At 40.0% G+C, this 57,671-nt stretch carries 52 protein-coding genes and 1 pseudogene (1 of these 53 running past the window's edge); 12 read left to right on the top strand and 41 right to left on the bottom strand.

What is annotated here, in order from left to right; genetic code table 11:
* The 13 genes from AC1TO9_RS19275 to AC1TO9_RS19215 all read right to left on the bottom strand — a co-directional run.
* Positions 1–1,127 carry the beginning of a hypothetical protein gene (locus AC1TO9_RS19275; RefSeq protein WP_482060207.1) on the bottom strand. Its footprint begins 1,423 nt before the window's first position, so 1,127 of the gene's 2,550 nt are visible here — the first part of the coding sequence; the start codon lies at positions 1,125–1,127; its stop codon lies beyond the left edge, outside the window.
* A 357-nt stretch (positions 1,128–1,484) separates the two neighbouring features.
* Positions 1,485–3,092, bottom strand: a complete 1,608-nt coding sequence (locus tag AC1TO9_RS19270; RefSeq protein ID WP_482060206.1) for a glycoside hydrolase family 3 protein — start codon at positions 3,090–3,092, stop codon at positions 1,485–1,487.
* A 42-nt stretch (positions 3,093–3,134) separates the two neighbouring features.
* The gene (locus tag AC1TO9_RS19265; protein ID WP_482060205.1) at positions 3,135–3,920 is read right to left on the bottom strand and encodes a response regulator transcription factor; all 786 of its coding nucleotides are present in this window, start codon (positions 3,918–3,920) and stop codon (positions 3,135–3,137) included.
* Complete coding sequence (locus AC1TO9_RS19260) at positions 3,920–5,743, bottom strand: cache domain-containing sensor histidine kinase (protein WP_482060204.1); 1,824 nt, start codon at positions 5,741–5,743, stop codon at positions 3,920–3,922. Before AC1TO9_RS19260 ends, AC1TO9_RS19265 begins: the two co-directional genes overlap by 1 nt.
* Before the next feature lie 56 nt (positions 5,744–5,799).
* Positions 5,800–7,140, bottom strand: a complete 1,341-nt coding sequence (locus AC1TO9_RS19255) for an extracellular solute-binding protein (RefSeq protein ID WP_482060258.1) — start codon at positions 7,138–7,140, stop codon at positions 5,800–5,802.
* 311 nt (positions 7,141–7,451) lie between these two features.
* Positions 7,452–8,690, bottom strand: a complete 1,239-nt coding sequence (locus AC1TO9_RS19250; protein WP_482060203.1) for an aKG-HExxH-type peptide beta-hydroxylase — start codon at positions 8,688–8,690, stop codon at positions 7,452–7,454.
* Positions 8,691–8,694: 4 nt separating this feature from the next.
* Positions 8,695–9,984, bottom strand: a complete 1,290-nt coding sequence (locus tag AC1TO9_RS19245; RefSeq protein ID WP_482056907.1) for an MFS transporter — start codon at positions 9,982–9,984, stop codon at positions 8,695–8,697.
* A gap of 23 nt (positions 9,985–10,007) precedes the next feature.
* A complete protein-coding gene (locus AC1TO9_RS19240; protein WP_482056908.1) occupies positions 10,008–10,544 on the bottom strand; it encodes a hypothetical protein in 537 nt (178 codons plus the stop codon).
* An 18-nt stretch (positions 10,545–10,562) separates the two neighbouring features.
* Positions 10,563–11,798, bottom strand: coding sequence for a M16 family metallopeptidase (locus AC1TO9_RS19235; RefSeq protein ID WP_482060202.1), 1,236 nt, complete (start codon positions 11,796–11,798; stop codon positions 10,563–10,565).
* A 108-nt stretch (positions 11,799–11,906) separates the two neighbouring features.
* On the bottom strand, positions 11,907–12,077 hold the full coding sequence (locus AC1TO9_RS19230; protein ID WP_482056910.1) for a hypothetical protein: 171 nt from the start codon (positions 12,075–12,077) through the stop codon (positions 11,907–11,909).
* Positions 12,078–12,249: 172 nt separating this feature from the next.
* Complete coding sequence (locus tag AC1TO9_RS19225) at positions 12,250–14,166, bottom strand: RiPP maturation radical SAM C-methyltransferase (RefSeq protein WP_482060201.1); 1,917 nt, start codon at positions 14,164–14,166, stop codon at positions 12,250–12,252.
* A gap of 250 nt (positions 14,167–14,416) precedes the next feature.
* Positions 14,417–16,252, bottom strand: a complete 1,836-nt coding sequence (locus AC1TO9_RS19220) for a UbiD family decarboxylase (RefSeq protein ID WP_482060200.1) — start codon at positions 16,250–16,252, stop codon at positions 14,417–14,419.
* 100 nt (positions 16,253–16,352) lie between these two features.
* Entirely contained in the window at positions 16,353–17,240 is an 888-nt protein-coding gene (locus tag AC1TO9_RS19215; RefSeq protein WP_482060199.1) for an AraC family transcriptional regulator, read from the bottom strand.
* Between the two features lie 181 nt (positions 17,241–17,421).
* Here AC1TO9_RS19215 and AC1TO9_RS19210 point away from each other — a divergent pair, with 181 nt between their 5' ends.
* Positions 17,422–19,026 carry a glycoside hydrolase family 43 protein gene (locus tag AC1TO9_RS19210; protein WP_482060198.1) on the top strand — a complete coding sequence of 535 codons (1,605 nt, stop codon included), beginning with the start codon at positions 17,422–17,424 and terminating at the stop codon, positions 19,024–19,026.
* Between the two features lie 61 nt (positions 19,027–19,087).
* On the opposite strand, the gene AC1TO9_RS19205 is transcribed toward AC1TO9_RS19210, so the two are convergent.
* Both AC1TO9_RS19205 and AC1TO9_RS19200 read right to left on the bottom strand, forming a co-directional pair.
* Entirely contained in the window at positions 19,088–19,597 is a 510-nt protein-coding gene (locus AC1TO9_RS19205; RefSeq protein WP_482056915.1) for a hypothetical protein, read from the bottom strand.
* Positions 19,598–19,649: 52 nt separating this feature from the next.
* Complete coding sequence (locus tag AC1TO9_RS19200) at positions 19,650–20,693, bottom strand: serine hydrolase domain-containing protein (protein WP_482060197.1); 1,044 nt, start codon at positions 20,691–20,693, stop codon at positions 19,650–19,652.
* A 147-nt stretch (positions 20,694–20,840) separates the two neighbouring features.
* Here AC1TO9_RS19200 and AC1TO9_RS19195 point away from each other — a divergent pair, with 147 nt between their 5' ends.
* On the top strand, positions 20,841–22,208 hold the full coding sequence (locus AC1TO9_RS19195) for an aldehyde dehydrogenase (protein WP_482060257.1): 1,368 nt from the start codon (positions 20,841–20,843) through the stop codon (positions 22,206–22,208).
* A 93-nt stretch (positions 22,209–22,301) separates the two neighbouring features.
* Here AC1TO9_RS19195 and AC1TO9_RS19190 read toward each other — a convergent pair whose 3' ends face one another.
* From AC1TO9_RS19190 to AC1TO9_RS19140, 11 genes are all read right to left on the bottom strand, one after another.
* A complete protein-coding gene (locus AC1TO9_RS19190) occupies positions 22,302–23,015 on the bottom strand; it encodes a class I SAM-dependent methyltransferase (RefSeq protein ID WP_482060196.1) in 714 nt (237 codons plus the stop codon).
* 99 nt (positions 23,016–23,114) lie between these two features.
* Complete coding sequence (locus tag AC1TO9_RS19185; RefSeq protein ID WP_482060195.1) at positions 23,115–26,285, bottom strand: glycoside hydrolase family 2 TIM barrel-domain containing protein; 3,171 nt, start codon at positions 26,283–26,285, stop codon at positions 23,115–23,117.
* 49 nt (positions 26,286–26,334) lie between these two features.
* A complete protein-coding gene (locus AC1TO9_RS19180; protein WP_482060194.1) occupies positions 26,335–27,471 on the bottom strand; it encodes an SGNH/GDSL hydrolase family protein in 1,137 nt (378 codons plus the stop codon).
* A 228-nt stretch (positions 27,472–27,699) separates the two neighbouring features.
* Positions 27,700–28,731 (bottom strand): peroxiredoxin family protein, encoded by a 1,032-nt coding sequence (locus AC1TO9_RS19175; protein WP_482060193.1) that lies wholly within the window; start codon positions 28,729–28,731, stop codon positions 27,700–27,702.
* A 50-nt stretch (positions 28,732–28,781) separates the two neighbouring features.
* Complete coding sequence (locus tag AC1TO9_RS19170; protein ID WP_482056921.1) at positions 28,782–29,108, bottom strand: AzlD domain-containing protein; 327 nt, start codon at positions 29,106–29,108, stop codon at positions 28,782–28,784.
* Entirely contained in the window at positions 29,081–29,821 is a 741-nt protein-coding gene (locus AC1TO9_RS19165; protein ID WP_482056922.1) for an AzlC family ABC transporter permease, read from the bottom strand. The genes AC1TO9_RS19170 and AC1TO9_RS19165 overlap by 28 nt, the downstream gene beginning before the upstream one ends.
* 96 nt (positions 29,822–29,917) lie before the next feature.
* Positions 29,918–30,826, bottom strand: coding sequence for an aldo/keto reductase (locus AC1TO9_RS19160; protein ID WP_482060192.1), 909 nt, complete (start codon positions 30,824–30,826; stop codon positions 29,918–29,920).
* A gap of 44 nt (positions 30,827–30,870) precedes the next feature.
* Entirely contained in the window at positions 30,871–32,115 is a 1,245-nt protein-coding gene (locus AC1TO9_RS19155; RefSeq protein WP_482056924.1) for a DUF445 domain-containing protein, read from the bottom strand.
* Between the two features lie 110 nt (positions 32,116–32,225).
* Positions 32,226–32,453 carry a small acid-soluble spore protein Tlp gene (gene tlp / locus AC1TO9_RS19150; RefSeq protein WP_482056925.1) on the bottom strand — a complete coding sequence of 76 codons (228 nt, stop codon included), beginning with the start codon at positions 32,451–32,453 and terminating at the stop codon, positions 32,226–32,228.
* Between the two features lie 93 nt (positions 32,454–32,546).
* Positions 32,547–32,891, bottom strand: coding sequence for a rhodanese-like domain-containing protein (locus AC1TO9_RS19145; protein WP_482056926.1), 345 nt, complete (start codon positions 32,889–32,891; stop codon positions 32,547–32,549).
* A 118-nt stretch (positions 32,892–33,009) separates the two neighbouring features.
* Positions 33,010–33,318 (bottom strand): hypothetical protein, encoded by a 309-nt coding sequence (locus AC1TO9_RS19140; RefSeq protein WP_482056927.1) that lies wholly within the window; start codon positions 33,316–33,318, stop codon positions 33,010–33,012.
* Positions 33,319–33,497: 179 nt separating this feature from the next.
* Between AC1TO9_RS19140 and AC1TO9_RS19135 the strand changes: the two genes are divergently transcribed.
* The 3 genes from AC1TO9_RS19135 to AC1TO9_RS19125 are packed head-to-tail and all read left to right on the top strand — an operon-like array spanning position 33,498 to position 36,807.
* On the top strand, positions 33,498–34,730 hold the full coding sequence (locus tag AC1TO9_RS19135) for an aminopeptidase (RefSeq protein WP_482060191.1): 1,233 nt from the start codon (positions 33,498–33,500) through the stop codon (positions 34,728–34,730).
* A gap of 30 nt (positions 34,731–34,760) precedes the next feature.
* Complete coding sequence (locus AC1TO9_RS19130; RefSeq protein WP_482060190.1) at positions 34,761–35,993, top strand: aminopeptidase; 1,233 nt, start codon at positions 34,761–34,763, stop codon at positions 35,991–35,993.
* Between the two features lie 49 nt (positions 35,994–36,042).
* Entirely contained in the window at positions 36,043–36,807 is a 765-nt protein-coding gene (locus AC1TO9_RS19125) for an SDR family NAD(P)-dependent oxidoreductase (protein WP_482060189.1), read from the top strand.
* Positions 36,808–36,869: 62 nt separating this feature from the next.
* On the opposite strand, the gene AC1TO9_RS19120 is transcribed toward AC1TO9_RS19125, so the two are convergent.
* Genes AC1TO9_RS19120 through AC1TO9_RS19110 form a run of 3 tightly spaced genes read right to left on the bottom strand, consistent with a single transcriptional unit; the run spans position 36,870 to position 39,423 of the window.
* On the bottom strand, positions 36,870–37,745 hold the full coding sequence (locus AC1TO9_RS19120; RefSeq protein ID WP_482060188.1) for a hypothetical protein: 876 nt from the start codon (positions 37,743–37,745) through the stop codon (positions 36,870–36,872).
* Between the two features lie 17 nt (positions 37,746–37,762).
* A complete protein-coding gene (locus tag AC1TO9_RS19115) occupies positions 37,763–38,458 on the bottom strand; it encodes an AlkZ-related protein (protein WP_482060187.1) in 696 nt (231 codons plus the stop codon).
* A 14-nt stretch (positions 38,459–38,472) separates the two neighbouring features.
* The gene (locus AC1TO9_RS19110) at positions 38,473–39,423 is read right to left on the bottom strand and encodes a helix-turn-helix transcriptional regulator (protein WP_482060186.1); all 951 of its coding nucleotides are present in this window, start codon (positions 39,421–39,423) and stop codon (positions 38,473–38,475) included.
* A 202-nt stretch (positions 39,424–39,625) separates the two neighbouring features.
* On the opposite strand from AC1TO9_RS19110, the gene AC1TO9_RS19105 reads away from it, so the two are divergent.
* A complete protein-coding gene (locus tag AC1TO9_RS19105) occupies positions 39,626–40,111 on the top strand; it encodes a double zinc ribbon domain-containing protein (protein WP_482060185.1) in 486 nt (161 codons plus the stop codon).
* A 78-nt stretch (positions 40,112–40,189) separates the two neighbouring features.
* On the opposite strand, the gene AC1TO9_RS19100 is transcribed toward AC1TO9_RS19105, so the two are convergent.
* Positions 40,190–41,194, bottom strand: coding sequence for an aldose epimerase family protein (locus AC1TO9_RS19100; RefSeq protein ID WP_482060184.1), 1,005 nt, complete (start codon positions 41,192–41,194; stop codon positions 40,190–40,192).
* 250 nt (positions 41,195–41,444) lie between these two features.
* On the opposite strand from AC1TO9_RS19100, the gene AC1TO9_RS19095 reads away from it, so the two are divergent.
* Both AC1TO9_RS19095 and AC1TO9_RS19090 read left to right on the top strand, forming a co-directional pair.
* Entirely contained in the window at positions 41,445–42,032 is a 588-nt protein-coding gene (locus AC1TO9_RS19095; RefSeq protein ID WP_482056936.1) for an RNA polymerase sigma factor, read from the top strand.
* On the top strand, positions 42,013–42,813 hold the full coding sequence (locus AC1TO9_RS19090; RefSeq protein WP_482060183.1) for a DUF4367 domain-containing protein: 801 nt from the start codon (positions 42,013–42,015) through the stop codon (positions 42,811–42,813). The genes AC1TO9_RS19095 and AC1TO9_RS19090 overlap by 20 nt, the downstream gene beginning before the upstream one ends.
* Before the next feature lie 144 nt (positions 42,814–42,957).
* On the opposite strand, the gene AC1TO9_RS19085 is transcribed toward AC1TO9_RS19090, so the two are convergent.
* The 5 genes from AC1TO9_RS19085 to AC1TO9_RS19065 form a co-directional block, all read right to left on the bottom strand.
* Positions 42,958–43,923 (bottom strand): protease complex subunit PrcB family protein, encoded by a 966-nt coding sequence (locus AC1TO9_RS19085; protein ID WP_482056938.1) that lies wholly within the window; start codon positions 43,921–43,923, stop codon positions 42,958–42,960.
* A gap of 107 nt (positions 43,924–44,030) precedes the next feature.
* The gene (locus tag AC1TO9_RS19080; protein ID WP_482056939.1) at positions 44,031–44,513 is read right to left on the bottom strand and encodes a hypothetical protein; all 483 of its coding nucleotides are present in this window, start codon (positions 44,511–44,513) and stop codon (positions 44,031–44,033) included.
* A 99-nt stretch (positions 44,514–44,612) separates the two neighbouring features.
* Positions 44,613–45,932 carry a hemolysin family protein gene (locus AC1TO9_RS19075; RefSeq protein WP_482060182.1) on the bottom strand — a complete coding sequence of 440 codons (1,320 nt, stop codon included), beginning with the start codon at positions 45,930–45,932 and terminating at the stop codon, positions 44,613–44,615.
* 312 nt (positions 45,933–46,244) lie between these two features.
* On the bottom strand, positions 46,245–46,727 hold the full coding sequence (gerQ, locus tag AC1TO9_RS19070; protein WP_482056957.1) for a spore coat protein GerQ: 483 nt from the start codon (positions 46,725–46,727) through the stop codon (positions 46,245–46,247).
* 39 nt (positions 46,728–46,766) lie between these two features.
* Positions 46,767–47,189, bottom strand: coding sequence for a cell wall hydrolase (locus AC1TO9_RS19065; protein ID WP_482056941.1), 423 nt, complete (start codon positions 47,187–47,189; stop codon positions 46,767–46,769).
* A 175-nt stretch (positions 47,190–47,364) separates the two neighbouring features.
* Between AC1TO9_RS19065 and AC1TO9_RS19060 the strand changes: the two genes are divergently transcribed.
* The 3 genes from AC1TO9_RS19060 to AC1TO9_RS19050 all read left to right on the top strand — a co-directional run bounded on the left by AC1TO9_RS19060 (position 47,365) and on the right by AC1TO9_RS19050 (position 50,656).
* Positions 47,365–48,315 (top strand): carbohydrate ABC transporter permease, encoded by a 951-nt coding sequence (locus AC1TO9_RS19060; RefSeq protein WP_482060181.1) that lies wholly within the window; start codon positions 47,365–47,367, stop codon positions 48,313–48,315.
* A 2-nt stretch (positions 48,316–48,317) separates the two neighbouring features.
* Positions 48,318–49,136: a carbohydrate ABC transporter permease gene (locus AC1TO9_RS19055; RefSeq protein WP_482056958.1), complete on the top strand. Its 819-nt coding sequence runs from the start codon at positions 48,318–48,320 to the stop codon at positions 49,134–49,136.
* A 119-nt stretch (positions 49,137–49,255) separates the two neighbouring features.
* Positions 49,256–50,656 (top strand): ABC transporter substrate-binding protein, encoded by a 1,401-nt coding sequence (locus tag AC1TO9_RS19050; protein WP_482056943.1) that lies wholly within the window; start codon positions 49,256–49,258, stop codon positions 50,654–50,656.
* Between the two features lie 124 nt (positions 50,657–50,780).
* Here the strand turns inward: AC1TO9_RS19050 and AC1TO9_RS19045 are convergent, their stop codons facing one another.
* The 6 genes and pseudogenes from AC1TO9_RS19045 to AC1TO9_RS19020 form a co-directional block, all read right to left on the bottom strand.
* The gene (locus AC1TO9_RS19045; protein ID WP_482056959.1) at positions 50,781–51,206 is read right to left on the bottom strand and encodes a DUF2500 domain-containing protein; all 426 of its coding nucleotides are present in this window, start codon (positions 51,204–51,206) and stop codon (positions 50,781–50,783) included.
* Between the two features lie 163 nt (positions 51,207–51,369).
* A complete protein-coding gene (locus AC1TO9_RS19040; protein WP_482056944.1) occupies positions 51,370–51,558 on the bottom strand; it encodes a hypothetical protein in 189 nt (62 codons plus the stop codon).
* 196 nt (positions 51,559–51,754) lie between these two features.
* Positions 51,755–53,038: a YCF48-related protein gene (locus AC1TO9_RS19035; protein WP_482060180.1), complete on the bottom strand. Its 1,284-nt coding sequence runs from the start codon at positions 53,036–53,038 to the stop codon at positions 51,755–51,757.
* 327 nt (positions 53,039–53,365) lie between these two features.
* Complete coding sequence (gene bcaP / locus AC1TO9_RS19030; protein ID WP_482056946.1) at positions 53,366–54,760, bottom strand: branched-chain amino acid transporter BcaP; 1,395 nt, start codon at positions 54,758–54,760, stop codon at positions 53,366–53,368.
* A 168-nt stretch (positions 54,761–54,928) separates the two neighbouring features.
* Positions 54,929–56,227 (bottom strand): hemolysin family protein, encoded by a 1,299-nt coding sequence (locus AC1TO9_RS19025; RefSeq protein WP_482056947.1) that lies wholly within the window; start codon positions 56,225–56,227, stop codon positions 54,929–54,931.
* A gap of 223 nt (positions 56,228–56,450) precedes the next feature.
* Positions 56,451–57,288, bottom strand: a pseudogene (locus AC1TO9_RS19020) (DUF3900 domain-containing protein).
* Between the two features lie 296 nt (positions 57,289–57,584).
* Here AC1TO9_RS19020 and AC1TO9_RS19015 point away from each other — a divergent pair.
* Positions 57,585–57,671: helix-turn-helix domain-containing protein (locus tag AC1TO9_RS19015; protein ID WP_482058001.1), on the top strand; the 87-nt coding region annotated here is incomplete at its 3' end.

Genomic DNA, 57,671 nt, shown 5'->3' with positions numbered 1-57,671 from the left:
TTGACTGGAAAGGCCTTTCCTTTTGGTGATTTGACAGCAAGATCATAAGATGGCATTTTCACTGCTTTGTTGCCTGTATTTCTTAAGTGCAGTTGGAAAGACCACATGCCCTTCTTATTTTCTTCATATACCGTCGCATTGTTCAATTGCGTTTCGATCATATTGTTGTTGATCATGATTTTTTTGACAACATCCTTCTCAACGATTAAATCAGGAGTCGTTGCCATTGGCAGGTTATAAGAGGACTTGGGAAGAGCAAGCTTCAATGTCTCATCCTTTTGAGCAAACTGTAGCTTCATATTATTCGTATTTAGATAGGCAGGGATCTCTGTTATATAGTAGACTACCTTTTTCTCTTGGGGTTGAATCTTGTAACTCGCTTGAGCGCTATCTAGTGCCATTTCAAACGAAGTCCCCCCTGCTGACACCAAATAGACCATATATCCTGGATCTTCCAGAATTTTATCGCCTTTATTGGTCAGACTAACGCCAACCTTAGCATATACTTTTCCGCTATATTCATAGATTTGTAACGACTCCGTATACGATGTAACAGGAAGATCATTCATTGTCGTATTCAGACTTTTACCGATAGCAACCGATGGCGAATAATTAGTCGGCAGTTTAAAGGTACCCACCTGTCTCAAGTAACCTTTGACTTTGGCGTCCCAGACATACATGGGAATTTTCAAGCCTTTGAGTGAATTCGTCTCACCAATATTGACATAGTACGTCACACGTAGATTTCCTTTGGAAACTACTTTCTTCTTAAGCACATCGCCGGTAATTGGATTGCCCGGAATAACGGAGCCAGTGGGTGTAATTACTCTTGAGAAATAATGGAGCAGATTCGCATTGCTATTACTTCCATTAGTATAGTTAAGCGTGTAGGTAAGAATGTTCCCCCCCGCTTGTGGCCAGATGTTTACATCCTCGAGTGTAGCTTGGAAATTAGAACCTAATTTAATCGAACCTAAATTGCTTATTGCACTAGCTGTCACAGCCGTAATCGCGGGACTTGGATAGCCGGGGACTACAGAAGCAGCAGATGCTGTGTATCCGGACAACTGTGAGATGACAAGAGAGCCTACTAGCACAGCGCTATATGTATTTCTGTATTTTTTCATTGATTTACCTCCAAAGTAATTTAAAATATAAGGAAGTATAAGTTTCACATAATACTCAATTCCTTATATTTCGGCAGAGACGGTTACCATCCTTCTTAAGGACGGCGTAGCCGTTTCAGCTTGCTAGACTAATTATAATTGGGTAAGGAAAGGAAATAGTGTCTAAGTTGTAACTATATATGTCAATTGCATGCTATCATTCAATGGTTCGAGGTCAATCGTGCAACTGGAAAAGTGTCTGCTCAGTTTTAAGGGATATGTACCATTATTAACGCAACTAAGCCAGAGGGTGGACAACTTTCTCAAAGTGTCCACCCTCTGGCTTGTATTTCATTACGCTTCCATATAAGTTCCCTACTATAAATGAAGGCTCTCGTTCAAACGAACTGGAAGAGTCCCCTCTGCCGTACTCTGTCCTACCAGAATACTAGCTAGGGCTTCCATAAAGTATGGTGTGTTCTCGTAGCAGCATAGATACGCTGGAATATTAGGGATGTCATTCAGATCATATGGATTGCGTGTAGATGCCACGATCAAGCGTTCATGCGATTGCTTCATCAATTGTTCTGCAATGAGACGCTGACCTTTTGGCAAGTCACTTCCAGATGTATACGTTACGATGACCACCTGATCGACAGATTCCGCTGCTTGAACGACTTGATTAATCTCTTCTTGTGATGGCTCCGCACTAATCCGGATTTCCTCTACGCGCTCTATGTGGTGCGAAAGCATCTGTCCTAACGTTGCAACATCTGTCCATGGTTCATCCACTTGCGTCTCTTGCCGTACCTCTGGCCAGATAACAAGAACGGCTTCATTCGTATTCAACGGAAGCTGACTATCGTCTTTAACAAGGGTAATACTCTTGCAAGCTACTTCTTTCAGTAAATCGTCAATTTCTGGACTTCTGGATTTGTCCCAGAACGCAGGGGGATCCACCTTAACTAAAGCTTCCAAGCGTTTCACTTTCAAGTTCAAAATACGCTCAACCGCACGATCAATAACACTTTCGGAAATTCTGCCAGTAAGCACTGCTGCTGTGACTGCCTGTATCGCACTAATCTGATCACTTAACGTATGGCTTACGAGCACACAATCTGCACCTGCTTCGATCGCTTGAATAGCACCTTCAGCAATTCCAAAAGATTTGGCAATAGCGTACATTTCTAGACAGTCTGTAACGATGATCCCCTCAAATCCTAATTCCTCACGTAGTAAGCCCTTCAGTACGGCACGAGACAATGTCGCTGGAATAGGCTCTGGTTCAATCGCTGGGAATATAACATGTGCAGTCATAATCATATCTACGCCTTCTTTAATAGCTCTTACGAACGGCTTCAGTTCAACGGCATCCAAGCGACTTCTATTATGAGCAACTTCAGCTAGCCCCAAATGTGAATCAACGCTTGTATCTCCATGTCCTGGGAAATGTTTAGCGGCTGCTGAAAGATTGTTATCTTGAAACGCTCTAATGACGGCCGCACCGTGCTCAGAGACAAGATCTGCATCCTCACCGAATGAACGAACGCCGATAACCGGATTACGTGCATTATTATTGACATCAAGACAAGGTGCAAAATTCACATTAAGACCTAAAGCGATCATTTCCTCAGCACTAATGGTAGATACTTTGTAACTGTATTCTGGATTATCTGTTGCTCCTAACGCCATATTTCCCGGTACACGGCTCATTTGTTTATGGTCAATACGTGTAACCATTCCGCCTTCCTGATCAATAGAAATCCATAGTGGCAAGTGTTGACTGTCCTTAGCGATCACTTGTAGCGAAGTCGATAGTTTAGCAACTTGCTCCAAGTCATCGATATTTCGACGGAAATAAATAACACCACCAATGTGATATTCCTCAATCAGCTGTTTAATATGGTCGTTTGGAACTAAATCATGAAATCCACAAATAAACATTTGACCGATTTTCTGCTTTAGAGTAAGATCTGACGCTTTCATTAGTAGTCACGCACCTTTGTTCATGATTTATGTGCAACTAAATTATCGAACAGGATTCTTCACTTGTTCACGAAATTCTGAAGGAGTCATGCCTGTAGAACGCTGGAATACTTTCGTGAAATACCGTCTTTCTTGATAACCGATACTGATACCTATGTGAGATATGCTCTTATCACCATGTGTTAGTAAATATTTCGCAGCTTCAATTCGCTGATTCGTTAAATACTCTACGAATGTAATGCCTAAGTGGTTTTTGAACAGTAGGCTAAAATAACTACAGCTGATTCCCAAATGTCCAGCAAGTTCATCAATACCTAAATCTTTATCTAGCCGACCCATAATGTAAGAAACGGCTTCTTCCATCAATTGATGCGGAGATTTCTTTGATTGCTCGGTTATGTCTTGCGTCTGCATCTGAGTGGCCACGAATTGGAGCGGGTCTAACTTCCGACTGCGGATCAGTTGCTTCCCAATAAGACGAAGTGTATTTTCCAATTCCTTGTAATGTATAGGTTTACAGATGTAATCACGTACTTTATATTTAATAGCTAGTCTTGCATATTCGAACTCCTGATATCCAGTAAGAAGCAGTACCTCTGCCGTACAGCCTCTTCTTCTCAACTCTGCAATAAAAGACAGACCATCCATAACAGGCATACGAATATCACTTAAGATGATATCAGGAATTTGCTGCTCATAGAGAGCTAATGCTTCTTGTCCGCTTCGGGCAAGGCCCATGACTTCCATACCTAACTCTTCCCAAGAAATGACCTTCTTCAAGTTATTCAGAATTGGAGCTTCATCATCCACTAGTAGTACTTTAAGCATCACAATCCCCCCCACTCATCATCTGGTATAATACATCGAATGATTGTACCCGTCGTGCTTGAAGAACAGATGAACACTCCATAGAAATCGCCATAGTGAATTCTAATCCGATCTGCAACACTTCTTACACCGAGTCCCCCACGTTCGTGATTAACCGAATTTCGAATACTTGCCACTTCATGATCGTCATTCTGATCAGATCGCATATAATCAAAGGCAAGAAGCTGTTCAAGTCCTATCCCAATCCCATTATCCTCAATTTGTACAATCATTTTCCCTTGTTCGCTCCAGCAGCTAATGCGAATGATACCTTTATAAGTTATGCCTTCAAAGCCATGCTGAATGCTATTTTCTACTAAAGGTTGAAGCGTTAACTTCAATATACTCTTTTTCAGAAGTTCATTAGGAACATCTATTTCATAATCAAAAATATCCTCGAAGCGGAATTTTTGAATTTCTAAATAGCTTCGCAAGTGATCAATTTCTTTCTCCAAAGGAATCACTTCTTTACTCTCAATACTAATTCTAAGTATGTTACCTAAGCGATAGACCATTTCACTGACTTTGGCTCCCTCATTCTGCATCGCTAGAATATTGATTGATTCAAGCGTATTAAATAAAAAATGAGGTTTTATTTGCGCTTGTAGAACACGTAGTTCTGCCTGGTTCTTCTGTTTCTGTTCCTTCTTAACCTGTGTAAACAGGAGATTGATTTTATCTACGAGGTCATTGAAACCTTTGGACAGCACATGTAGTTCATCCGTACCTTTATCCTCAACACGTACTTTGAAATCTCCAACCTCTACCTTACGCATAAACCGAACAATCATAGCAATAGAACCTGTTATACGATTCATAAACACGACATTAAACGTGAGTGCACCGAAAAGGCACAATAACGTGATCCCAATAAACCATTGGGCGAAAACCTTCGTTTCCTCGGACAGTGAATCCCAAGAGGTGACTGAAACGATACTCCAAGGATATTCCTTGAGGTGGTACATGGAAACGATACTATTGTGACTATTAAATGAAGCTTTAAAACTTTGATATCCTTCTTTAAATTGTACGGGATAGTCCATGAGCGACTGAACTTTTTGACCATCCAGCGACTGCATTGGGTCGAATAAAATGAGCCCGTCATCATTGACTAACATGAAATGCGTGGAAAGACTCGTTTGATCTAAGGACAGATTACGAAAGATCGATTCAATATCCCAACTCTTTATTTGTACAACAAGGATACCTATGTTCTTAAACGTACTTAATTCCTTGATAAGTCTAATTTGTGTAAATACAGGGTCAGGTCCGGTAATTTTCGGATACTCATGGGGTGCTATCCATTTCGGAACAGCATTTAGATCCATAACTTCCTGAAAGAGAGGTTGCTTCTTGAATTCATCAAATTTCATAGCATTGAAATCTTCTTTAGTAAAAATAGAAACCGTACTGTTATCCCCATGTAAGTTATAAAGGAAGGCATAGCTCATTGATGGATGGTTATACAGCAAATTCCGGAAGCTACGCTGACTTGCATTCAAATCTAATTGTTCGGTAGCGCTCAAATCTTGTTTGCTTGGATCCTTCTCAGTTAATGCCATATGAAAAACAGAAGTACCAATGCCGCTGTCAGTCACATTATCCATCTGTTTAAAGACGCTTGATATGCTGTAACTGACCGCTTTAAGTGAATATTCAGTCTGGCGACTATACTTCTCTTCTATTGAATTAGAAGTAACCATAAAGGTGACTACACCCAGGATACATAAAGGAACGATAATGAGTATCACAAATGCTAGTAATAGTTTGACACGTAAATTCATACGCTAACTCTTCCATTCTGTAGGAGGTTTATCCCTATACAAGAGATGTTAATTCATCATTCTTCAGATGCGTTAGCCTCATCTTGAACCTTTTGTAATTCCTCACCCATTTGCTCGGGAGTGATTTGTTGACCGATCAACTTCTGAATTTGGATATTGCTGATTTCAGCAGTGACATCGGCTTGTATTAGAGAATCGAATGCAGGGAATGAAGAAGCAGATGCATTCAGTACGTCTACAATTTGTATCATTAAATCATCCGTTATACTTGCAGAAAGAACATCCGCATCAATTTTCATAGCAGGTAGTACCCCATCTTCTACCAATCCTCGAAGTTGCATTTCTTCGTTAAATAAATGTTTGATAAAAGACTTTGCTGCTTCCATCTTACGAGGATCTTTCTCTGCATTTGATGAGAAGCCATAACCATTATTCACGTCACGCATGAGAGATGTCTGATCTCCAACCCCATGTTCAACTGGAGGAAGATTGAAGAAGCCCACTTTACCAATTAAGCCTTCACCAGACTCGCCAATTTTGAATACGGAGGATTTCCATGTACCGTCATACAATAGAATGGCCTCACCACTTGTGAATTGTGTAGTATAATCAGCGTATTCAAATCCAAGTTCACCTTTTTTGAAGTAGCCATTGTCTACCCATTCTTTATACTTAGCGAACCCTTGAACGACATCTGGATCGCTCCATTTCGCTTCACCTGTAGTGAATTTAGCAGTTACATCTGTACCTGCATAGCGGGACCACAGGTGATTGGCAAGCATTAGAGGAACCCATCCTCCTTTGGAAGCACCGGCCATTGGAACTTTTCCATCCGCTTTGATCGTTGCTAGTAATTGATCTAATTCAAGCATCGTCGTAGGGATTTTCAATTCTTTCTCCTTAAAGTAACCTTTGTTATAGAAGAATCCTTCGCCTGAACCACCGATTGGAAGTCCATAGACTTTACCCTCATATGTGAATGGTTCCAAGGAGCTAAATTTATCTTTAATTCCGAGTTCTTCGAGGAGCGGGGAAAGATCAAGCAATTTACCTTCTTTAGCATAAATGTTGGAATCAGGGCTACCAAACAGATCGAAGATATCCGGTGGATTACCTGCAGCCATTTCGCCCCGAAGTTTCTCTTTACGGTTCACGTCCGACTCTACTCCGTCAATTCTAAACTTAAGACCTGCGACATCGTCTTCAACCTTTGAAATAACATCCGTAAGAATTGTAAACCGTTTCTGCTTATCCGTACCTACTTGTGTATGACGAAGTGTCATTTCAAGAGGTTCAACTTGTGGAGTCTCTGTCTTACCGACTGTCGAGGGATTGTTAGCGCTTCCACAACCGGGTAAAGTTAACGTTATTGCACCACATAATGACATGAATAGCATTAAACTTCTTTTCGTCTTCAATGTTGTATCCCCCAAAATTCAATTCTTTATTACATCTCCTATTCTAGAATACTAAGTACTATCTGGTAAAGACGATATTCCGCTAATCTGGGAATACAATTATCTATTGATTTATGTGATCGTGTATCTAAAAAGGGTACGCCATAGCCATTTGCTAAGGAATACCCTCTTCGACTTGTCTGTATAGAATATCCATACAACACTCCTCTTTTTCTTCGATCCATAGACTCTTATTAACGGTGTGGTGTGATGCGGTAGAATGCACTTTGGAGATTTCACTATCGGAATGCCTATATGATGGCATCATGTGAAAGGAATAAAGATTTAGAAGACAAGTCCTCAAAAGCTTCAATCAATTCGGCAAAGAACGCTTCTCCAATGGGTGTCCATAGGGCATTCTTATTAAGAACGGCGATTGATTCACTGATCTTCATAAGTACTACATCCATCCGCTTCTGTAATTCGGGATGACTCTCAAAAGTTAGAACACGTTGATACCAAAGTGAAATTCGTACGAATACAAAAAGTCCGTGAACGATTCCTTTCATAGGACGAGAGTCCTCCCGCCATGGGGAATAGTATCGCTCATCCTCATCATTAGTAAATAAATCATCTAGTTCAAATAATTGATCAAGTCTAGCATGGCTAAACTCATGAATTAAATTTTCCGCAGTCCACATCAAGTCGTGGCGATGCGTTAGAAATATAGCGCCTTGAAAGCACGAATGAGTAAAAGCACCGATCTGATCTCCTATCAGCAGTGTAACCATTCGTATATGCCCAACAGACTCACGATACATCTGAGGCCAATATTCTTCAATTAGTTCCATAGCCTTAGAATAATACCAAATTTCACCGGGAGATAACGAAGTGAGTATGGGAAAAGCATCAATCTTTTTGCCATACCCCTCTAATAGTTGCGGGAAATCAGAGGTTACGAACTGTTGAACGAGAGGATCTTTAACTCCGAAAACAATACCATCTTTCGAGAGCACCTCGATTTCTTGGAGAAGTGAATGTTTTAACGGCTCATCCCCAAGCAACTGATCCATAAACAGCGTATAGTCTAAACCATCTGCTTGTATGTGAATACATTCTAATTCAGTTATGATGACTACTCCAATAGAAGCAAGAGCTTTCCCGAAATTCAGGAACACGGGATGTCCAGGGAAAATGAGACAACCATCCTCATCTAGTTTTACTTTCACGGGCGGAAGTTGCTGCTCACTTTTCCATAAGTGAATAAGCAGAAACCTCGGAACATCTTCCAATAGATCCAGAGCTTCAATCTGGGAAGGTGTCTTTTCATAAAACGACGGAAAAAGTCGTGTATTCATCCAATAAACTAGAATTGGATGGTTTATTTTTATCCAAATATCTTCAGTAAGGAAAGCTGTCCAGTCCATTGCCTCTGTGGCGATTTTCCTGCAAGCATTCAAATGCTGACGCAAAGCTTCATAATTTTTTTTGACCATAAATGCATTGACGAAATCATTCTTCATTCCTGATGGTTCTAAATATTTAAACATAGCATTACGCCTCCTCTTTGACTACTGTTTTGTCACTCAGGATAGGCATGGAGATCGGATCTTTCTCTTCATCACGTAGGGCTGAATTCATAACCATTAATAAGACTAAAACAATACCAAACAAACCCATAATTCCGAAAAAGTAACGCACAGGTATCCAAATAATAAACATACCCGTAAGCAACATCGCAACAGGTCTGGAAGCTTCAAGCAGTACCTTCATCATGCTGGATGCACGTCCAAGTACTTCCTGAGGTACTTTAAGCACAAATAATGTCTGCATTGTGACGTTCGCCATGGGACTACCTAGACCAGCAATAAAGACGCATATCATACTTACATATAATCCAGTGATCCATGTCAGTAGACCAAGCCCGCCAAGCATTAAACCAATTCCTATGGATAGCACGGTAATGCGAGACCAACGTTTGACCCAATTTGTAAGGAAGACCCCACCTATAATCCCTACAAAGAAAGAGATTTGCAACATAGCCAGATCTGATGCAGTGTCGACAATTAAAGGGAACAACAAAGCTGTTGGCGCGAGCATGAAATTAATAAGCACAATATATTTTATAAGACTTCGAAGAAGAGGATGCGATGTAATCGCGAGCAGCCCTTCCTTGAAGTCAGATTTTATACTTCCTATGCTCAGCTCGACTTTGCGAACCGTACTAAGAGATTCACTGCGAATAAAGAGAATAAGCACACAAGACAAGAAAAAGGTTGTTGCATTAAATATGAACGCATAGGATGTGCCATATACAAGTAACCAAGCTCCTAAAGCAGGTGCGCTTAAGCCGACTATCGTCTGAACGAGTTGAGCTAGGCTTTGTGCCTGAACCATATGGTCACTCGGCACAATCGTGCGAATAGAGACCGTTCTTGAAGGGCTGAAGAACGCGCTGAAAGATGACAATAAGATGGCTCCAATAATGAGCATATAAGGCAACAACAGATTATTCATCCAGAGCACAACGATGATAAGGACGATACTTCCTCTGGCAATATCACATGTCATCATGATTCGCTTTTTGCTGCTACGATCCACAATGATACCAGCAAACATTCCGATCGCAACCAACGGTATGATCTCGGCAGCAAGTAAAATAGACATGAGCAAACCACTGCCAGTTAGTAGTTTCATCAACCAAATAAGTGAGATTGCATATATGCCGTCTCCTAATGCGGAAACGATCTGCGAGGATAAGAGCAGTTGGTAATTCCGAATCTTTAGCAGGCTTCGATATGTTGGCTGCTCAGGCTGATCAGAGGCGGTATTTACTGAAGTCAAGTCGCATCATTTCCTTTCATTTGCTAAAATTCAGGTGTTGGTCCTTGAAAAATTGATACCGCCATAGTATACCATTTGCAGTCTGGATCATCTGATACCAAATTCTCATCATCAAATTCTATTTGTAGCTCACGTAATCTGTCCATATATTCCTTAACCCGTTCAACACGTACCTTCGCATGAACCATTCCAAGATGAAATCCTTCTTTTTCGTTTAGATTGATTAATATATTTCTCTTCATGACATCAAGGATATATAGCATCGTCGTTAATTTCTCTGAATCACTGTTCTCTCGACCGAGTAAAAGGTGAAACGTACTCGCTTTAGATGTATAACACTTCTCAATAATGGTACCATTCACTTTTTCGGAATGCATTGAAATATAGTCCTGTTTAAGCATCGTATCCAATATATAATTAATTTTGGCACGAGAGAATCCGAGACGCTCTGACAATTCACTTGCCGTTGCTGGCATTTCCATTAAGTTAAGAAAGACTTCGAGCCCCCGATCTTTCACAAGACGTTCGGTAAGCTCTGAACTATTCTGGGATGAGATCATAGGTATTAACTCCCTCCTTCAGAGTAACATTGCCAAATCTTCCGAACTGGCACCGATTGCTGATAAAGCCATTCTATCCTCAGAGAAAAGAACGTTAGCAAATTGCATGAGCTCCATTGCGGTCAAAGATTCTATCTCAAATTTCTCTAAATCAATAAAAAAGTCTTTATTTAGCAATGCGTAGCGACCAGTAATTTGCAGATGTCTTAAATCGTTACCTGGAATTTGCATGAGATTTGTAATTCTTGCCGCCTTCACACGCTGTAATTCCACATCACTGATAGGGACAGTCTTTAGTTCCTCTAATATGAATAGAACACACTTATATACTTCCGCAATATGGTCTTTGCGACAATTGACATTAATACTAAGATAACCACTTAACGCATAGCTCTGTGTATATGAATAAACCATGTAGCAGAGCTCTCTTTTCTCTCTTAATTCGACATGAAGACGTGATTTCAACCCAGTACCAAGGATTTGGGAAAGTAAGTTCATCGCCTGCCTCTCATTCGAATGAAATGAGGCACCAACGAATGATATATTTAAGTCTACGCGTTGGTTAGTACCCTGTATGCCCAAAATACTTGGTTCAATTTCAATCAGTACATCTTTCTGATGTCCATTGTATTTCCAATTTCTGAAATGCTCTCCAACAAGTTGAATTACCTTTTCTGGATTCACATTCCCCTGTATGACGAGCTGTGTGTTATTAGGTATATAGTATTTATTTATCCTTTCTTCTAACTGCTGATCGGTAAAGTTCACGATATTATCCCGTGTTCCGATGACGAACTGACCAAGGGAACGATTGCCCCATAATGCTTGCTCCACCAATTCTTCTTTGATACGACTTGAGGAGAAATAGGTATCTGCCTCCTGTAGAATAATGGCCCTTTCATGTTCAAGGCTTTGTTCACTTACGCTACTATTACCTACGATTTGACTAAGCGTCTCAATCATTAGCGGCATATGTTCTCTCTGAGCTGACAACGTACAACGTGTCATTTCCTTACCCGTAAAGGCTTCATAGTGTGCACCATGATCCATGAGATCTCCCAGAAGATCTCGAGTACGTGGATACATATTCGTATAATTGAAAGAGATATGCTCTATGAAATGAGATATACCGTTGACTTGTATCTCCTCGTCCTTAACACCATGATCAATGAATAGTCCGATATTAAGTGTCCTTGCATGAGGGATATTACGGATAGTGATCTGCAAACAGTTCTCGAAAACAGCTTTCGTCACAAGTTCTGAGAACATATGAATAATCTTACCCCCTTTCTTCGTTATAAAAAGGTTGAGCAACATAACGTAATAACACGTTATGTTGCTTCCTCTTTACCAGAAGTCGGATTAGAATGAAACAGATACACTAATCGTAATTCCTTGTTCGCCTACTTGGTTTTCTTCAGTAGAATTCATAAGTGCTTTTCCTAGTTCCGTTTGATCTATGGATACCTCACCATTCTGATTAACAACAAAAGCTGAAGGACTTAACTGCAATTGCTTTTTCTCGATAGCCATTACACACCGCTCCTTTTATTAAGATAATGGTACCTACAGAAATCAATACAATTGAGATATTCACGTATTAATCTTCGAATCAATCACCCCCCTTATATCAATTAATTCAATCAATATATGTAATAAAATTCGGCAGATTGAAGACTTTCCACGTTTACTTATTCTGCGAGTCTTATACAGACGTCAAATCCATTATGCGTTGAAGTCCTGTTTTCTTAGGAGTATAATGCCCCAGCGGTATAGCAAGATTCAAATACACATCCCCTTCTGTCAGCATCCATTTCCGACTAACAAAAGTATGAAGATATTGTTCTGTCTCACTTTCAGTTATGTCATATCCCTTTTCTTTTAATAGAATCGTCACATTGCGAGCAGATATCATATTCTCGCAAGCAAGATAAGTTTCTGTTTCCAAGGGAGATAACAATGAAGTGGCGCTTTCGGCAACAGTACGAGTGTCTACTAATATAAGTCTTCCATCGTTCAGCACCGAGAAAAACTCGCTATGAGTATGCTCAGACTGCCAACTATGAATAGCCTTCGTAATATTTCCAGTATAGGAACGTGGATCTTGACCACTTACGTAATCGAAATCGAAATGATACGCTATATCCATACGATCTTGTTCAGATAAAGAAGGATACACTAAATCATATGATTTAAGGGGCCTGATGTTATGAATGCCGTGCTTCTCTGCTGAGTTGAAATAAGGACTGAATCGGTCAAGACGAATTGGTGCCATACTTCCTGGTGGTAAAAGATGCATGAGACTAGGGATGATGTGTGCAACTTCATCGTACTCAAGTTCGTTCTCACCTGGAAATCCATAGAGAAAATTCCATACCGGTTTGACAGAGAATTCAGCACACCATTTCAATAAGCGGACATTCTGCAACATGCTGACTCCTTTTTTCATTAGCTTAAGAACAGAGGTGATTAAGCTTTCAATCCCAGGCTGCACATAATGAAACCCCGCATCTTTGAACAGCTTAACCTGCTCCTTAGTCAGATTTGCTTTAGTCTCATAGAACATATCTAGATCCAAATCAAGGTCTCGGATCACAGGAAGTAATGTTTTGAAATAATTCATATCAATAATATTGTCAACGGCTGTAACTTTATTCGTATAGGGTTGATAACGGTCTTGTAAATACAATATCTCTTCAAGAGCACGCTCGGCCGATTTACTTCGAAAGTTCATAGAAGATCCATTCAAACCACAAAACAGGCAATGTGACTTTTGTCCCCACCAACACCCGCGTGAAGATTCAAATAGAAAACGTTGTTTACGCTCGATTGTGCTCAAGCCATTCTCTTCGAATTGCTGGAAATAGTCATCATAATTAGGATAAGGAAGTGTATCAAGGTCATGAATTGGAGAGGAATGTGAAAGAGTTGCTGGAAGTTGTTGTCCATATTTCGGATGAAGGGTAATACCAGATACAGAACAAAGCTTTGGATCGCGAAATGTAATTAATTGTTCAATAAAGGTTGTGAATGAGTTGTCTCCTTCACCTGAACAGACTGCATCCACAAAATCATATGTACGAAGTGTTCCAAGTCCCATTTGACCTTCAACATTCGCCCCACCAAAGATAATCATTTTATTCGGGTACTTTGCTTTAAGACGTTTAGCTAAACTCAACGCAGGTGCATTTTGTTGGAATACGGAAGTGAATCCGATTACATCATACTTTTCCCAATCATACCGTGATAAAGTTTCATTGAGAAAACATTCTACCTTTTTACGAATTTCAAGCAATCGAGTAAAAGACTCATCTTTCGAGAACGTTCTTTTGCGTATACGAGGGAAGGATTGTGTGAGGTAATGGAAGTATTCTTCTTGATTGTTAATACCGAATAAAGATTCTGTGAATATCCAATCACCCGCTAACGAATTCGTTGGATAGGACAGGTTCTCTGAGAGGTGATCATATTGATCAATACCAATGATTGAAGCGAAATCGAGGTTTAGATGCAAGGTGTCGCATTCAATCTTACGAGTGTCAAATGCAGATTGTAGGAGACCAATTCCAATGGAAGGTCTATACGCTGATGCGAAGGGCATGTTAATGAGAACAATTCGCATTCGTTAATCACCTCTATTCAAAAAGCGAAAGTAAGAAGAATTTCGCCTTTTTAATTTGAATATAATGTAAACTGAATTCAATATATTGTCAATATAAAATTGTAAATTTAATGTTATATATTGATCAATATTATAAATACTGGTTTATTATACCTATTCATTCTATAGTTAAAAATTAAAGCAATGAATATAGAGCTACCCCATTATATGGAGTAACTCTTCAAAAAAACACCGCATAATGCATCTAAATTCAACCTAACTTTAATCCACCCAAACTTGCCCCTTTTGCAAATAAACGTTCGATATTCTTCTCTACAGTAGGATCAGGTATTAATGGCGGTGCTTGATGTGGCTTGACCCGTGCGTCAATGATCAGATTATCACAAGCCCAATGCTTGTTCTCATAATGCCCATTCACACCATAAATGTCATGTGAAGGATTGCTACGTGTAAATGTAGCCCATAGGAAATTCTTGATTGACGCACTTATGAATGAACTATCATCAGTCAGAATGATCATTGGACAAGATGGCATCGGCCCCTGTGCTTGAATAGCGTTAGATAAGTCCTGTAACTGTTGTTGTGCTTCAGCATAATCGATAAAAGCAGGACCCTGTATGGCAATAATACCTGGCATCACAAGTTGCGGATTTTCAAAGCTACGGATTCCTTTTAAATGATCAGGTACCTCTTTACACAAATCCCGCTTCTTATCTCCATAAGCTGCGAAGACTACTTTACTACCGCTATTTAAACCCGTTCCTGAATAATCAAGGGTATCAATTGTTGTGTTGGTATAAAAGTGAATATCTCGCTGCAAATCAATCCGTTCCAAGATATAGGTTAAAAAGTCCACTTCATGATGCGTATCTAATGGTCGATTCTCTTCAGCCGTTATGAATAAATACTTCGCCAAACTCAATTGACCAGTTCCTAGTATACGGTTAGCTATCGTGAGTAGTTCAGCTGGTTGTTTCACTTTCTGGTAAGGTGTGTATCGTTCACTCCCAATCGCAAAAAGTAACGGATGCACTCCCGCTGCATCTACCGCATGTACTTCTTTAACACCAGGAACTTCTTGTTTGATCGCATCCCCGGTTAACTCATGAATGAGTTCTCCAAATGCAGTATCCTCCTGTGGCGGACGACCGACTACGGTAAACGGCCATATTGCATTCGGCTTCGCATACACTTTATGTACTTTCATGACAGGGAATGGATGCGTCAGGCTATAGTAACCCAAATGATCACCAAAAGGTCCCTCCGGCTTCGTCTCCCCCGGATGAATTTCTCCAGTGATGACAAAATCAGCATCATTACTAATACAGAAACCATCGACATAGCTGTAGCGAAAATTACGTCCTGCGAGCAGGCCAGCTACCGTCATCTCACTCAACCCTTCAGGTAAAGGCATGATGGCTGACAATGTGTGTGCAGGTGGTCCACCCACGAAGCAACTCACTTTCAGAGGGATTCCTAGTTTGTTTGCTTTGTCTTGATGTATTCCAATTCCGCGGTGAATCTGATAATGCATGCCAACGTCTTTATTCAATTCATAGTCATTACCATTGAGTTGTACGCGGTACATACCCAGATTGGAATTCATAATGCCTGGTTTCTCCGGATCTTCCGTATACACTTGTGGTAATGTTATAAAAGCACCACCATCCATTGGCCAGTGTTGTATGAGGGGCAGATCAGAAATTTGAATTTCTTGTGCAGTAACAGGACTGCTCCCAGATTTCTTCAAAGGAAGAGCTTTTAATGCTGCGAATCCATTGCCAATATTTTTAAATGGATGTTTGAGAGCCTTCATTGGATCATCGCGCAGAGCCATGACGTTCTGTACGGAGGCCCATGTATCTCGGAACATGAATTTACTACGCTCTAATGTGCCAAATAAGTTGGATGCCGCCCGAAACTTCGAACCTTTTACATTTTCAAATAACAATGCAGGACCGCCAGCTTCATATACTTTCATATGAATAGCAGCCATTTCAAGATAGGGGTCAACTTCTTCTTTAATTCTAACTAGATGTCCATTCTTTTCTAAATCGATGATGCAATCTTCTAAATTACGGTACATGGTTGTCTATCTCCATTCGTTACTCTAATTATACTGCAACACTTATGAGCTTATTGTAGCATATAAGAAGTGTCTATTTCTGTTGTGAAATGCTGTTCAACTATTTGTAGAAACGGTCACGGAACTTGCCTGGTGATTCTCCTGTCCATCGTTTGAACTGTCTACTGAAATGAGCAATGTCACGATATCCCAACTTGATAGAGATTAATTCAATCGTAAGTTCTGGTTCCATCAGTAATAGTTTGGCTTTCTTCAACATTAACGTTGATAGATATTGACGTGGGGACATCCCGAAGACGTGATTAAACATTCGATTTACGGATGACATGCTGTAACCCAGCTCTTTGGCAATGGATGCAACGGATTCTGTGTCACTTCTCTCCCTGAACCCGTCAGCTGTCTCATTCACAGTACGCTCTAGTCTCGTAGCTATATTAGATGCTGCCTGGGACATGCGTGATCCGGATGTACTTTCGCTTCCTTGTTTGGATAAATGACCACTAATCGCCGCAAACAGCTCGAATAACATAGATAAAGCTTTCATTCTAGACTCCACACGTACGATGGCTTCCTCGATAGTTAATGTAATTAACTTATCAAGCGCAGGTCGGATTGCATGCGCTAGATCACTATCTGACGTATAAAAGCATTGGGTATTTTGACATAATAATTCACGGAATGCTCGCTCATCCACATCGAAGTGAAGACAGTAATAAGTCATCTTTTCGTCACCAACGACTCTACTCTCATGAATATCACCTGGGTTTAATAGTAATAGATCACCAGCCCTCTGCACATAAATCTCCCGATTAACGACCATCTCTTGTGTTCCAGATAATACGAGATTTACCTCAAACATTGGATGTGTGTGACTTGGATATGCCCAATCTTGTTCCACAGTCCGCCAATGTGCTGCAAATACTTTAAAGGTTGAATCCATATCTGGCAACATATATTCTGTGGCTTGTCGCTCATACACCGCTTCCATAATACCGCCTCTTTATCTTATATTTATATTTCACGACATTAACAATCAGGTGATTGATTTGGGTAAATTCATGCTTGTTATGGATATAGGATCATCTTAACAACATTGATATAATAACCTTATTATAACCCAAGACCGCTTATTATGGGAGGTTGCAAGGATGGGTAAAAGGAGAAGAATTATGACTATCATTCAAAATCCGATTTTAACGGGATTTAATGCCGATCCCAGCATTTGCCGTGTAGGAGAAGATTATTATATTGCGGTATCTACGTTCGAATGGTTCCCTGGAGTGGGTATCTACCATTCCAAAGACCTTAACAATTGGCGTTTAGTTTCAAGACCTTTAACTCGTTTGAGTCAATTAAATATGATGGGGAATCCGGATTCGGGTGGGATTTGGGCCCCTCAACTATCCTATAGTGATGGGCAATTCTGGCTTATCTATACCGATGTGAAAGTTGTCGAAGGTCAATGGAAGGATTGTCATAATTACTTGGCGAATTGCGATACCATTGATGGCGATTGGTCAGACCCAATCTATTTGAATAGCTCTGGATTCGATCCCTCCCTATTCCATGATGAAGACGGGAAGAAATACTTGGTCAACATGAATTGGGATCACCGTATTGGTCATCATAATTTCTATGGTATTGCTTTGCAAGAATACAGTGCCACTGAGCGTAAACTTGTAGGTAAAGCGGAAATTATTTTTAAAGGTACCGACATCATGCTGACCGAAGCACCTCATTTGTATAAAATAAATAATTATTATTATCTTCTGACCGCTGAGGGCGGTACAAAGTATGAGCATCAAGCGACGATAGCACGTTCGAAGGATTTAAAAGGTCCTTACGAACTCCATCCAGAGAATCCGTTAATCTCTTCTTTTGCGCATCCACGTATTGCTCTGCAAAAAGCAGGACATGCATCGATTGTTCAAACACACACCGACGAATGGTTCTTGGTACATTTGACAGGAAGACCATTGCCAAAAGAGAGTCAACCTCTTCTAGATCCTCGTGGTTTCTGTCCACTTGGGCGTGAGACAGCGATTCAAAGACTTGAATGGAACGATGGTTGGCCATATGTCGTAGGAGGTAACAAACCTTCTGATCAAATTGAAGGTCCGAAGATCGAAGAAGTGAAATGGGATAGAGATTTCCCGATACAAGATAATTTTGACGATGAAGTTCTAAATCTACACTTTCAAAATTTACGGATTCCATTAGGAGAGCATATCCTCTCTCTGAAAGATAACCCTGGGCATTTACGTCTATATGGAAAGGAATCTTTAACTTCCAAATTCACACAAGCTTTTGTGGCTAGACGTTGGCAGGACTTTACTTTCACAGCTGAGACAAAGGTTGCGTTCAACCCTACTACTTTTCAACAATCAGCAGGATTAGTGAATTACTATAATACTCGGAACTGGACATCTTGCCAGATTACTTGGAATGAAGACAAAGGAAGAATACTTGAATTGATGACATGCGATAACTTCTCCTTTGCTCAACCTCTCCAAGGCCAGGAAATTGTTATTCCTGATCATGTGGAGTACGTGTATCTACGTGTTAATGTGAGTATAAATATGTACCAATATCATTATTCCTTTGACGGAACGAACTGGACGGCCATCCCTGTTCAATTCGAATCGTATAAACTATCGGATGATTATATTGAAGGTGGAGGATTCTTTACGGGTGCTTTCGTAGGGATGCAGTGCCAGGATACTTCGGGGCAGAACCTTCATGCTGACTTTGATTACTTTACTTATAAAAACTAATACGGGTTTGAAAAGGCTACCGATGATCATCGGTAGCCTTTTTTCGTGAAATCTTCTTTAGTTACAAGTTATATTCAAAACAGTATATTTTATTATTTTCCAAATCGGCAATTCCAATGAATACATCATGATAACTAGGATCAAATACATCTCTACTCGTAATTAAAGCATTAGTACGATTGTTTTTCATAACATAATACCCATTGGTTGCTTCAAGAGGTAAAAGATCAGCTATTTCAGGATTTGTAATTCCCCTAATGTTTTTTAATAGAGGACCACTTACTTCTGTAGGTAAAGGTAGTTCAAACCAGTTCCTCAATGGTACTTGACTTAATAATCCCTTCATCTCTTCTTTAGAGTTAAGCTGGTAAATATATAGATGGTAACCATCACCTAGCGGCCCATAAGAGCTATCACTGAACAAGATACTTGTATCTTTAGGTAAATGAACTCCCAGCTTACTGTAGAACGCTTTTATTTCTTTGCTTTCTTTTAAAGGGGCCACATAAAAGAATACGGATAAAATGATCACGACAATTAATCCCCCAAAGGCAAACTTTTTACCTCCCATTATTCATATCCCCTAATCCAAGTTTCTTATTACTGCTGGCGATAAGCTATATTTATTTCGTCATCATTGCAAGTTTCATGGATAGTCTAATAGGAAGTGAAGCATTTCCCAGCTGGTTTAGATCTCCTACAAAAAACAAATCTTTGATGGGATAGTAAAAGGCAAACGAGCCTGTTGAACCAGAATGTCCCATTAACTCCCCTTTTCCCGTAAAAAGCGTGATAGCCCCATTTAGCGGAATTCTCATATACCCACTACCATAATAAATAGGTCCCATTGAAGCTTGAAGCTTATTACGTAAGGGCAGCTTATCGAAAATAGCTTTATTAAATAGCGTACCTCCAAAGAAAGCCTTCATAAATATCATCAATTCTCGAGCACTCGTGATACATCCGCCACTTGCACGGCTACTCATAATAAATTTAGGGCGATGGATTACTTTGTTTTTATAATAGATATTCGGCACAAAGTCATTTTCGCTTTCAGGGAGATATGTGCTTGTTAGTGCTAATGGTTCAAATATAAATTGCTTATATGCTTCTGCCAATGTTGCATTGGTTACCTTTTCAATGATTTCACCTAGCATGTCAAAGTTGATATCAGCGTAATAAGCTTTTTGCAAGGTACGAGGTGCAAAGTGTGGCTTTAACTTCTTTACTAATCCCACCATCTCGTCGAAGGAAGTGTGATAATCCTCATGGACGGCACGGTTCTTAGCACTATCATTTCCTTCTTCAAACACATCTGGCAATCCGCTTATTTGAAATAGCAAATCGGATATCGTCAAGTCAAAGGAATATTCCTTATTACGATAAATATGTAGGCCACTTAACACTGTGTTGTCAAAATACTTTGTGATCTTATCGTCAAGGGACAGCTTGCTCTGTTCATGTAAAGCGAGAATGCAGGCGGTGGTGAACAGCTTTGTAATGCTCGCCATAAGTACTGGGGAGTCTAATTCCTTACCCCCGTATCCCCTCCCGTATGAGAAATCGCCGCTCATGTTCTCCACAAATAAAACTCCGTCATGGATCTGATTCGAATTTGTCGCTTTATTGAAGATTTTTTCAAGCTTTTGTATTCTACGGATTTCCATAAGTTCTCCTTTCGCCTATAATGATACCAACACTACTTCATCTACTTTCTTTATTTTCACCTTACTACAAGTAAATATGGATGTATATCGTAAATATATAAATATAATATGGAGGCGTTTTAATTGGAGGTTCTAACAACTGACCGTATGGAGGATTATTTGCATGAGCATCATCAGTTTTTCCATAGTGGTCAGACCCGTGATATTCAATTCCGGCTACAACAATTAAGCAAACTGAAAGAAGCTATTAAAGTCTATGAAAAGCTGATCATCTCCGCGCTATATCAAGATTTGAGGAAAAGCGAGTTTGAAGCTTATGCAACGGAAATTGGCTTTGCCCTGAGCAGTATTGGTCACACGATGAAGCATTTGAAGAAATGGATGAAACCCAAGAAAGTAAAGACACCGCTACATCAGTTCCCGTCCAAGAGCTATATTATGAAAGAGCCCTATGGGACCGTCTTAATTGTTGGCCCGTTTAACTATCCTTTCCAACTCCTTATTGAACCGCTTATCGGCGCTATCGCTACTGGAAATTGTGTCGTATTGAAGCCTTCTGAGAATACCCCTACCGTCTCTGCTGTCATTAAAGAGATGATAGAAGATACATTTAATCAGGCCTATATTCGGGTAATTGAAGGTGATAAAGATACAACGTCCATCCTGATCCATACCTCTTTTGATTACATATTTTTCACAGGAAGCGTGGCTGTTGGCAAAATTGTCATGCAGGCTGCGGCTAACAATCTCATTCCCGTAACGTTAGAACTGGGTGGGAAAAGCCCGGTTATTGTGGATCAGACAGCAAATATTAAATTAGCGGCTAAGCGTATTATTTGGGGTAAGCTGATAAATACAGGTCAGACTTGTATTGCCCCTGATTATGTTCTCGTGCATGCAGACATCAAACAATCGTTGATAAGTGAAATGAAAACAGTTATTACGAGTTTCTATGGTAAGGATGCCAAATTAAGTAGCGATTATGGAAGAATCGTTAATGACCGTCAATTTGAGCGTTTGACTTCTATACTAGACAAGGATCATGCAAATATTGTGTTTGGAGGTAGCTCCGTTCAGGAAGATCTGTATATTGAGCCAACTCTTCTAGCTACGGAATCTTGGTCAGATGCCGCTATGCAAGATGAAATATTCGGTCCAATTCTACCGATCATGGAGTACCGCGAGTTAGATGATGCTATTAAGATGATAAATAGTCGTCCAAAACCGTTATCCTTATATTTATTTACGGAACAAGGTAATGTCGAACACCAGGTGTTGAGTCAAGTTTCCTTCGGAGGTGGATGTGTTAACGATACGATATCCCATGTTGCTAATACGAATCTTCCTTTTGGAGGTGTAGGGAATGCTGGGATCGGTGCTTATCATGGTAAATACAGCTTTGATACCTTCTCCCACACTAAAAGCATTCTGAAGAAAAGCACTGGGATGGATATTAAGATCGTCTTCCCTCCTTATGGAGATAAACTCAAATGGGTAAGAAAATTATTGAAGTAACCTTATCTTTGTAAAAAAACACGTCGACTGGCTAGATAACTAGATCTATTCAATCGGCGTGTTTAACATATGGTTATGATGAGCTAGCGACCGTTATACTTTCTGCACGGCAAAAGATATGCAATGACTTCGAAATTGTGTCGGTACATCATATTTGTGTTCGTCAATCGAATGCATGATCGTTGTATGCTCAAGTATGTTCCAGTCTGCGTACATTTCCTCAAGAAGTGCGGTAGCTCTCTTCGTTGATAGATTTAGTTCAATTAACGGTTCCCGCTTCCGACCTGATTCCGATTCCACCTCTGATACCTCCGTATTGATCGTGATACAGTGAATGCCACCCATCACAGTCCCTAACTTCATTCGTTCAAGTACCATAACCAATGCCTCTTCTGAACTGACATGCTCTAGGCAGCCACATGCCACAATATAATCATAAAAGTTACCTGCTATACTCGTATGCTCGACATCGCCCTCTTCGACTTCGATGATCTCAGCTACGCCGTATTTATCGGCATTCTCACGTAGCTTATCTACTGCTTCACCTAATAGATCAATACCAAGCACTCGGCTTGCCGTCTCCTTAAGACGTATAGCAAGCGGAATCGTATTACGGCCCGCACCACAGCCAAGATCCAGAACATTCACGTGATCCTTGTATTCTAGTAAACGATCTAGCAACACCATGACCATGGCATTGGGCTTGGACATCCACGTACCCGATTCGAATATTTCGTGATCACTGTAAAGCTCATTATGGTAGATAGCTTCCGCCTTACGGGCTTCTTCAAAATCCGCTTGATCCATTTCATCACCTCATTATGAAGTATTGGCAAATGTAAATATAAATATAAAGAAACCCGTCGCAAAAAAAGGACGGGAATCACTATACTCATTTCAGATCCTTCAGTCTATCGGTTTGATGGCAAACTGATAGCTATAGAACGCTGGGTATACTTTGTATTCTTCATGAATATTTTTCGTCCAACCCGTATCTCCACCGAGTCCTGAATGGACATGATCGATATTGACATAGACTTCATTCCGCAATGGTAGGTCATGAGTATATTTAGCATGGGTATAATCTTCAACATTATTGTGATGCACATCCATATGAAGCGGTCGTTTTGTTGTTACTTTCATTCCGAATCCATTGGGATCAGTTAATGAGAACCAACGAACATCTTCCTTTCCTCCACATTCTACAGGTAGAATATAAGGAACATGCTGTTCTTGTACGGTACTGGAATAAAGTCCTACAAGCGCAGACTTCTTACGGTCAGCATAGTTCTCATGCGGACCTCTCCCAAACCACTCGAATTGATTCAATGACCCTGGAAGTGAAAGTGAAACACCGATTCTTGGGAGAATGGGTAGCGCTTTGCTAGCCATAACCGTATTCTCTACATTCATTGATCCGTCTCCAGAAATCGTAAACCGAAGCATACTATCGAGCCACTGAGATGGCTCGGTACCCTGATACCGGATTTCAGTCTCAATGCAATACACTCCATCATCTTGAACAGCATAATGGGAGATACGAGTAACGGTTCGTTGCAGTCGATCTATACCTGCCTCTATCCATTCCGCGGCAATGGAGCTAGAACCTCCACAAGCTTCATCGATACCGGTAGGTGCCCTGAAATAATTCTCATTTAAGCCGGAGAGGATTAGATCACGTCCCTTCCAACGATAGGTTGAGAATTCTCCTTCCACAAGATCGAATCCAATATCCAATTGACTATTCCTCAAATGAAGAGTTGTAGTGTTTATTGAAGCGATAATAGGTTCCATCTCTGCTCTAGTATTAGTTTCTATCTGAGTAATGTCTCCACTGACAGGAAGTTCGAACTGAACAGCATAAATTTCATGGCCTATTGGTGACCAAGCTGTTGCATCCATCTGTCTGCAAGAAAGGTTCAAGAAGTATTCTGCGTTCCCTTTTCCAGTCGGAAGAGTAAAAGGAATCGTTAGATTCTCGGAACAACTTGCGAGCAGGTCGCCTACTAATATTTGTCCCTCCTCCATAAGAATACCATTCTCAGTAACACTCCAAGAGATTTCTATATGATCTAATGAAAGCACCAGATATTTATTGTTTATTCGAAGGATTCCATTGCGAAGATCCACAGATGTAATAGATATTGGTGCTTGGACGGTTTTGAGCTCAAGGGCAGCGGGTTTAGGCGTTAGATCGGGAAATACGATACCATTGAGGCACATGTCAGGTACAGGATCTACAACCTCTTCACCAAACGCTCCACCGTAAGCCCAATAGGAAGTTCCATCTTCCCGCTGTATTGTGATTGCTTTATCTGCCCAATCCCAAACGAAGCCACCTTGAAAACGGGGATACTTGTCTATATACTCCCAGAACTCATCCACATTACCGTTACTATTACTTTTAGCGTAAGCGTATTCGCACATGATCATTGGCCGCTTATCCACCGTATCTGACATGATCTCTTCTACCCATTCCATCGTCGGATACATGGGAACACGAATATCAGTTATAAGTGCATTCGGGTCTTGACCTTCATATTGAACCAATCGATAGGGATCGTAGTAGCGTATCCAACCCGCCATGGCAGCGAGATTCATCCCAGCGCCCGACTCATTACCAAGAGACCAGAACAGAATGCTAGGATGATTCTTATCTCGCATGACCATTCGAACGGCCCGATCTAAGTAAGCGGAAGCCCACTCAGGATCTTTGGATAGCTGGGCCTGAATGCCATGTGTTTCTAAGTTGGCCTCATCGACTAAGTACATGCCCAACTCGTCGCAAAGATCATACCAAATTGGATCATTCGGATAATGACTCGTACGGACAGCGTTGAAGTTCAACTTTTTCATAGCTATAATTTCTTCACGCATCCACTCATTCGTTATAGCTCTTCCTCTATCTGGATGATGCTCATGTCGATTGACACCTCTCACGACAAGACGTTTACCATTTAGAGTGATGACACCTTCCGGCGTTTTCTCGACTCTTCTGAAACCAACCTTGGAGCTCTCATGGTCAATTTCATTACCGTCTGGATCAATCAAAGTAAGTAAAAGTGTATATAAATTAGGAGTTTCAGCAGTCCATTGATTCGGTGCCGGCACCACCCCCATCAATAAGGCAGCTCCTTCTTCCTCAATAAATGGTTTACGTACATACATAGGTGATCCGGGGGAAACTTGAGCAATGATCTCGGGTATACAAAGCTTACCAGAAACATCTAGTAGTTTGGCACGGACCTTATAATCAGCAAAGCCTTCTCGCTTATTCGTGTGACAATAAATAATCAGCTCACCATCGCGATAATCGTCATCGAGTAAGGCCAGCACTTTGAAATCACGAATATGATGTCGTGGCTTACTATATAAGACTACCGTGCGCTGAATTCCGGATAGATGCCAGTAATCTTGATCTTCAAGATAGGAACCATCACTCCAGCGCATGACTTGAACTGCAAGCCGATTACTTCCATCTCGCAAATATGGAGTGATATTAAAGTCGGCTGGCAACTTGCTGTCTTGTGAATAACCTACCTTTTCCCCATTAATCCATAGATAGAAGGCTGATTCCACAGCTCCGAATTGGATAAAAATATCGCGTTCATCCCAGTCTTCAGAAACATTGAAATTAGTTATGTAGCAACCAGTCGGATTCTGTTTAGGTACAAAAGGTGGTTTAAGTGTATTGTACATCCCTCCAGGCCAAGGCTGATCAGGTTGTGAACTAGGTGTCTGAAGATGTGGTCCTGAAGGATCGGACATATTAAAAGGATACATAGAATTTGTATAAATAGGAGTTCCATAATTCTGAATTTCCCAATTTCCAGGAACTGTAATCATCGCCCAAGTAGTCGTATCGAATCCATCTTGATAGAAGTCCTCTGGCACTTCATTAGGATTACCAAATAAACGAAACGACCATTCACCATCTAATTGGCTAACATATTTCGATATTTCTCGATCACAAGTAGCAGCCATGTCTTCGTTTTCATATGAACCCAATGGTACGTGAATGGCTTCTCGGTTGATATGTAGAATATGTTGGTTCTCCCAATCGTTACGTAGTTTCATCTTTTTAACCCTCCGCAAAGTTAATTAATATCATTAAACATTAATCAAGTTAATACCATTTCAGAAAAGCTTCCGCTACTGCTTTACCTGCTACACCATTAGGATGAGGGTCATAGATAGAACTCATATATTCCGGATTCACTAAATGATCATTAGGTGTTTCTAGTGATAACACTTCAGCAATATCGAATACACGATCTACCCCTGCAGGAGAATTCACTCGAATCTGCTCATTCACTTCACGCCAAGCCATCTCTGCTGTGCCCGTGAAATTAAATGGAGGAACGGTACACAATATAATCTGAATCGAAGGGTTTCGTTCTTTAAGTTTAGAAATAATCGTTGTTAAATCAGCCATAAGTTGTATCGCACTCCGTTTACCTATATCAAGATCATTGACACCAAGTGCGATCACGACCTCATCTCCTTGTTGTGCCTTATTTAGCCAAGAACCATCATCTGCTGCATCATAGGCTCTCGCCCATCCAGAACCAATATTCCAAATGCCGATCGATGCGGGGAGCTCATCCGCGATACGTGCTACCCAATATTCATATTGATCTATTGCAGTACGGACACCTTGAGTAATAGAATCTCCGAAGAAAATAAGCTGCTTGTCCACGTCTTTCCTATATCCTATAAAGCTAGGCACAACTAATAGATTCTCTGATTGCTGAAAAGAAGCAGATGACTCTTGCTGAGCTAAATTTCCAGGAGCGTCATAAGCTGTAACTAGCATTTGTTCCGTGTTATACGGCACTGTTGTACCCGATGAATGAGTTGATATCGTCCATGTAAAGGACAGATAATGTCCTTCAGGAAGTTCAATCTGAACTTCATCACTCCAAAATTTTTCACCCGGCTGAACTATTCTGTTAGAACTCCCCTCAAAAGTTAGCTGTACTTGCGTCCCCTCAACTACATCACCATTCGGCTGATCTCCACCATCGCCCACAAAAGCCGCTTCTATTATCCACACACTACCTAAATCACTAGCAGAAGCAATTACACCATCATCCCAAGTTGAGTCAACAGCGTTGCTATGCCAAAATCTAAGCGTCTGTACTCCATTTTCTCTTAGTCTAATATAAGTACGGTAGGTATGAGTAAATGCTTCTTCGCGATTCATAATAAAGTTAGAAGCAGTAGATTGAACTGTCACAGATGCATATTGTTTCTGACTCATGTAATCCATCATTCACACTCCTTAATATTTTACTAGAGGAAGTTCAAAAATCCATCTTTTGATCACGAAGTATCTCATGAGGCGTATTCGACATCGAATATTGAATTCAGCCGGTCTTTCCGGTGCTCACGTAGGTACTGCCTACGCTCCGCTCCTCTCTCCCTTGCTTCATCCAATCTTCTTGGTGCTGAAAAGTCGACTTTTTGAACTCGCACTTATAGTTTAACTCTAGTTTATTTTGGATAATTCCTTTTCCATAATATCATCATTAATTGCACCTTGAAATATGGCCTGAATAATACCTTGTGAATCAATGATATAAGACGTTGGGTAAGCTACGATTTGATATGTATTTGCCACATCACCCTTTGTATCCAATACAACAGGAAAAGTCAGACCGAACTTCTCAACAAATTCAGCAACACCACCTTGACTTTTTTCTGTGTGTGTTAAATTCACAGACAGTACCACGACATCTTTCTCATGGTTATTAGAGATTCTCTCCATATGTGGCATTTCAACTCTGCATGGTGGGCACCACGTAGCCCAGAAGTTCAAGACTACCTTTTTGCCAAGGAAATCTGATAGTTTCACTGGCTGCTCATTCAAATTAAGTAATTCAAATTCAGGTGCTGTATTTCCTTTTTTTATGCCTATATTTTCTGCGGTTTGCTGCAGGTTATTGATATTGGTTTGATCTATATTGTTTTTCGCGTAATCATATATTCCCCAACCGACCAACATCAGTACGATTATGATTGCAATCCCATTTCTTCTCATCATGCCCGGCTTCTTATACCACATCACCAAACCGATATTCACACCAATAAATGATAGATGGAATAGCCAATTCTCGCGATCTACTATTAATATTAAAAGATGATTTATACTACTACCCACGATCCAACCTGCACCCAATACATCCAAATTCATCATGATGGAGGTACCGTCTTTTCGTGTACGAATCCATAAGTATAATAACGAAATGAATACAGCCAACCATAACCCTTTGTCCCCGCCATTGAAGTAAACCAAAGACATCGGATATTGAATGACTGAAACGGGATCAAAAATAATGATGCTACCTTTCCATATCACAAAACCAAGAATGAGTGCATTAGCAAATTTCTCACTCATATTCCGCTCAACTTCTGCCTTGCGCAAACGATATTTCAGCACTAGGTAACCTGTAAATGTAGACAATATGAATATGAGCATTTCAAAATTAAGCATCAATGGTCCTAACTGTATAACATTCACAATCCCCACTCCTTCCTGATCTACGCAAATCATACCACGTCAGATCATCGTTAGAACGCCCATCTAAGCAACATCATACATATCAGACCGACAAGAACGGTACCTAGTAAACTGCGGGTAAATATAGCGACTGCAAATGTAGGAATCGCCGTTAACCATTCAAGACGGGTATCATATAATGCGAATCTTCCTTCTGATATGAATAATTCTTGTGCAATTAATGCAGCCATGACTGCAATTGGAATATGTTGTAACCAACGGATGAGTCCATTAGGTATATTCATACGACTAAGTAGAGCAAGCGGGAGAACACGAGGAATGAATGTCACAAGTGCAGATCCCAATATGATTATGAGGATGTTCCATCGGATGTCCATCGTTCAAACACAACTCCTAATGTAGCACTTAGTACAGCAGCCACGATAATGCCCATACTTCCAGGTATGAGATAACTAGCCCCGATCACGATCAATACAGAACTTAATGCTACGATGATTTGAATGCCGAATTTCTTACTACTATTCATTTGTAATACGAGTAAACCAATAAACATCGCTGGCAAAGCAAAATCAAGACCCCATACCTCAGGATTAGGGATCCATTTGCCAAGTAATCCTCCAGCGACCGTTGCAAGTAACCAGTTCAAATAGGCAGTAATGTTAAGCCCTAGCATCCAACGATATCCTAATGGCTTACCCTTCGCGACCTGATTCATAGCGACACCAAAGGTCTCATCCGTTAATTGTGCCCCTATTAGCAGATTGTTCCTTAATGGTTGTCCTCTGAAATGTGGAGCAATAGCCGCACTAAGTAGTAGATGTCTAAGATTGATGAAAAATATAGTAAAGATAATAGCAGATATAGGTGAACTCGCCGCGATCATCCCAGCAGCGATGAATTGCCCTGATCCAGCATAGAGTAATGCACTCATTAACGCGATTTCAGTCAGGCTTAACCCCGATGTATTCCCTACAACACCAGCGGCAAATCCTATGCTTAAGTATCCAAGTAGTGTAGGAACACAATCTTTTACTCCTTGCCAGAAACGATCTTCCTGCTGCCCTACTCTAGGGTGAATTTCTAATTCCATTTACTCAACCTCTTTATTCTGCTGTATTCATAAAAAAAGGAAAAGGCCTGCCGAAAGGCAAGCCTTCAATTGCCATGTACAATTCATCTCTAATTATTACCGATGTTCTGTGTAAAGATTTGCTTTACTAAGCTCGCGAATGAAAGTTATTTCTTCTTCTGTTAATGGAGTTACATCACAAGCCCCAATATTATGACGTAGTTGCTCCAATGAACTCGCCCCGGGAATCGTAACCGCGACGGCTGGGTCAGACAACACATAGCGTAGCGCAATTTGCTCCATACTTCTATCTTCACGAACCAATGATTGAAGCTTTACACGCATCAGTCGTAGTTCGTCTGGGGTGTGATTGAGATATCCTTTATTCAGCTTCTCGTCCCCCCGTTCGGATAGAATCCCCTTGGCTATGGGTCCACGAACAATCATACTCATGTCATTCTCAACTAATAATGATAGTACCTCTTCTTCTGGTCGGCGATCTAGAACACTATATTGACTCATGACACTAACCATACTTGAATGTGACATGTATTCTCGAATAACATTGGGACGAATGGAGGATATGCCATAGGATCTTATGAGACCCTCCCGCTTCAGCAGTTCAAAAGCTTCGATGGTTTCCTCTATTGGGTCCTCTAAAGTACCCCCATGGAGCTGATAAAGATCAATATAATCACATTGAAGACGTCTAAGACTCTCTTTTACAGCCGCAATAATATATTCCTTCGAGGGATCCCATACCCAGCCGTCTTGACCAGGAACACGACGATTTCCGACCTTTGTTGCAATGATCACTTCATCACGACGCCCTTGAATGGCCTTGCCTACAATTTCTTCATTACGACCATTGTCATACAGATCTGACGTATCTAGGAAGTTAACCCCCATTTCTAATGCTTCATGAACTAATGGAATAGCTGAACTCTCATCTGTACCTAGGGACATACAACCTAACCCAATTTCACTTACCCATAAATCGGATGATCCCAGTTTTGATTGTCTCATTTAAATTCCTCCTCTTTTCATTAGATTAGAAAGTAACCATCCTCTTAAACAAAGATATGGAGTACTGCTAGGAAAATCCCAATAATAAATCCACATAAAGCACCATTTACCCGGATCCATTGTAAGTCATTGCCTACTTTGTCCTCTAACATGTGTACTAACGTCTCATTATCCATTTGATCCAGGTTATCTTTAACCAATAGACCTAGTCGATAGTAATTACGTTCCACAAACTCACCAATAAAAGATAAAATACCCTGCTCCCATTTCTGTACCAATTGTTCTTGCTTACTAAGCATGTCCCCGACCCAACGGAATAAGCTAATAATGATATGTCCACCATTGTTATATTCGCTATCTAATTTGAGAAGGAATTGCCCCCTAAGATCTTCTAATAGTTTTAGAATAATTGTATGCGTACTTGCATCGGATAGCTTCGTATTGACCCAAGATTGGATCTGAACTGTTATATCAGGATTCAATGCAGCCGTAGTAATCTGCATCCTAACTTCGCCCAGAATTCGATCTCTGTATGTGCTATCTGACTTGGATAATTCGTCTATCGAGGAATCTATTAAGTTCGTTAGAAGTGAGCCTAATTTCTCCTCACTCATAAACCCAAGAAATGCTTGAACCGCGAACCCCTTCATTCCACCCAGCTGTATCTCTTGCAACTTACTATGGACTAAATTTCCTAGTAACACTTCTGTTTCAGGTTTATTAGCCCACTTCTTGCCATAACCCAAAACGTAGTCTAGCATCCTCTCATCATAACGACTCTCCACAATGGAGATAGCCGCCTTAGCCACAATGGGTTCCAATTCTTTGTTGTTCACATAACCTGCCAGTGCACCTTGGACTAAGGAAGCTACATTCTCTAGAGGTAACGTCTCCACAGTTGATTTCATTGTATGGATGATCGTCTTTCTAGTCTCTCGCTTACGTATTAATTTAAACACACTAGAAGTAAGCATCTTAGATAGTTTCATCTGACTCAACTTACGTTTAATACTTTCCTTATTCAGTAGCTCAGTCTCCATGGCAGATATTAAAGAATTCACAAGTTTATCCCGATTGTTGAGAAGCAAAGATGTATGTGGAATTGGAATGCCCATAGGATGACGAAATAATGCCGTTACAGCAAACCAATCGGCGAATCCCCCAACGAGCCCAGCTTCAAACCCACCCTGTAACAGACGAACTGCTATATTTTGCGGTAAAAACAATGTAATTAAGAAGCCGATCCCCATCACGATCAAGGATGAGCTTGCTATGTATCTTGTTCTCATGAACATTCTCCTAATCATTCTTGATGTGTTACCTCAAATTCCATGATAAAAGATAAAAAGCAGGAAGTCCATGGACCCCCTGCATCGATTCAATCTATATGTCTTCACTTCTATTGATTGTCCGAATTTTGAGCCTCGTCTACCATCTCAGCTTTGAATCCTTCAACACTGTCTTTACGTCGTTCATTTTTTTCTTGTATTGCTCTTTTTTCAACACTTGATATTTCATCCCCAAATTCATTTAAATATTGTTCTGCTTCCTTGGAATTTGCAATCGCATTCTGAATACTCTCCCGAAGTCTACGAACATTATCAGTTCTGTCATCTGGCTTAGCCATCGATGAAACACCCCTTAGCATAGATTAAGTGCAATGATTGTTTCATTCACACAATCATAGCCTTTCCACATCTCAGGATGAATTATTCAACGTTCATGGGCAGACATCTACACAGACATAAATATGATGGAATCCTTTTTTCTTCAGAATACGAGCAGCCTTCTTACTTTTCCTATCTTTCTTTCCGACAATAATGATCGGATGTTCAGGCTCTAAGTCTTTACTAGCAACATAGGGTAGTCTACCCAGCGATATATTAACAGCACCTGGCAGATGACCCGCTTCGAAATCTAGTGCGTCTCTGATATCGAGTAACTTATAGCATGTGTTCTTAGGCGGTAAAGTACTACACGGAAGTTCCTGTAGTTCTTCTGAAGGCCACCATCTAGTAATGACAACTGCGATCACAATGAAAATTACAACGATGACCCACCACATCTCTTTATCTCCTATCGTGAACCATTTTTACGAGATATAACCTCACCTATAGGTATTATAAAAGATGGTAATTTAACTGTCAATCAAATTGTAACAGATGATCATTACATATGGATGGTTAATACTTGTCAATTTTCTGACGCTCTGGTTCATCTGAAACCTCTAATTCTTGAGAATCAATCGCTGCATCTAACAATTGATTGTACAAATCATCATCTTCCTCAAGAAGTTGATCTAGTCGCAATAAATCTTCTTCACTACCTGGTTCCTTGGCAAAGTTGAGGCTATAATCCCACTCTTTTCCTCTCTTGCTGAAGAAGGTAATTTCAAATACATCCTTTTTGCCTTCTATACTAAATACAGTGTGACCCACAAAATGTTGATCCTCGTTTCGTTTCATGTCTACATGTTCAATATGTACTATCATCTATAACGATCTCCTTTTATCTCAAATATCTTTATCGAGGAAGTTCAAAAGGTCATTTTTTGAGCTCTCAATTCATTAATAGTATACCATGTCTAGCTCAAATACATGTCTGTTTTCATTATTGATTCCAATTTAGTACAATATAGAATGTTAAGACTATTTGATATGGAGGGTTACATATGATGGATTTCCAACAACAATTAATGAAATACGCAGATTTGGCAGTACGCGTTGGAGTAAACATACAGCAAGGCCAGACACTAGTTGTGAATGCTCCTATTACTTCAGCAGAATTTGTTCGAATGATCGTGAAGAAAGCCTATGATGCCGGTGCCAAGCTAGTGAAAGTGAACTGGAGTGATGAAGTTGTTACTCGCTTACAGTATGAATTAGCTGCAGATGAGACCTTTAGCCAACCTCCTACATGGTATGCGGGTGAAATTATTGAACTTGTGGAGAATGGTGCTGCTGTACTGTCCGTTCTTGCAGAGAACCCTGATCTTCTAAAGGGAATATCACAAGACAGAATCGCAACTGCGCAAAAGACAAGGGGTCAAGCCTTAGCTAAATACCGTGAATACGTTCAATCGGACAAATTCAGCTGGTGTCTAGTCGCAGTACCTACAGATGAATGGGCAGCTAAAGTATTTCCTGACCTCGATCCGACTGAACAAGTTCATAAGCTCTGGGAAGCGATATTCCATACTGTACGTGTAGACCAAGAGAAACCTGTCGAGGCTTGGCAAAGCCATCTAGAGACTTTGGCATCCAAATCCACCATCCTTAATGCGAAAAAATACAAAAAACTTCACTACACGGCGCCAGGCACAGATCTTACGATTGAATTGCCACAGGGACATATTTGGGCTGCAGGTGATAGTACGAATGAGCAAGGTCATCGTTTCGTCGCTAATATGCCCACTGAAGAAGTATTTACGGCTCCGCTTAAAACGGGTGTAAACGGTACTGTGAGAAGCACCAAGCCGCTTAGTTACGGTGGCAATATTATTAATAACTTCTCAGTCACTTTTGAGAATGGACGTATCGTAAAAGTATCTGCTGAACAAGGTCAAGAAACACTGGAACGTCTCGTATCTATGGATGAAGGAGCTCACTACCTAGGAGAAGTCGCTCTCGTACCCCATCAGTCCCCTATCTCAGAATCGAACATTCTCTACTACAACACATTGTTTGATGAGAATGCCTCGAATCACCTGGCAATCGGAAGTGCTTATGCTTTCTGTCTTGAGGGTGGCAAGGATATGACTCAGGAGCAACTGTCCGAACGCGGTTTGAACACCAGCGTAACGCATGTAGACTTCATGATCGGATCTGCGCAGATGGATATCAACGGAATAACAGAAGACGGACGTGAAGAACCAGTATTCCGTAATGGCAACTGGGCAATTTAAAATAATCAATATCATTGGAGGAATAACATCATGTTAAGTTTTGAACAGAAGTTAGACAATTATGCTACATTAGCTGTGAATATTGGCGTCAATATCCAATCGGGACAGACCCTCGTCATCAACGCCATGATTGAATCAGCTGAACTTGTAAGACTGATTACACGTAAAGCCTATGAAGCGGGTGCGAAACTCGTTAAGGTGAATTATACCGATGAGGCCGTATCTCGGATGCGTTATGAATTGGCTTCGGATGAATCTTTTCTTGAACCTCCAACATGGTTCGCAGGTGAGATGGTGGAACTCGCTGAGAATGGCGCGGCATTCCTAACGGTAATCTCTTCAAGTCCTGATCTGCTAAAAGGAATTGACCCTGAGCGTATTGGTAATCATCAACGCACGTATGGTCAAGCGATGTATAAGTATCGCCAATATCAACAGGCCGACAAAATGAGTTGGAATGGTCTAGCGGCTCCCTCACCTGCGTGGGCAGCCAAAGTATTCCCGGATGTAGCACCTAAAGATCAAGTGAATACGCTGTGGGACGCAATTTTTGCAGCTGTTCGTGCCGATCAACCAGATCCTATTCAAGCATGGCATGAACATATCGATAAGCTTCAAGCCAAATCGAATGAACTCAATAGCAAAAAGTATCATAGTCTTCATTTTGTTGCTCCAGGTACAGATCTAACGATTGAATTACCTGAAGGTCATATTTGGGCACAGGCAGGTAGTCTGAACGAACAAGGAATCTCATTCGTAGCTAACATTCCTACGGAAGAGGTATTCACGGCTCCACTCAAGACCGGTGTAAATGGTAAAGTTAGCAGTACAAAACCACTCAGCTATGGAGGGAATATTATTGATCGCTTCTCCATCACATTTGAGAATGGACGGATTATCGATTTCAGTGCTGAAGAAGGATACGATACACTAGAACGCTTAATCAATATGGATGAAGGTTCACATTATTTAGGTGAGGTAGCTTTGGTGCCCTTCCACTCGCCTATTTCACAAAGTAATATTTTATATTACACCACCTTGTTTGATGAGAATGCATCTTGTCATCTAGCCATCGGTAGCTCATATGCATTCAACCTTGAAGGCGGAAAGACGATGGCTTCTGAAGAACTTGCTGCTAAAGGTATGAATCAAAGTATTACTCACGTTGATTTCATGATGGGTTCTGCGCAAATGAACATTTATGGCTTAACTCATGATGGGAAGAAAGAACAGATCTTCGCTGATGGGAACTGGGCGTTTTAATACAGATTTATGAAATATAGATCGTCTCTTTGAGAGGAGATAACTAGCGATGTTACAAGTAGATCTGACTGGGAAAACAGCTCTGATTACAGGTGCTACAGGACAGCTTGGAAGAGTTATGGCACGTACGCTAGCGAAATGTGGAGCGGATCTCATTATCCATTACCATGGGAATGAGGTCAAAGCGAACGAATTGAAGCAAGAAATAGAGTCCATGGGCAGACGTTCTATGATTGTCCGTGCAGATGTTACACAATTTGATGATATTATCAAGATGAAGAATAGTATAGCTGAGCATTTGGGTCATGTAGATATCATCGTTGCCAATGCAGTTGTACAGTACGAATGGAAATCGGTCCTCGAACAGCCTCTTGAAGATTACGCGAGTCAATACGATACTTGTGTGATGCAAAGTGTGTATTTAGCCAAAGCTTTCGTTCCTTCCATGATACAACAAAAGTCAGGAAGATTCATCGGTATCAATACAGAATGTTCTATGCAAAATACACCCGGGCAATCTGCCTATGTCGCTGGTAAACGAGGTATGGACGGCGTTTACCGTGTCCTCGCCAAAGAAATTGGGGAGCATCAGATTACCGTCAACCAAATTGCTCCTGGATGGACTATAAGTGAGAACGATAGAGACAATAACACCGAAATTAGTGAGCATTATAACAAATCCGTTCCGTTGAAGCGTCGGGGCACAGATCAGGAGATTGCCAATGTCGTAGCATTCGTAGCTTCTGATCTAGCAAGCTTTATAACAGGTGCATACATTCCCGTTAGCGGTGGAAATGTGATGCCTGCAATATAAAAGATAGGCTCTCCATCAACGATATCTGATCGTTGATGGAGAGCCTTTTAATTACTCGAACATTATTCTCGAAGCGTAAGTAAACGATCAACCGTAATTAATCCTCTCCACTCGGCTTCATTTCCAGGACTGAGGGCTGGCCATCGTATCGGCCAACCACCATCTGCTTGTTGTTCCAATGCCAAATAATCTAGATGCTGCAACAGTATCTCTTGCGATATCCATTTTCGGCAGTAACTACTTGATACAGGAGCATAATCTAATACTTTATGAACATATCCTTCTGCTTCGGGGTTCAATTCAATCGTTCCTTCTTGTTGTAGTTGTTGATCCAACCACTCGATCTTAGGTGTCGCTTGATCTCGATCAGGTGTATTCTCCAGAAAGGCAATACATTGGATCATATCATGATAGTCTTGGGTATCAACCTTCTCTAGCGAATTCCAGACAAATTGAAGTGACTGCTCGAACCACTCTTCATTATAAAAGGACGTTACAGCAGATTGTTTATAGAGTAATCCCAGAATCCTCCCAGTTGGATTCATTGAACCTACATGATCATGCTCAGTAGTCCACCATGGAGCATGTGGGTCTGCATTCAGACTACGAAACGCTCGCGGAAATCCACCAGTCACAGGAATCGTAATTTGCTTAAGATAGGATACGATCCCCTCAATCATGGCAGTATCAAAGACACCAATCTCATCCATAATCAGAAGCGCCATTTCCGTTGGAATAGGCTGACTACTTGAAGCGCGTATGTCAGGCTCCAATGCATTGCCGAATCCACCATCAGCATTTTGGTAAGTTCTCAAAGATTCTAGAACCGCTTCCGCAGATCCTTTAGCGAAGTGAAATTCATATCTTTTACGATCAAGCAATCTGGCGTTTGAATATATAAACGTTCTTGCATGCTCCCATTGTTCAGATCTCATCATACACCTCAACCTCTCTCTTATTCAGATATGTGAAATTGTTTACGAAGAAACTTTAGGGCTTCCGGGCTACATACGCTCTCTAACTTATTATTTAATTCAGTGGCCGCTTCTTTAGGACTTATTGTTAGCTCTGTAATACCAACCGATTTCATCCAATGATCCACCGTTTCATAGGACGTGCTGTTCCATCCATTCTTTTCACCTTGGTCATTCACCTTTTCTTTTACACCGGAGATCACAATATCTAAATTTCCCTGCAGTTCCATTAGAGCATGATCGAATGTCGATTTCATTTCTTTAGCCTTCATACCAGCCCGTCCTCGAAGTTCGCGTGTATCAATACCTTCATCATTCTCGATGCATTGGTATACATCTAATGCTGCTTTGGACAATAAACCATTCTTATAACGGGTATCAGGTTCGTCCAGATGCCTTTGAACTTTAAGTACAAGTGGAAACCAATCACATGATACTAGAACAGCTTTCCCTTTCATTATTTTCCCATAGGCAGCTGTACCATCGCCAGGAAAACGAGCTCTCCATAACCAAGGATCTAGTTCTGAACTTGTATGCCATTGATTCGGATCTGTCACACTTCCTAGTGAGGGATGATTCGGTATCATTGATGCCAGTGGCAATATACCAACACGCTTGATAAGCTGTGTGGCTTCTTCGTATGTATGGATCATTTCTTGATCAGGTTCTAACTTCATATTTAATCATCTCCTTATATTGTGGGCTCAGGGTCATACCGATCGTATACTTCTTTGGATTTCATACGAATTGCATGTCTAAGTGATGTAGGTTCAATCACTTCTGCATCCATTCCTATGGAGAAGAACAATTGAATAGCCCACGGCAATTCTGAAGCGGGACAATCAAATTCAGCCAACCATTCATCTTCACCAATAGATGTAATACATTCTCCGATATGCTCGTCCTGCTCAACCTTTAGCATTCCTTTGTAAGTAAGCTTTGCACGAATATGTATAGTCGGTGATTGCTTTTCTTGATTCGTTATGGATTGTAGGTAGTTATTAACTTCTGAATTCTCTGGTGGTTGTTCTTCCTTCACCTCTTCCATTCGATCTACTCTAAATAATCTTGTCTCTCCATGTGTAGGAGAAAAGGCCTCACAATACCAAAAACCATGTGCAGCAAATATCTTATAGGGTTGAAGGATGAGTCTACGATGATGATTCATGGACTTATACAGTATAGATATCCAATTGGACTCTGCTGTTAGATGAATTAGTGAAGCCAAATGTGGTGTTGAGTACTTTCTTGTAGGAACATTTATTTCTAGACTTTGTAATAGCGGTTGGATCTGCTCCATCATTCCATGTGGAAGGATATTCCTGATCTTATCTCTTACAGTCCACCGTTCACTGTTAAAAGGCGTGTCCGAATATTGTATTAGCCCTTGTAACGCAAATAAGACAGTCAGGGCCTCTTGCGAATTAAGCTGAAGCGGTGGAAGTTGGTAACCCTCCATCAGTCTATACCCACCCTGAGGACCACTAATAGCATACAAAGGAACTCCCATCTCAGACAACGATTGAATATCTCGTAGTATGGTCCGTCGGGACACCTCCATTTTATCCGCCAAAGATGAAGCCGTTTCGCCTTGTTGCTGCAATGCCATAATGATCGCCATTAATCGGTCCATTCTCTTCATTCTAACCAATCTCCTCAAGAAGGTATGTCATTATTATAACAAAGGATTGGTGACATCTTATATGTCACCAATTATCTATTCATACAACGGAAATCTAATGGAGTATCCAAGGTCATACAAGATAAACATAGACCATAGAATAAACCATGAACCATTTGTTGAGGGGATGCTATAGCCTTAGCCCCTTTAAAGGAGGAAAAAGATGTCCTACTTCTTCAATAAGATGAAACAAGGTGTCTCTGATGTCGGGAAAAAGGCTCAGAACACGGTTGAAGCGGCAACCTTGAAAATGCAAATATTATCAAAGGAAAAAGAAATAGATAAGAATTACACTACCATTGGACATATTATCCATCAATGTATCACCCGCAAAGAGAGTATGATTCCCACCGCTAAAATTCAGAAATATCAACAAATCATCGTGAAGCTTGAACACGAAATAGCCCATATGCAACGGAAGATGCAACAGAATCAGAATCAAAAAGAATGTGGGTGTGGAAAAATGTTACCTGCCGATGCAACCTATTGTCCTTTTTGCGGACAGCAGTTTCACACTGTGAAGGTGAAAACCGTTCCTTTGAATAAACATAAATCCTCTAATTCCATTCATTGTAATCAGTGTGGTGCTTCTGTTGCCTACTCAGATCGCTTCTGTAGGGGGTGCGGACATGATTTGACTATGGGATGAAACGGTAAGCTAAGATGTCATTCATATAAAGAAAACCAGTCTAACACTTATTATCGTGTTGAGACTGGTTGTTGTTTGTTATGCTTGAATGAAATATAGACGACTTGTCTCTTCCCAAATCTCGCCTGGTTCGAGACCGATGAGACCGATCTCTTCAGCATCTCTTCCTTCAATGTTAGGTGCATTCACAAGGCTCATCTGCGGTTCGGCACAGAAGTATTGCCCACACGCAACATTATTCCAAATCATCCAATGCTTATAGGATGTACCGACATCATAGATTAACTTATCTCCTGTTCTAGTATCTGTCAGCTCCATCATATTACGACCATTTTGGGGACTCGATGTATAGTGATTATCCATGCTTGCAAAATAAGGATTAACACCTTCGCTCTTCATTAATTGCTCATCTGCAGTTAGAGGCTGAATACGTCCTGTTGGCAACATACGTTCATCCAGCTCCTGACGTTCTCCAATGGTTACCTTCACAACATAATCAGAAGCCGAACTTTCAGGTATAAAAGGAGCATTTATCGCCGTATGGAAAGCGAGTAAATTCGGCATCCGTTCGCTACCTTCATTCTTCACTGTTACTTGTTGCTGAAGTCCTGCAGCACTGAGCGTATAACGAAGTGTAATCGTAAATTCGAAAGGGAAGTATTTCTTATATAGATGCCCTTCACTTACTTTTTGTGAAATGATAACCTTACTTTCATACGCATCTGATGAATAATGAACGACATCCCACGGGAGGGTATGCATATACCCATGCAGATGATTCCCTGTATCCGACTCGTTGACTGGAAGCTCATATACCTTTCCCTCCCACGGGAATTTACCATCTTCGAAACGATTCGGTGGGAATAATACAGGAATGCCATAAATACCAGGATTGGCCTTAAAATGCTCCATCTCATCTTCTTTGGGCTCACGTAGGAAACGGTAGCCCTTCTCAGTATCACGGAACAGAATCAAATTACCACCAATCTCTGGTAATATAGCTGCTTCAAAACGACCATGTGTTAACCATATCGCCTTTTCTCCTTGGAATTTGGTTTCAAATGCGGAATGTTGAGTAGTCATTATTTCCTCCTAAAAGTTATTGTAGCCTTACTTCCGAATATGCCTCATACTTATTCTCATCAGAAGGATAAGCTATATATGAATATTTAATAATATTGTATATTATATCATGTTCTAATACGTTATCCAAAAAGAAACTATGTAATTAAAATAGTAGGCAGATACAGTGTAAATAATGTAAAATATAAGGACTGAAAGAAAAAAGTACCGTATTATTCTGAGGCGGTTTGTTGTTAGGGAGGGATGAACGATGTCAAACCATTTAGATCTGTTAGTTTCAACAGATTTCAATCAATTAAATGAACTGCTTCAAGAGAAAGTATATTATGAATATTATGATTATGTATATGGATTGGTTTATTATATCGTTAAAGATCATTCTACTACTGAAGATATTATACAGGATGCATTTATTCAGGTGATTAAGAAGAAACCGATCTTTGAGAATGAAATAAAACTCAGAGCCTGGCTAAAAGTCGTTTCGCGGAACTCATCTATAAATTATTTAAGAAAAAATAAAAAACACCGTAACCAAGTAGATATTGATAGTGTTTATACATATATAGATGAAGGATTGCAGTCCCCAATCTCTATTGAACATCATGTGGAGAGTAAGATGATGGAGGAATTGATTCAATCTCTTGTGAATTCTTTGAAACCAGAGTATCGCGTACTTATCGAATACCGTTGGAAACAAGGTTTATCCTATAGAGAAATATCTGAACTACTCGATATTAGCGAAGAAGTCATTAAACAACGACTATTCCGGGCACGAGAAAGTGTTAGAAAAAAGATGCATAAAGAATGGGGTGTTATTGATGAACAACGGAAAATTTGATCAATGGTTTGATGATACCTTTGAAAAGACGGTCTCCTCTACCTCTATATCCTCCGATGATTCAAAGAAACAATCCTGGCAGAAGGTTCAAGCTGAGATCTATAGATTGAATAAACGAAAAACAAGAAAGCGTCATTTTCAGCTTGCTACTGTCGTTGCTGCATCCGTCACAGCAGGTGCTATTATATTTAGCCCGCCAGCTGTAACTCAAGCTATCTCACCTGTGTACCAGTCGATCAAAGATTTAGGTAACGGCGTTGTTAATATTTTCATTGGGACCTACAGTCAACCTGATCAGGAAGGTGCCTTAACATCCCCGCCTCCTGCTGAATATTATCCTGAAGATCCCGATAATCCAACAGCTGTTTTGGATCGCATATCTGAAGATAAATCGTACGTTTATACGCTAGAAGAGGCCCAGAGTGAGCTATCCTTTCCTTATCCTGACTTCCGAATTATTCCAGAACGATTTCAATTGGTAAGTTCCACATTGGCCGACTTAGCTCCTGGACAGAAGACGGATTCAATCACAATGACATATAAATCATCTAATGATGAAACCATGCGGATTATGTTACATTCCATCAGTGAAGGTCAGATGATTACTTCTACTGGCTCGGTAGATATCGAAGTTCTCACCCTAAATAATGATATTGAAGCCTTCTACACACCAGGTAGGTTTAATGATATTCAATTTATATATAATGGAATATCAATACGTGTCTACGGGAATTTAACGAAAGAAGAACTTATTGATATGACAGAGAGCCTGCCGGAGTAAAGGACCTTCTTAGCTGAATAAGATCTTTTGTTGAAAAGAGATTACAATAAAGGTAGCACCCGATTCAATATGGGTGCTACCTTTATTTCTGTTACAATCCATTCATATTAATCTGCTGAAACTCGCTGAATAGGAACAATTTTATTATCTTTTTCCATTGAATTCATAATTGGCAAGAGCCTGCCCCTTGCTAGTAATAAATTGTACGGCTGATACGGTTCGACCATGTGGTATTCTTACTGCGATAAATTGAGATGGATAGGTTATAACCGTCAGATATATCATATCTGGTACAGGTGCTAGTTCGTTGAACATGATGCTAAGTTGGTCGTTGTGCAAGGTAACTTGTAACGTGTTGATAGAATAACCGCTGCTACCTTTTTGCCCTGCAAACAATCCAATAATCAGCACATCATCCGTAGCCTTCCACTTCTTATCAATATCTATCTTTTGTTTTTTTGTGAAATCTACAAACTCTGTTGGTGTATATAGAGTGAAAGCACGAATTCTCTGAGCGTTCCTATCGGACAGTTCGGAACTTTTAATGATTTCAAACGGCAGTGTGATTACATCGGTTGTATTAGCAAGTGGTTTTATAGATTTCTTGAAGGAGTTCAAATCTGCTACTTCTACATAATTCCCTTTTATTTCAAATTCTTTCTCAGTTGTGGACCAAGTAAGGTTACTTTCTATATTGTTAGTCGTCCATGTTTCCTTTTTATCGATCATATTATTGGTTGTGGGGGATTGAATGAAGATGATGGATTGTTTTCCATTTAGATAAGTACCTTTAATGGTTTCATGATGAATCTCCACTTTTTGTAATACAAAACCTATAGGTAAGTCGTTCGGAACAAATACATCCATTTGTTTAGCCTTTTGAAGTTGTTCAAAATCGGAATATTCATCCCACTTGATCGGAAGTACGATATTTAACACCGTTTTGTTTGGAGTTATCGTTACAGCTGATTTATTCTCATTGAATTCAACGGAATAGGTTCCTTTTTTTGAGAGCTCATGGGGAACGCTTTGTGCTTCTGAATAAGAAATGATATTAAAGTAAAATAGGCTAGTGATGAGAAGAAGCATAATCGTCATACGCTTTTTCAATTCTATCCCCTCTTTCCGAATTAAATACCTTCATAAATAGTCAAAGGGTGATATCAGCTTCGCTGGTACCACCCTCTGTTGTTATACTCTTATGTTGTTGTATTCTTCTATTGTGTAATAAGTAGCGATGAGGTATAAACGACAAGTTGTTCTGTAATAGAACCCTTCTTAATCCAATGGTTACCCCGTCCACGATAATAATACCCCGCTGTTACGCTCCAATCAGACGCACCAACGTAATTGTCACTTGAAGTCGTTGATAGTGTTGTCGTTTGAACGGTTATCCAGTCAGTTCCTGTCCAACGCTGAATGGACACATCAGCTCCTAGAGAGTTCACTATTTCGTAAGCTATCGTTGTTGCTCTGAGTCTTGCCTTCAAGTTACCTATTGCTGATATGGTTAGTTCTCCATTATGCAGATAATTGAAACTCTGAGTTAAGGCTTGTGTTGTCACCTCCTGCGGTGGAGGTGTTGTAAGTGCACCTGGTACTTTAGATTCATCTGCACTCACCTCAATGGCAAACATCATACTTATTAATGCGACGAATAGTGTTAAGGTTAAGCATTTCCTAGATATTTTACTTATCATAACTACTCTTCCTCTCTGGATTATCCTGGGTTATAGTATAGACGTAGATAACCAGAGAAAGGTTACGGCATTTCAATTAACTTTTCTTCTGATGCTACATCAAGCTCCTTCGTACTCAGTTTGGAAATGTATCTTGTGCATTAGAATTCGCGAAATACGCTTGTTATCCGTTTCTTCTACTATATATATATGATCGTCAAATTCTACGGACTGCCCCTTCTGAGGTGGAATCGTCTCAAGCCGCGAATACAGCCAGCCCCCAATTGTATCATAATCAGCTGTATCCATATCCAACTCGAAGCGTTCATTCATCTCATCAATCAACATTAATCCATCAATAGAGAATTCATCATCATTTATTGTCTCAACTACGGATCGTTCTTCATCAAATTCATCCTGAATTTCGCCTACGATTTCTTCCATAATGTCTTCCATAGTTACAAGGCCCGAAGTACCACCATACTCATCAATTAATATAGCGATTTGAGACTTGCCACGTTGCATCAACTTCAGTAATGTACTGATATGGATGGACTCAGGAACCGTAATAATAGGACGAACAATCGTTGGATATTCAATATCATTAGCTCTAATTAAGTCCTTGATATGAATGAATCCAATAATATTATCTTTATCTCCTTCGCAAAAGGGATAGCGTGTTCTCATAGCATCATATGCAATTTCGAGGTTCTCTTCTCTTGGAACATGTTTGTAAAGGCAGATCATTTCCGTTCGAGGGATCATAATCTCGCGCGCGGTTGTCTCCGCAAATCCGAATATATTATCTACAAGTGCTAATTCTGTATTATTGATTAATCCACTTTTATTACTTTCTTGCATGAGAATACGTATTTCTTGCTCCGTATGAGCGGAACTTAGTTCGGAGTCAGGTGTAATGTGTAACATTCTCAATATTAGATTAGCTAATCCATTCAATACCCATATAAACGGAGACATCACCTTATAAAATAACGTCATCGGTGCCGCAGATAGTAATGTTACCGTATCGGCTTTTCGTAGGGCAAACGTCTTAGGTGTTATTTCGCCTATGACTGAGTGAAGAATCGTAATGATAATGAATGATATCGTTATTGAAATACCATACACAACAGGTTCACTGTATCCGAATATATCAAAAATAGGATGTAACCATCGTGCAATCGCTGGTGCACCAATCCATCCAAGACCTAATGATGATATTGTAATTCCTAGTTGACATGCTAATAAGTATGAATTTAAGTTGTTCGTAATATTTCTTGCTAAAATAGCACCTTTACGTCCATCTGCAACAAGTGTATCCATTCGACCACTTTTTGCTTTTACCATGGCATACTCTGCAGAGACGAAAAAACCATTCAACACGATTAATGCAAAAATAATAAATAAATTTAGTTCACTCGGTAATGGGTCCAATCTCATTCCTATTCGTCGTAATCCTTCACTGACGAATAGGTACACCTCCTTCGTTTTTTAAAAATGGGTTGACATTCAATAATCAGCTCTACTCTATCCAGTATCAATACCCCAAGTAACTCATCTCCATTCCATCCCTAATTTAAACCTTATACTTAATTATATAGTTATACAATACACAGTCAAACACTAAGGTATGACTGTATTTAACAGAAACAATGAGTTTTATTGAGAAAACAACGATTTAAACGTCTAAAAGGGGTGCCTTCGTCAATTCAGACGAAATGCACCCCTTTTATAGGATTTAGATCCAATTTATCATCTCGGTTGTACTGGATTTCCAATAACTCCCGGATATTGATAATTAATCGGCTCATCAAAGGTAATATAATCTAAGTAAATCGTTAACAATATGACTCTGCGTCCAGTAGTCTTTTCACTAATAATGATGTGATCACGACCTGCTGCCTCGACAACACCTTGAAATACTTTGGCATTCCATTCCTTGTTATTCTCATAAGTCATATAAAATGTTCCGACCTTACCAAGATTAAGACGTAATATATTCTCAACATAGGATTGTTCAAAAACAGGTGCATTAGTCTGTACAACGTTGCCTGTTGGTGTCATTGGATTGCCACTTGATACTTGAGGTGGTATCATCTGACCTCCACCTGATCCTTGTAGTGGTTTCATATATGAACCCCCTACTCCCATTCCTTGGCCCATAGGAGCATTATAGGGCCCCCGCTCATTTCCAAAATTATAAGATACCGGTTGAAAAGGTTGCATCATCATGATCAAAATTCCTCCTTATGTTTACAAACACTTTCTTATATTTTAATAAACTGTCGGACAATCTGCTGGAGAGGGAGTAAAGAAGCAATGTGCCTTAAATCTGCCTGTATTTTGCTGATCATACCAAGTAGCTGGACATTCTCCTTCCGGTCGGAAGAACCAAAGAGCATTACTAGCTGGCCATACACGTTCGCCATTAATGACCCTTTTGGCCAGACGAATATCTTTCTCACGGGCTCCTTGATAGAAATAACCTTTTTGCGTAGCTTCAAATCCACCTGGCCTTTGAAAAACCATGTCATTCAAGTTGCGAATAGCATTGAAATCCAGACAATCACCTAACACTCGATTCACCCCTACATTACCGACCATTAGCATGCCTTGTTCTCCATCCCCCTCGGCTTCAGCTCTCATTAATCGGGCTAACAGCTTGGTATGTTGTGTAGTTGTTTTAACAGCGGGCATCTTAACACCTCCTTGTTGTGTGAACTCTCTAACTTCACCTTATCTTATGTACATCAGCCCAGATGGTGACTGTTTTAAATCATTTCGTTAATTTACATTTGGTTAATATTCCCCGAATATCCAAGCCTTATGATCGGATGGTAGTTGAATAGCAGAGAGTGAGGTTTACACGGTTATGGAAAAAGAAATTAACTTACCCCAAGTCTTACCACGATCCTTTATACATTCCTTCTCTACACGTTCTTTACGAACAAATCGTTTGTTAGAACGCGTGTTGGCATTTACCTTTCTGGCCCCATCATTGTTGTTGTTTAGTATTTTTCTCTTCTATCCCCTCATTAAATCAGTTTATTTGAGCATGTATCTAACCGATCCGAGGGGGCGTGTAGCACAGTATGTAGGACTTCGTAATTTCACAGATTTATTGACTTCAGAACTATTCTACAAAAGCATTACCGTTACCTTAAGCTTCATTCTAATGACAATTCCCACAGGTATTGTCCTGGCACTATTTCTCGCCGCCTTAGTACAAAATAAATGGCGTGGCATGTTTCTATTTCGCTTTATCTTCTCCTTACCCATGGCGATCTCAGTAGGTACAGGCTCTATTATCTGGATGATTCTGTATCATCCTACTCTAGGAGTGTTGAACTATTCTCTCACTCTGCTGAATATCGCACCCGTTCATTGGCTCACCGACCCTAAATGGGCGCTAATATCTATTTCATTGATGACCGTATGGATGAACTTAGGTTTTCAATTCATTGTATTACTCAGTGGTATGCAAAGTGTCCCTGAAGATATTTACGATAGCGCTAAGATGGATGGAGCAGGATCATTCCGCACTTTCTTTAAACTTACATTGCCACTGATTACTCCTTCCTTATTCTTTGTAGGTGTTGTATCCATGATTGGTGCCTTTCAGTCATTTGGACAGATCAACATTCTGACCAAGGGTGGTCCAATGAACAGTACCAACGTCATGGTGTTCAATATATATCAAGATGCATTTGTGAATTATAGATTTGGAGTTGGCAGTGCGCAAGCCTTAATTCTATTTTGCATCATTCTTATACTTACATTGATCCAGTTCAAGTTCCTCGAGAAGAAGGTGCATTATCAATGATTATGAACAACATGAATCGAAGCTTTTTAATGGTCACATTATTAGTAGTTTCATGTCTGATCCTTTTCCCTCTACTCTACACCCTATCCTCATCATTTATGACAAATGCAGAATCAGCTGTATATCCCCCGCGATGGATACCTAGTCAACTCCGCTGGGATAACTATATAGAAGTCATCCAGACTATTCCGATCATGCGTTTTATCGGAAATAGCTTCATAGTATCTACTTTAATCATGCTTGGACAGATTATAACTGCAAGTACAGCTGCATATGCTTTCGCATTTCTTCGATTTCCGGGCAAAGTCTTTCTATTTGCCTTATTCCTTGCCACCATGATGATTCCTTGGGAAGTAACGATGATCCCTAACTATATGACGGTTAAGAATTGGGATTTACTTGATAGTTACACAGGCTTAATCTTACCTTTTCTTGCTTCGGCATTTGGGACATTCCTACTAAGACAGGCTTATCTTCAGTTACCTTACGAATTATTTGAAGCCGCGAGAATCGATGGATGTGGACATATCCGTATCTTCCTCTCCCTTGTTGTACCCTTATCTACACCCGCTATTGCGACACTAGGCGTCTACACATTCTTGAATCACTGGAACAACTATTTATGGCCACTTCTTATTACCAACAAGGAAGAAATGCGTACCGTGCAAATTGGGATCAGTATGCTGCAATTCGAGGAGATGACATCTTGGAATTTAGTCTTAGCAGGGGTAGTGCTTGTTCTGCTTCCTTCTCTCCTATTGCTTATTCTTGGCCTGAAGCCACTTGTAAGAGGTATAACGGCTGGAGCTCTTAAGGGCTAGCTCTGATTACTAAATCAATAAGAAACTTCCACCGTGTTCCGTCATTAGAAAGTTCCTTATTAGGAGCAAATCTAATTTCAGATAAAATAAAGATGAGATAAGGGAGAGAATAAGAGACCATGAATTCAAAAGCATTCCGTAGCAAGTCCAATGTACTCATTATGATGTTTTGTATGATGTTTATGATCACTGCTTGTGGATCGACGGTCAGTAATAATGCAGCGAGTGAAACAACTGTGGCTACCTCCGGTAGTGAAGTGTCTGCTGAGACTATAAAGAAAGTGGAGCCTGTAAAAGTAGTATGGTGGCATTCCATGAGTGGTGGACTTGGAGAAGCTGTGGATAAGCTTGTATCTGATTTCAATAGCTCACAAGAAAATGTTCAAGTAGAAGCTGTATTTCAAGGAACCTATGATGAGAGCTTGAATAAATTGAAAGCAGCGATGGACTCTAGTAGTAGCCCTACTTTAATGCAGGTATATGAAATTGGAAGTCGATTCATGATCGACACCGAAGCAGTAACTCCCGTTCAGACATTTATTGATAAGGAACAATACGACATCACATCACTTGAGCCTAATATTTTGGGTTATTATACATTCGACAATCAGTTGTATTCGATGCCTTTCAATACATCCAATCCCATTCTTTATTACAATAAAGATGCCTTCAAAGCAGCGGGATTAGATCCTGAGAATCCTCCTAAGACCTATGAGGAGCTAGCAAAGGCTGCCAAAGCACTAACAAGTGAAGGCCAATCAGGTGCTTCCTTTGCAATCTACGGTTGGTTCATCGAGCAATTACTAGCGAATCAAGGGGTAGAATTTATTGATAATGGAAACGGACGAACTTCCCCCGCTACATCATCCTTATTGAACAGTGAAGCGAGTGTATCAACCCTAACTTGGTGGAAGCAAATGCTAGATGAACAAACTATAATGAATCTTGGTCGTAAAACAGATGATACCAAGAAAGCATTCGCAGCAGGACAGATTGCTATGACTCTTGATTCTACGGCTTCCCTTCGTGGAATCGTTAGCTCAGCAGATGGTAAATTCGAAGTAGGTACAGGTTTCTTACCTAAACCAGAAGCTTCTGGTGATGGCGGTGTAGTTGTTGGAGGAGCGAGCTTATGGATTATGAACAATAAATCGCAAGAAGAACAGCAAGGGGCTTGGGAATTTATTAAATTCTTAGCGGAACCAGAAGTACAAGCCTATTGGCATGTAAACACAGGTTACTTCCCTATCACGCAAAAAGCATATGATGAGCAAATAGTTAAAGATAATCTAGTGGCATATCCTCAATTTCAAACGGCGGTAGATCAACTTCACCAAACGAAGCTGAATCTAGCAACACAAGGAGCAGTGATGGGTGTATTCCCTGAAGCAAGACAATTGACAGAAACAGCGATAGAAGAAGTGTTGAACAATAGTAAATCTCCTCAACAAGCATTGGATGACGCTGCCAAATCAATTACGGGTAAGATACAAGAATATAATCTAACTGTAAAAAAATAAAGTTATCCATTCATCATCAAATATTCGTAGTATAATCCCTTCAAAAAGAGGCTTGATTGAAACGATACCCGTTTCGATCAAGCCTCTTTTTAATTAGTGAATGACATGTTGATCCTCCATTATGCTATTCATATCCGCGTCTAATCGATCGGCTATCCTCTTGGGTCGTGAAGCGGGGATTACGATGAAATCCGATGTAGCGAGTGCCCTTAAACGTCAATTCCCCTGTATCTCCTTCAGCACAAAGACCATATTCTTCCCCATTTACAACGAACTCTATTCGATCTCCACTATCTACCTCGAAGGTTATATAGTAACAAGTGCGAGTGAAGCTAGAGATATGATCATTCTGATGGTTCTGATGGTGGCTCACTTCGTTACGCTTGCTCACAATACATGATCCCACGGTAAGTAAAGGCTGTTTATTATTATTATTCCATCGTACGATACCATTTCCAATACTTAATAATAATATGCCTACAAACACAATGATGAAGATCGGCATGACTGTTCCTACGAAATCAAACATCCAGAATGAGTTCATCCCTATACTTCTCCCCCCTATGTAGAGCAGCTATGATTTCATTATTTCATTTGAGATACTCTTCCTTATCATGTATATGCCACATCCGTGAGAAATTGATCATTTATTCAAATCAAATAAAGAGATAAGGAATTAATTCCTTATCTCTTTGTATAATATCGTATTGTTGTTATGCATGCATCATTTGTAAGAATAACTGAGTCTCGTCCATTGTATTTTGTTCCGTTAAGATGGCTTGATCAGCCCAACATTCTCTGCACTTCTCTTCAGTAGTACATAAATGAGCTTCATCACATGTATAGCAGAATTGTAGTAGGTTTTTGCTTGTTTCATCCATATTATTATTGAAAGTTGTCATCGATCCCACTCCCATCGTCTTGTATGTCTTGTTTACATCTTTAATATATCATACGAATCAACGTTGTATTGTGATTTATTTCACAACTTATATGCTGAAATTAAACTATTATTTTATCTCCCTCAGATTTCTTAATTATATACCATTTATAGCCGTTGAAATCTGAGGGGCAACATATGTTTGCTGCAAATATTAACTACAATACCTTCCAACTGATCCCACCATTTATTGTTTGCAATAGCAGCGACCGTTTGTCCTCCCTATTCTCCAATAAGATCCATCCTACTTCTGAAGAGATAAAATCCAATTTCACTACGATCGGATACTTATTCATATAATCTTGCAATACTAGGCTGATCGGTAGTTCCCTCCAGTTATTTCCTTGATCTATCGTATGATAGAGAACGGATTCCTGAAGATACCACCCTTCCGTGTTACTTACAAATACAGGACTTAGCGCTTGGTTCAAACCGTTAGCCCAATTTAAATGAAAAGGAGCTAACTCCCAACTTTGTCCTTTATCTATCGTAAAATATCCATTAAACTTGGTTTCAGTATCCTTTGTACAACTCAAAGGGATAAACCCATCGCTTTTTGATTGTTTAACAAATAGAGGCTCGCCTAGAGTTAACGTACTGCATGTACTCATTTTATTCAGATCAATGAATTGAGGTGTTGTGTTCCATGTATTACCGCCATCTTCTGTCGTATATAATTCGGAGATCTCGTTATCCTGTAAGGTGACAAATCCATGCAAGCCATCGATAAAGGTCATATTATTCAAATATCCAGTGTTCGAAATGGAACCCATCGTATCATTTGCCGAGGTTAGCGTCCCTGTATTCTGCATAATCTTTGTCCAATTGGCACCACCATCATCTGTTCTATATAAATATTTATCCTCTCTTCCCATTGAAGTAGCAGATGATGTCATAATCCATCCACGGGTGGGAGATGTGAAGGAAATTCCCTTAATATGATCTGACTTAGGTAAAGAAGATATCTTCCATTGATTTCCCCCATCCGTCGTACGAAGAACAACCGTTTCATTTACATCTTGTCCATTTCGGATAATCCAACCATTATTCTTTTCTAAGAAGAACATATCTACTCCATATTTAGGATTAGAATCAAATTTAATATTCGCTGCTGGTGAGATGTTGCTCCACGTTACACCATTATCCTCAGTTCGATATAATCGGAGAGTTTTCTTGGTTACCCCCCATGCTAGTCCAGCATTCTCATTAAGTAAATTGAAATCAACCAATCGAGTCTGAATCTGATATTTTTCTTTTTCTTCAGTAGCCTCGTTCATTGTTTCAGGTACAATTACATTCAAAGTCTGTCCCTGTTCGCTTAAATCTTCTTGTTCTTGAGGTGGTTGAGACTTTAGCTCAGTGTTATCTTGTGTACATGCCGTAAGAACTAAACCTAATATAACTACAAGTATTGGAAATATATATCGTCGTGACTTCATCATTCTGCCTCCATGTATACCAAATTCCTAGATGTTATAAAAATATTACACAATAATACGACCATAAATTAATAACAAGGTTATTCTAAGTAAATATTATATCATAATATAAGAAGGACATCGTCTTTTTGTAAATATAAGAAAGTATAAGACTCACGCCATACTCTATTCCTTATATTTCCGCAGAAACGGATGCCTTAAAGTGATATGAAGTATCGCTAGCAAATGATAGCAACAGATTAATGATTTTATTATGATTTATGACATAAACTATTAATTACATTAATAATCACATGAAGTAACATAATTAATATTATGTAAACTATCTTCTTATTTATTTAACTTACTATGTCGATATCCGTAACAGAAATATATAACCAATCCGATCAGTAACCATATGATAAATCCTTGCCATGTTTCTTTACTTAGACTGAACATCAAGTAAATACAGCTACCTGCGCTCAATAATGGTATAAAAGGAACCCATGGAACGCGAAATCCTCTAGGTAAATCCGGATTTGTGATCCGCATGACAATAATACCTAATGAAACGACTGCAAATGCGAATAATGTGCCCATACTCGTTAGACTTGCTAGCTTGTCTAGTGGAATTAGCCCTGCTAAGATAGCTATCAGAATTCCCGTAATCCATGTACCGATAACAGGAACCTGTGTTTTCACATGAATACTTGAAAGGATCTTAGGCAACATCCCATCTCGTGAAATGGCATATATTAATCGAGATTGCCCATATATCAACATTAACAGTACCGTCGTCATACCTGCAATCGCCCCTAATGATATGAGACCTGCCACTACATTCTGATTGATGAATCGGAGAGCAAAGGCAACGGGATCTGTCACATTTAGAAGTTCGAACGGTACAATTCCAGTGATGACTAACGACACGATGATGTAAAGAATTGTGCAAATAGCGAGAGATGAAATGATTCCAATTGGTAAATCTCGTTGAGGATTCTTCACTTCTTCCGCCGCAGTCGATAGGGCATCGAATCCTATATAGGCAAAAAATACAGCTGCTGCCCCATTAAACACACCTGTCATTCCGAACGGTAGAAATGGAGACCAGTTTGATGGTTTTACATAAAAAACACCTACACCTATAAACAATAAAATAACTGTAATCTTTATTACAACCATAATCGTATTGAAACGTGCTGTTTCTTTAATTCCCCTAGTCAACATATAGCAGATTAAAAGAATAATTAGGACTGCTGGCAGATCTATGTAAGATCCTTGTGACATATTAAAAGATCCGGATATCGCTATTGGGAGATGGATTCCGAAACCATCCAGTAAGCCTTTTAAATATCCCGACCAACCACTGGCTACTGCAGCACCCGCAACACCATACTCAAGCGCAAGATCCCAACCTAGAATCCATGCAAACATCTCACCAAAAGCGGTGTAACTATACGCATATGCGCTACCTGATACAGGCACTGATGAGGCAAATTCGGAATAACACAGTGCTGCAAGCACACACGCAATAGCTGCAACTACAAATGAAAGAACCAGACCTGGTCCTGCATGCTTCGCGGCCGCCACACCAGTTAGCACGAAAATCCCAGTTCCCACAATAGCTCCCACCCCTAGAATGGTTAAATCCATAGCCCCTAGCGATTTTTGCAACTTCGTTGTTTGATCTGTAACATTTGCTTCTTCTATATAGCTTAAAGCTGACTTTTTACGAAATAAATCCATGATCTCTCTCCTTGTAGGTTCATCTATCGATGTTTATAATTGTGTTATAGCGGATAGTATGGCTCTATGTCAATGACAATAACCAACAATCCATCTGAATACTCTCTTGATCTATTACCAAAAAGAAAAAAAGAGTAACCACATGGGCTACTCTTGTGCAGATCCCAACTATACTTGAACCAAAAGTTCTACTTTACAGTATCGGTGCTTATCTTTCTCTAGCAAAGTAAATATTATATTCTCATGTTCCCATTGATCGCCTTCTTCTAATTCTGACTGATGGCCATATAACCATCCACCTATTGAATCCCATTCTGCGGTTTCAAATCGCGTCGAAAGAAGATTGTTGATAAGTACCAAGGATACTTTGCCATCAGCAATAATATGATTATCCTTGATCTTCGTAATTTCTTGTTCTTCATCGGAGTCAAATTCATCACGAATCTCCCCAACGATTTGTTCTAATATATCCTCAATCGTTACCATTCCAGATGTACCTCCATATTCGTCCACCAGAATGGCGATATGAGTACTTTCTCTTTGCATCTTTTTTAACAAAGCATCGATTGATGTCGTTTCTGGAACAGACATAACAGATTGGAGTAAAGTTGAAATCTCAATATCAGGATTGCTATTATAAGCCAAAAAGAATTGTTTGGTATTAATAATGCCAATAATATTATCTTTATTTTCTTGTGCAACAGGAAAGCGTGTATATTGTTCAGTTGTGATAATATCCATATTCTCTTGCTGCGTTTTATCTGTATATAAGCACACCATATCTGTACGCGGCACAAGGATATCTTTAGCCTGCATATTGTCAAAAGCGAATATTCGATTCACAAATCCGTATTCATTCTTGTTAATCTTTCCGTTCTCGTAACTTTCATTTATTATAATCTGAAGCTCTTCCTCGGAATGCGCTTCTTCATGTTCTGATGTAGGCTTGATACCCATCATCTTAACTAATTGGATAGCTGATCCATTTAGGACCCAGATAAAAGGTCTCATCAATTTGTCAAACCAAATGATTGGGTGGGCCGTTAATAAAGCCATCGTCTCCGTCTTGCGAATAGCAATCGTCTTAGGTGCCAATTCACCTACAACGACATGTAAGTACGTAATGATGACGAAAGCGATTATGAAAGAAATGAAATCAGTAAGTCCTTGAGTTAATTGCATGTTCTCAAACACAGGATGTAGAATACTTTCTACTGTGGGCTCTCCCAACCAACCTAATCCCAGTGATGTAATCGTAATACCTAATTGACAAGCAGACAAATACCCATCTAGATTGTCTAGCACTTTTTTTACAGCTAGTGAATTCTTTCTACCTTCACTGACCATTTGGTCCACTCTACTTGGTCGAAGTCGCACCATTGCAAATTCTACCGCTACGAAAAAAGCTGTTAATCCAATTAATATAGCGATCATTAATAAATTTAACCCCGCCCTATCACTTACCACTACAACATCTTCCCCTTATAAAAAATATGATTTTAATAGTATCAAGAAATAATTATACATTATTCAGAGATTTATAACAAAATATTAACAAAAGGAATATACAAAAGAACGACAACAGTCCTGCTTTGTTATCGTTTCTAATGGTTGTTGTTTCTAATAGAATGATCGATGATAATGTAAACATGTTTTGTCCTTTCTTACATCAACTAATTAATATTGTGAATTAAATATGTTCCTCATCACTACCATCTAATTCATCACCGTCTAACTCATTGCGAGATTGCAGCAGCCGATCGGCGACCAATCGGAAGCTTTCAGGTTGTAATAATTCAACGGGAGAGTAACTTTTATCAAAGGTGAAGGCATCTCCTTCAATAATAACAGCGTACCCATCGTTTAGCTTCGTCAGATGGATTTTATCTCCGTAATCGGCTAATAAACCTTTTATAAAAGTCTCACCGAGCTTAAACTTAATCTCTATCTCTGGCTTGATCTCTACTATTCGAGTTGCAGCTTCCACGACTTGCTCTGGATCCCATTTCTCCTGCAAACTCCGCTTGTCACTTGCTGCCCATAGCTCTAATTCACGCTCTTCTTGATGACGTTCTTCATGGCTTGCATCTGGCCATTTGGTCTCTACATAAGTCTGCACAAATTCCATCACATGCTCATTCACGATTTCCGGGATCGATTGCTCATAGGTAACGAACTTCAAGAAATCTCCGAAATATCGCGCATGGGAAGATTGATGGATTTTGAGTTCCCAATCCTCTACAATACCCTCTTCTGGCATGTATGGGTATTGAATTACTATCCAGGTCATGTCCTGGTTCAACAATAAAACGACCAATTTTGGTAGGTGGTTGCTCACTACTCGGATTCTTCTCTACTTTGCGCTTGGCCATTCGCGTGAATTCTCCATCAAGGAACTTACTGATTTCACTATCCACGTATTCTTGACCGTCCAGCGTTTGATAGTGCTTATAGCTTTTGACGGTCTGACCATCACCGCTTTCGACCTGTATGACAAAGAAAGATAAGTGCTGTACGCTAAATCGCATGTTGAACTTTTTTTTGTAAACTAATGTTATTTGTTATAGAAAATACATAAGTATAAGAATAAACTTTTTGGTTTTTCGCATTTAGTTAACATAACTAATATTATGTTAACTGATTTGAATTTTATAATTGCAGAATCACTATTTATTATTTTCCGAAAGAAGACTTCCACCTCAATGAATGTGAAGGGCGAAGCTCAATGAGTAGGTGGGAGATGAATTTCGGTTGGCGATAGCCAAATACTTCCTTCGTATGATATAATAGAACAAACGTTCTCTATATGATGGAGGTATGACTCATGTTAGTACATAAAGCATACAAATTTCGTATCTATCCAAACAGAAAACAAGCAGAACTCATACATAAGACCATCGGTTGTTCAAGG

The organism is Paenibacillus sp. Y916, from assembly GCF_056786435.1.
This window is presented reverse-complemented; position numbering and strand designations above follow the sequence as displayed.

Coding starts and splice junctions, on each gene's coding strand:
- AC1TO9_RS19125 (WP_482060189.1), top strand. CDS start 36,043: ATGTTACAAGTAGATCTGACTGGGAAAACAGCTCTGATTACAGGTGCT.
- bcaP (WP_482056946.1), bottom strand. CDS start 54,760: ATGGATTTATTTCGTAAAAAGTCAGCTTTAAGCTATATAGAAGAAGCA.
- AC1TO9_RS19250 (WP_482060203.1), bottom strand. CDS start 8,690: ATGTTTAAATATTTAGAACCATCAGGAATGAAGAATGATTTCGTCAAT.
- AC1TO9_RS19145 (WP_482056926.1), bottom strand. CDS start 32,891: ATGTGGTGGGTCATCGTTGTAATTTTCATTGTGATCGCAGTTGTCATT.
- AC1TO9_RS19040 (WP_482056944.1), bottom strand. CDS start 51,558: ATGACAACTTTCAATAATAATATGGATGAAACAAGCAAAAACCTACTA.
- AC1TO9_RS19075 (WP_482060182.1), bottom strand. CDS start 45,932: ATGAGATTGGACCCATTACCGAGTGAACTAAATTTATTTATTATTTTT.
- AC1TO9_RS19190 (WP_482060196.1), bottom strand. CDS start 23,015: ATGGATCAAGCGGATTTTGAAGAAGCCCGTAAGGCGGAAGCTATCTAC.
- AC1TO9_RS19115 (WP_482060187.1), bottom strand. CDS start 38,458: ATGAAGTTAGAACCTGATCAAGAAATGATCCATACATACGAAGAAGCC.
- AC1TO9_RS19055 (WP_482056958.1), top strand. CDS start 48,318: ATGAACAACATGAATCGAAGCTTTTTAATGGTCACATTATTAGTAGTT.
- AC1TO9_RS19160 (WP_482060192.1), bottom strand. CDS start 30,826: ATGAGACAATCAAAACTGGGATCATCCGATTTATGGGTAAGTGAAATT.
- AC1TO9_RS19225 (WP_482060201.1), bottom strand. CDS start 14,166: ATGCGAATTGTTCTCATTAACATGCCCTTCGCATCAGCGTATAGACCT.
- AC1TO9_RS19185 (WP_482060195.1), bottom strand. CDS start 26,285: ATGAAACTACGTAACGATTGGGAGAACCAACATATTCTACATATCAAC.
- AC1TO9_RS19210 (WP_482060198.1), top strand. CDS start 17,422: ATGACTATCATTCAAAATCCGATTTTAACGGGATTTAATGCCGATCCC.
- AC1TO9_RS19110 (WP_482060186.1), bottom strand. CDS start 39,423: ATGAAGAGAATGGACCGATTAATGGCGATCATTATGGCATTGCAGCAA.
- AC1TO9_RS19270 (WP_482060206.1), bottom strand. CDS start 3,092: ATGAAAGCGTCAGATCTTACTCTAAAGCAGAAAATCGGTCAAATGTTT.
- AC1TO9_RS19050 (WP_482056943.1), top strand. CDS start 49,256: ATGAATTCAAAAGCATTCCGTAGCAAGTCCAATGTACTCATTATGATG.
- AC1TO9_RS19090 (WP_482060183.1), top strand. CDS start 42,013: ATGAACAACGGAAAATTTGATCAATGGTTTGATGATACCTTTGAAAAG.
- tlp (WP_482056925.1), bottom strand. CDS start 32,453: ATGGCTAAGCCAGATGACAGAACTGATAATGTTCGTAGACTTCGGGAG.
- AC1TO9_RS19220 (WP_482060200.1), bottom strand. CDS start 16,252: ATGTACCGTAATTTAGAAGATTGCATCATCGATTTAGAAAAGAATGGA.
- AC1TO9_RS19095 (WP_482056936.1), top strand. CDS start 41,445: ATGTCAAACCATTTAGATCTGTTAGTTTCAACAGATTTCAATCAATTA.
- AC1TO9_RS19140 (WP_482056927.1), bottom strand. CDS start 33,318: ATGATAGTACATATTGAACATGTAGACATGAAACGAAACGAGGATCAA.
- AC1TO9_RS19065 (WP_482056941.1), bottom strand. CDS start 47,189: ATGCCCGCTGTTAAAACAACTACACAACATACCAAGCTGTTAGCCCGA.
- AC1TO9_RS19060 (WP_482060181.1), top strand. CDS start 47,365: ATGGAAAAAGAAATTAACTTACCCCAAGTCTTACCACGATCCTTTATA.
- AC1TO9_RS19130 (WP_482060190.1), top strand. CDS start 34,761: ATGTTAAGTTTTGAACAGAAGTTAGACAATTATGCTACATTAGCTGTG.
- AC1TO9_RS19080 (WP_482056939.1), bottom strand. CDS start 44,513: ATGATAAGTAAAATATCTAGGAAATGCTTAACCTTAACACTATTCGTC.
- AC1TO9_RS19170 (WP_482056921.1), bottom strand. CDS start 29,108: ATGGACATCCGATGGAACATCCTCATAATCATATTGGGATCTGCACTT.
- AC1TO9_RS19180 (WP_482060194.1), bottom strand. CDS start 27,471: ATGAGTCAGAAACAATATGCATCTGTGACAGTTCAATCTACTGCTTCT.
- AC1TO9_RS19165 (WP_482056922.1), bottom strand. CDS start 29,821: ATGGAATTAGAAATTCACCCTAGAGTAGGGCAGCAGGAAGATCGTTTC.
- AC1TO9_RS19155 (WP_482056924.1), bottom strand. CDS start 32,115: ATGAGAACAAGATACATAGCAAGCTCATCCTTGATCGTGATGGGGATC.
- AC1TO9_RS19105 (WP_482060185.1), top strand. CDS start 39,626: ATGTCCTACTTCTTCAATAAGATGAAACAAGGTGTCTCTGATGTCGGG.
- AC1TO9_RS19100 (WP_482060184.1), bottom strand. CDS start 41,194: ATGACTACTCAACATTCCGCATTTGAAACCAAATTCCAAGGAGAAAAG.
- AC1TO9_RS19120 (WP_482060188.1), bottom strand. CDS start 37,745: ATGATGAGATCTGAACAATGGGAGCATGCAAGAACGTTTATATATTCA.
- AC1TO9_RS19255 (WP_482060258.1), bottom strand. CDS start 7,140: ATGCTATTCATGTCATTATGTGGTGCAATAACGTTAACTTTACCCGGT.
- AC1TO9_RS19205 (WP_482056915.1), bottom strand. CDS start 19,597: ATGGGAGGTAAAAAGTTTGCCTTTGGGGGATTAATTGTCGTGATCATT.
- AC1TO9_RS19240 (WP_482056908.1), bottom strand. CDS start 10,544: ATGATCTCATCCCAGAATAGTTCAGAGCTTACCGAACGTCTTGTGAAA.
- AC1TO9_RS19035 (WP_482060180.1), bottom strand. CDS start 53,038: ATGATGAAGTCACGACGATATATATTTCCAATACTTGTAGTTATATTA.
- AC1TO9_RS19195 (WP_482060257.1), top strand. CDS start 20,841: ATGGAGGATTATTTGCATGAGCATCATCAGTTTTTCCATAGTGGTCAG.
- AC1TO9_RS19200 (WP_482060197.1), bottom strand. CDS start 20,693: ATGGAAATCCGTAGAATACAAAAGCTTGAAAAAATCTTCAATAAAGCG.
- AC1TO9_RS19260 (WP_482060204.1), bottom strand. CDS start 5,743: ATGAATTTACGTGTCAAACTATTACTAGCATTTGTGATACTCATTATC.
- AC1TO9_RS19135 (WP_482060191.1), top strand. CDS start 33,498: ATGATGGATTTCCAACAACAATTAATGAAATACGCAGATTTGGCAGTA.
- AC1TO9_RS19265 (WP_482060205.1), bottom strand. CDS start 3,920: ATGCTTAAAGTACTACTAGTGGATGATGAAGCTCCAATTCTGAATAAC.
- AC1TO9_RS19230 (WP_482056910.1), bottom strand. CDS start 12,077: ATGGCTATCGAGAAAAAGCAATTGCAGTTAAGTCCTTCAGCTTTTGTT.
- AC1TO9_RS19215 (WP_482060199.1), bottom strand. CDS start 17,240: ATGGAAGCGGTGTATGAGCGACAAGCCACAGAATATATGTTGCCAGAT.